The sequence below is a fragment of the Bacillus sp. ok061 genome (assembly GCF_900108285.1).
GTDB lineage: Bacteria > Bacillota > Bacilli > Bacillales > Bacillaceae_G > Bacillus_A > Bacillus_A thuringiensis_S.
The window spans coordinates 95019-152689 of record NZ_FNUW01000012.1 but is presented as its reverse complement, the minus strand read 5'-3'; the positions used below and the strand labels follow the sequence as shown (position 1 = coordinate 152689).

Below are 57671 nucleotides of genomic sequence, written 5' to 3'. Positions count from 1 at the left end.
TTAACTTAAGTACTTTTGCTCAGTATATGCTTCATTATTAATAAAATTTTGATTTTATTAGTTAAATAGTGTTATCGAATTCTATTTAAACAATTATTAATGAATCCTCTCCGACTCTTAAAACACATGAGAAAAAGTACAGAGTTAAAGATAATGTTTAAGATTACCTAACGTAGAGAAGGATTACTTGAGCCTGAGTTAATTGATATATTTGAAACACTCTGTCGAAAAGGGAATCTTACGATTTAAACTGTAATTTTGTTATATTTTAGAAATAACTAGATGAATATATAGAAATTATTTATTATAGGTAAAAAGGAGGAAGTTTCATGTCTTTATTTAATAAATTAAAAGTTGATAGTACAAATTTTAAAACACCTCAAGAAATGTATCAAGATAATAGAAAAAAAACAATAAATGGACCTCTAGATTATCAAAGTAAAATGATAGATGCTTATATGGAAAAAGGGTTACGTGCTAAAGATGTAGCATTAGAGTTACCAACAGGGGCAGGAAAAACTTTAATTGGGTTATTAATAGGGGAATTTAGAAGACGTAAATTTAAAGAGAAAGTTGTTTTTGTATGTCCTAATAATCAATTGGTAAACCAGGTCGTAGATAAAGCAAATAATACATATGGGATAAAGGCATATGGTTTTACAAGAGCAATAAGAGATTATAGTCAAGAATCCAAAACGGCATATAATAGGGCAGAGGTAATAGCTGTTACTAACTATAGTAGTTTGTTTATAAAAGAACCTTTTTTTAGTGATGCAGATATTATCATCTTTGATGATGCACATGGAGCAGAAAATTATATAGCTAGTCATTGGTCGTTAGAAATTAAACGAGAAGAACATAAAGAGTTATTTGAGACTTTAGTTGAATGTATTAGAGGTGATTTAGACTATACTCAATTATCATACTTAAAAAATAATGAAGACACTTCTTCCGCAATCAGTTGGGTGGATATGTTTCCAAATATAAAATTTCATAGTAAGAGAGAAGAAATAATAGATATTATTGAAGCAAGAGCAAATAAAGATAATAAGTTAATTTATGCTTGGAATAATATAAAAGAGCATTTAAATTCATGTAATCTATATTTAAGTAGCGGAAGATTATTAATTAGACCCTATATTCCGCCAACAATGACTCATGAACCTTTTAGACATGCAACACAACGAATTTACATGTCTGCAACCTTAGGAGAAAGCGGTGAATTAGAAAGGACAATTGGAGTAAGCAATATAACTAGACTGGCTATTGTAGATGATTGGAAACAGAAAAGTATAGGAAGAAGATATTTTGTCTTTCCTGATGCTTCATTTAAACCTCAAGAATATAAAGAGCTTTTTATTGAGATGAGCAAAAAGCTACCTCGGTCACTCTTATTAGTCCAAGATAATAAGAGTGTTAAAACTTATTCAGAATTTGTTCGGCAAAATATGAGTTCTGAAATCTTTACAATAGAAAAAATTGAACAAGATTTTTCTTCTTTTGTTAATAGCGATGATGCAATTGCTATTTTAGCAAATAGGTATGATGGCATAGATATGGAAGGGGATAAATGTCATTTATTATTTATCAATCAGTTACCTAATGGAACAGGATTACAAGAAAAGTTTTTAAGTTCAAAGCTCGCTGCTTCAGTATTATTTGAGGAACGAATTAGGACAAAGTTGATTCAAGCAATTGGAAGATGCACACGTTCAAATACAGATTATGCAGTTGTTTGTATTACGGGAGAAGATTTATTAAAAACTTTAACAGCAAGGAAAAAAATTGAAAAATTCCCGCCAGAGATACGTGCAGAGCTTGAATTTGGCTATACTTATTCAGAGGGATTAAAGAATTTCGAAAATATTTTATTAGCAATGGATGCTTTAATCAATAAAACTGATGACTGGGATATGGCTGAGGAACAAATTTTAGCACTTAGGGACAATTATATTGCCGAAGCAGCCTCTGACAAACATGTAAATAATGATTTATTGAATGAATGTGCAAAATTTGAAGTTAAGTATCAATATGCTATATGGAAAGAAGACTATGAAAGTGCTTTAAGCAATGTAGACCAAATTATTAGTAAACTTAACGGGAAAGCTCTAATAGGTTATAAATCTTTTTGGAACTATATTGGTAGCTATGTTGCTTATTTAATATACCAAAATGGTAATGAAAGCTATTATCAAATTATGAAAAATTACATAGATAAGGCAGCAAGTAATGCTTTTAACGTTAGTTGGTTTAAGAGAATAATTCCTAATAAAGAAGAATCTAAAGAAAATGCTGTAAATTTTGGATTAATGGATGTTGTCGAACGTATAGAAGAAGAAATTTATAAAGATGGCGTAAAAAGTTCAGCTAAATTTGAAAAAAGAGTTGAGAAAGTTCTTACTCTACTTACAAGTAATGATGGAAATAAATTTGAACAAGGTCATCAAGAGTTAGGAATGTTGCTTGGTTATATCGCTGGCAATTCAGATGAGCATACTAGCCCAGACCCATGGTGGATAATTAACGGTGATTATTGCTTAGTTTCAGAAGACAAAATTTATAAGGGCGAGAACAAAAAGATTTTAACAAAGCATGTACGACAAGCTTTAACTCATGAAAAGTGGATTAGAGATAATGTTCAAATGTTAAATAGAGAAGCCACAATTGAAACAGTATTTATCACAACAACAAAAGAGTATGAAGAAAACGTAGATGTTTACGGTGAAGAAATCTATTTGGTATTGCAAGAAGATTTTGTAGATTGGGCAAAAACAGCTATTGAGACTTTAAGGAAATTACGCAGAAGTTTCTCAGAACCAGGAGACATGATTTGGAGGTTAGATGCTATGAAAATTTTAGAGAATGATAGAATGACGCCAGCAGATTTTTTGAAATTTATTAGACAATTTAAATTAAAGGACTTAGGAAAATAATAATCTATTATAATATTCGAGATTCTTGAGTAAATGGAAAGAAACAGTTATTTGTGATATTTTGCAACTTATTATTAATAAGGTAGGCATGGTAAAAGAAAAGTTGATTTAATAATAAGTATCGATGAACTAAAATAAGTTATCCTTTCAAAAGCTTTACGTGTCGAATTTGGAATAAATTACCTAAGTGAAGAAAATGCGATTGAATTGTTAAAAGAAGTGCCACAAGAACAAGTGAATTAGTTGTAAGAAGGCATCCAGGTTAGTTGGATGCCTTTTTTCTTAATTGACTAAAAAATAGCCAAAGAGAAGATGAGTCCTTAAACTAAAAAAACACTCCGCTTTTTTGCTAACGAAGTGGTTAGAAGAATAATTTGATTAAATGGAAACCAAAAACATAAGCTCTAAGACCTTCTTTTTATATTTTTCGTGGTCATAAAATCTTTGTAACCCCAGTTATTTCAATGATTCCAAGTGAACTTTCAATTCCTTAATCAGTTAATGGGATTTTTGTTTTATTCCAAATAGGGTCATTAGAACTTTAAGTCCATATATGTCTTATTTAGAAAACTCTTAGTTGATAGTGATATCCTATGATTACCTAAGCTTTGAACAATTTTCAAGGCTTTATCTCTTTTTCTTCCCAAGAATATGGTTGAATCTCTATATAAAAGGTCTATAAGCTTCGCCTTGGAATGAATATCATGGGTTGCTATTTTGTAGAGCCCCTTTTTCTTATAGTGAAATGTATAGTTAGTTATTCCTTGATTATCAAGATAACTTGTAAGATAATTTAGCATGTTTTTTGAACCTACATATATCTCAATGTAGGATTTTTTCGCATTACTGCTGAGATAGTAGTGACCATCACCATCAATATACCCTCTGAGATAATGCCTTATCAAGCTATCTTGTATCTTGCTCATTTCAAGTGTTTTGGATTTAGCTTTAGTTATGTTTAGCGCCTCTAAATCATTACAGAGTTTATTAGAACCAACGCTAACCTCGACATATTCATAATACCCCTTCTTGGTTTGATATCTATATTCTCTAATTTTTATATTACCATCTAAACTAGCAACAAATCGCTCTAGGTGAACTTTATCTCCTTTTTGAAGTGATATTTTGAGCCGTTTTCCAGTTCTACCTCCACCCAATATGCAACCATCGGCGGCTATGAAACCTAACCAGTAGGCTTTTTCTTCACAATCAATATCTTCAAAGAAATCTCTGTTATAAGAGTAAGTAGTATAGGTTAAAGTCTTCTTTTTAATTTTAAGGGATGTAAGTTTGTTTTGAACGCTGCTTTTGTCTCTTCCTAGCTTCTCTCCAAGCACTTTGACGGTAAACCTATCAGCATTTTCTTTGAGGAATAAAACCGCTTCATCGCTCCATTTTCTATAGTTCTTTTTAGACATAACAAATCGTCTCCTATCAAAGGATTATCAATAAGTAGCAGTAACTACGGTAAACATTATTGACAGAATGGTAGATAGTTAAACGTAACCTTTTGTCCTGCCCAAAATCCTGTAGGTTTTCTGGTTGCTAGGTTTCAATTAATTCAAGCAAGGGGATTGATGAAAACGATACTTTCTTTCAATTCCTTAGAAAGTATGTGTAGATAACATTCAGTAGTCTTTATATTATTATGACATAAAATCTTAGTCCAAAATACCAAGATTATCCTCTATAATAGAATTACCATATATAGCTATAGTTAAGGATTCCAAGGCGGCTCTTAATGATGAAGAAAAGTATCAAAAGATTCTAGAGGATGTTTTATAATATAGGATTTAAGAGTTTAACAATATCAAATTGTCCCCTTTTTAGGGTGATTAATAGGAAGTATTTTATAGTGAAATATGGATATGTACTTTTAAGTAGATATTAAATGGGAGGGTGCGTAATGAGTACAAAAAATTTAGCAATAATATTAGGTGTAAGTGATTACGTAGATGGAAATGATTTGCCTGGTTGTAAGAATGATGCGTATATTATATACCAACTTGTAAAACAGACAGAGAAATATCAAGATATCCTATTTCTGGAGAGTAATACAAACAGTGATAATGTAAAAGAGGAAGTTTCCCAATTTATACAAAAGCATAGTGAAATGGAAAGGATTGATGAAATATTCTTTTATTATACAGGTCATGGATTATTTAATAAGGGTGAGTTTCATTTTGTACTTAGTGATTATAATGAACAATGGTTAAATAGAACAACATATAAAAATAGTGAGATAGATGATTTATTAAAATCGCTTGACCCGAAATTAACTGTAAAAGTAATAGATGCTTGTCATTCAGGAGTAAGGTACGTTAAAGAGGTTAATGATTCAGAAGTTTCGAAAATGTTCACTGTAACTAAGGAAAAATTTAACAATTGCTATTTTATGTTTTCTTCCCAGCTCGATGAATCTTCTTGGGCTACTCAGAACATAAGTTATTTCACACAAAGTTTTGTTAACTCAATAATAGAACATAAAGTTGGTAACATAAGATATCGTGACATTATTGATTATATATCAGATGATTTTTTACGGAAGGATATTACGCAAACACCATACTATGTTATACAATCTAATAATACAGAAGTCTTTTGTACTATTGATGAAGAAACAAAGACGATGCTGAATGATGTTTTGAAATCTTTCAATGCTCATCAAGTAGAGGAAGAAAACAAAGAAACGACAAGCGCATTAACATTTTTAGAAATTGTAAAAAAAGATGCGGAAAATTATTGTAATGATATAGAAGAAGTACGTAATTTGTTGGAAAAAATAAACGTAAAAATAAATGATTTGATTGTAACTGATGACTTAAATGAGTTATATAATATCAATATAAACTTTGAACATGAAATATACGATGACCTTCCTAATATCAATGCTGTAGCAAGGTATTTAGAAAATAAATCAAATGAATTTTTCATAGAATTAAGCTATACTAAGAGAACTGTAAAAACACCCGTAAAATCATACCATGATACTTTAGCCAGAATAATAGGACAATATGAGACGAAGCAAACAAAGTTTAAGGAAGAGACCATAGATGTTATTGACTGCTATAATATAAGTGAAGATAATGTTCCATACACAACTATTACAATTGATTTAGTACCTAAATTACCTAATTTATCTATGTATAATTGTACTATAATTTATGCTTTTTCAAAAGTTCATATTAACTTGTTTTATTCATATAATATTTACAAAGAAGTTTCCTGGGGAGAATATGAGTTAAATAATGTAGAATGGATAAAAGCCGAAGATTTGATTATAAAACAGGAAGAGAATATTCTTGAGAGAATAGAGTCCATACAGCGAGGATTTACAACATTTATAGAAAAAGATTTATACGATAGATTTAAAAAGGCAGTAGAAACAGCTCGACCAATCGAGGAAGAATCCGATGAAACAAAAGAGGAAGAGAGAATTGAAGTAGAATAGTAACTGGAAATCTGAAAAAATCACTCTACAATCAACTTAATAATGGGAAAATTAAAGAGTATATTTATCGTATTTTTATTAATATTCTATATATCATATAAATCAAACTGAAATTGTTGCATATTGGAAATGGTATCAGGTTTATAAATGAAAAACAGTGAGCTTATACAAATATAAGCTCACTGTTTTTTATTTGTGAATTCAATAGTATTAATTGTAGACACCTTCTCCTTAAATAATATCTTTTAAAACATAAGTATGTCGGCTTCAATTATCAGTATATATGTATTCTTTACTTCCGTGAGTTGAATTTGGTCTTCAAAGTAAAGGGCTTGTGGTACTTTATGTATTTTTAATTCATGCTCTCTGATAATTCGTTATTCTGAAAATATATAAGGATGGCTGGGTTTTGTATGTCCCCTGTGTTGTAGTTCTGAAAATTTAATTTGAGGAGATGCTTCTTTTAAATGAGCACTAGAATAGCTTATTCAGTGAATTGAAGCTCTCGTTATTTTCTTTCAGTTTGTTAGAAAATATATGTAAAGCAACGTTTAGTGTGTCTTTATACTGGTATGAAGTAAAATTCTAGTCCATAATACCAAGATTATTAGTTATAATAAAATTACCATATACAGCACAGTTAAGGACTCTAAGGAGGCTCTTAACGATGAAAGGAAGCGTCAAAAAAGATAAGAAAACAGGAAAGTATTTTTATACTGTAGATATTGGAATTGACTCTCTAACAGGTAAAAGAAAGCAAAAGAAGAAGAGGGGATTCATTACAAAAAAAGAAGCAGAAAATGCTATGACAAAGCTGCTTTCAGAAGTTCATACTGGAACATACGTAGAACCTAGTAAGCTACTTTATGGTGAGTATCTGGAGAGTTGGTTTAATACAAAGAAGCACAGTGTTGGTATCCAAACAGCAAAAGTGTTGAAAGGGTACTTAAACAGTCGTATCATTCCTTCTCTAGGCAATATCAAATTAGCGAAGTTAACATCATTGCATATGCAAAACTACGTTAATTTACTGAGAGATGAAGGTTTAAAGCGAGGAACGATTGAGAAGATAATCAAAATCATTCGGAACTCTCTTGAACATGCAATAGATTTGGAGTTAATTAGTAAAAATATTGCAGCAAAGACGAAGTTGCCCAAAGGTGATAAGGAAGAGTTAACTGTGTGGAACGAGCAGGAGGTACAGTTGTTCTTAAAAGCTGTACAGGATAGTAGATATTTCGTTGTCTTTCATATGGCTCTTGTGACTGGAATGAGACAGGGGGAATTATTAGGCTTGCGGTGGAAAGACGTTGATTTAGAAAAGGGGCATTTGACTATCAGCCAAACGTTAAGTCATGATGGGAAAACATTTTTACTTGGAGGAAAGACGAAATCAAGTTTAAGAAAAATACTATTACCTGCATCAACAGTAGCAAAGCTAAAGAAGCATAGAGCAGTCGTATTAAAAGAGAAGCTTAGTCAAGGTGAGGAATACCAAGACAATGATTTGGTGATGTGTACTCCTTCTGGAACGCCAATTAATCCTGCTAATGTGAGAAGAAGTCTAAACGCTTTGATTAAGAATGCGGCTGTGCCAAAGATTCGCTTTCATGATTTACGTCATACACATGCAACTCTATTATTGGCTAAGGGTGTGAATGTGAAGGTAATTTCTGAACGGTTAGGACACAGTAATATCAAAATCACACTAGACACTTACTCGCATGTATTACCAACGATGCAAGAAGATGCAGTTAACAAAATAGAAGAGATTTTGTAGGGAATGTGACCAATTCTGTGACCACTGGTGTTATAGAGTACGAAAGCAAATAAATAAAAACCGTATCAAACGTTAATTTGACACGGTTTCTATCAGTATGACCCCGGAGCGGCTCGAACTCACGACTTCAACCCTGTCAACGTGGAGGTCTTTTAAATAATCTAGTCTTTTCTTTGTATTATAAACTCCCAAAACTTTTTTAATTCCTCACGCTTTTGAGGAGTCGCATTTTTTATATCTTCAAACCATTGATAAAGCTCAGGATCTTGTACGTCTGTAATTTGTCTTATTTCAGTTGTACCAAGGAGGTAATCAATAGATACTTCAAAAAAGGTGGCTAATTTTATCAATGTATTATAATCAGGTTCTCGATTTCCTTGTTCATACATTGCATATGTAGTTCGAGCAATCCCTAGTTGTTTTGCCATGTCTTCTTGACGCAGTTTGCGTTCTTTTCGAAGAGTGTGTAGTCTAGTGCCAAACATATGCTACCTCCTTTTAGGTGTTTTCTACATCAATTATACCGTCACAATATGTAACAATTAATAAAGTACACGAAATGTGTAAAAAATATTGATTTTAAACTTATTATTATGTAATATAATTATTAGTTACACATTTTGTGACAATGAAAGAGGGGGAATAATGAGGTTTTGGTTATTGGAAAAACGTAAAAATAAAGAGAAAACACAAGATTATATTGCATATAAGGCAAGAATATCTAGAAGTATGTATGCAATGATTGAAAGTGGTGAAAGAAATCCAAGTGTTCCTGTCGCAAAGAATATAGCTAGGGTACTAAATTTTGATTGGACTCTTTTTTTTGAAGATTAATGTCACGATACGTGTAATTATTAAGGTGAGAATATCATTTCTATATTGTTTTCCTAAAACAAAATAATTTATTAATTATTTTTAAGAAAATATTAGATAAGGGAAGTGTTTAAATATGAATATGAAAACATTTGAAATGCGTGAAAAACGATTAGCAGAATTACTAGGTGCAAAGGTACTATGGGAATTTATAAGTGCTGTAACAGAGGAAATAGAAAAGCAAGAATTAGAGTCTACACCAGGTTTATTAGAAGATCTATTCATACATGTGAAAGAAACTATTCAAATTCAAAATATGAATCAACGCATAACAAAAGCCTCTGTAAGGACAGAGGCTGATGGTATAGATAAAGAGACACTATATATGGAAGCATATGTAGAATTAATAAATCATAAGTTTGTTATTTCTGAATTAGCTGTAGAGCTTTCATCTGTTCTAAAAGAATTAAATTGTTTTGTTCAATCATCTTTGCCACAGCTTCAAAGTGAGCTTGATTCTCAAGAACCTCAATCTGCTTCTCTTTAGGGAGTGATTGAAGTATTTCTTTTATTTCTTTACATTCGTATATGTTATTCTCCGAGTCTTCGATTAATTTATTGCGACGATTGGTGTATTCAAGTGCACCTAAGGTCGCTAATGCGCGAGGATCTAATCCTAGAATTTCCATGTATTCCTCTCCTTTCCTCTACAATAATTCGATAGGGGAAAGGAGATTCCTTTAATGAATTAGTAGAGTCTTTATATAGCTATACAAATTGTTAATGATTAGTAGACATGTTACCTAGCAGGAATGTAATAGAATTAGACTTTAAAGAGCTTCTAAAAAGGATCAAAAGAAAGGGGAATCCAGTAATTCTCACTCTTTTTCCTTAAATAATCTACATATGATACGGTTGTTTCCTTTTATCATGAATTTTACATTGGATTCTTTAAAGAAGAGTAGATAGCTATAGGGTATGTAATATGAATAGATAAATGAAAGGGAAGAGAATTGTAACCGTCGGTATTATAGGTATATTAAGGGGTTATCAGGGAATAGGTTTTAAACTGTTTAAGAGTGGGAGTCTATGTATCACTCGTTACTTAAAAAGTAAAAGATTAGCCATCAAAATAGGAATAAGTATTTAAGTTACTTGTATAGATGAAGTAATGGAGCATATGAAATTAAAATATGATGAAACATGTTGAAATAAATAGAAGATTATCTTTAGATAGGTTAAGCAGAGAAATAAGACATGCTGAGAAAATGGCTTTAGAATTCGAAGAAGTTAAAGTATGAAAGGGGACACTTATGTTAACTTGAATATCTATTACTAACTTACTTTGTGTAAAAAAGCAGCTGTACAAAAGTACAGCTAAACTTCTACACAAATTTATATGGCCTTGATGACGAATTGGGATTGAGGTATATATAGTAATTGAGCTGCTAAAGAAGTTGTCGTGTTAGCAAATGGGTAATTTTCCTTATAAGGAAAATTACTATACATTATTTCATTCATTTCCAAGGTCGTAAACAGTTTTTTAAGAATTTTTTGAGAGATTTCATTTGTACAAGCAGCAATAAAATCAAAATCTCTTTTACTTATTTCTTGAATGGCATGTGAAAGCAGGGTAGTGACTATACCACTTCCCATCCAATCTGGATGACAAGCGCCCATATCTAGATAGACCAATTTTTCTTTATCTAAATGAGAAAACTCAATAGATTCTGTCTCTAATGTATCTAAAAGTTGAAAAATAGGTTCCATTTGTGGGCATAGTTCAATCGCTTTTTCTGTATCTATTAGTGGCTGGGTTAATTTTTTTGTTAAAAGAACTCCAACAATTTGAAAATTTTCTATTGCTACAAATGACATAGCTTGAGATACAGCTTGTTTCATCATTTCTTCGCACATTTTGTGAAAAGGAGCAAAAGGAATTTGTAAACTGCTTACAAGAGGTTCATTATTCACAAAAGAATGTGCAAGTAAATGTGCTGCATCTTTCACGTGGTGTGTATCAAGTAGCTCTATATTCATATGTTTTTCCTCTTTCCTGATATAGTGAATAGTAATTAAAAGGATTAAAAATTTTATTTCATCTAGTTAAGTTTAACTATTAAAGCGCTAACAAATATGGTTATGAAACATATGAATGAATCTGTTTAGTAGCAATCGAAATATGTTCATAAAGAAATTCTACGATCTCATCTATACATTCAACAGTTGTATATGGAGAGATAGAAAAGAATTTTAATGTAGAAATCGGATTTCTATCATAACTGTTTATTACATCTACTACACAAGAACGAGTTGTATCACCAAAAAATACTTGATCGCGATTTTTTCCTAGGTAATTAAATAGTTCTATATTTAATCGGTTTGTATCCTCAATCTCTTCTTTTGTTGCAAGGCCAATTCGTTCTTTTTCCCAATTTTCTTGGCCATCTCCATTCAGATAGAAACGGAAAGTTGTAATTGGTCCATATGTAAAATCATTTGTGATTGCGACTTGAGGCAGGGCCTTACGCAACTTCTCTCTAAATAATAGATTTACACGGATATAATTTGCTAATATTTTTTGATATCCTTCAATTCCAAAGGCTAATAGATTGATATACATTGGAATAGCACTACCAGATCGTGAACATTCTAAGGTATAGCCTGTATGATAACTTCCATATGACCTATTACCAAGATAAGGTGTGTCATCTTGTTCAATGTCCATCAGTTGTAAATCAGTATGATTTTTTACGATTAAAATACTTGAAGCATAAGGTGTTTGTCCTAATTTATGAAAATCAAAACATACACTATCAGCAAGGGACATATATTGCATTTTATCTTGTACGTATTGTAAGGCATTTTTTACATTAGATTCAAATGAGAGTGGATTTTCTTCAAAACTATAATTATTAAAGAAACTATAGAATCCGCCCATTGCAGAATCAGCATGGATATAAATCGGTTTTAATTTATATTTTTTCTGTATTGCTTCAGCGCTCTCTTTAATTTTTCTTATATCATCAATAGTAAATGTGTCTGTTGATCCCATGGTAGCTAGAATATAAAGGGGGATACCGCCATTGTTAATAACTTGTATCATTTTAGCCTCTAAATCTTCTATATCCATAGAACTTGTATAAGGATCAGTTTTCACTTTTATTAAGTGATTTGACCCAATACCAGTTGCTTCAGCTGACTTTAATAAACTATAATGTGCATTTTCAGAAGCAAAGCAATATACATTTTGTGGAGCACCATGTTCTTTTGCCGATGGAAATTGTTTAGAAATTGCTAAGCGCAGGCTAGAAAACACGCATCCTTGTCCACCCCATGTTGTATAGCCGCCGCTATTATGTGGATTATAACCTATCAGTTTTGAAAGCATGGATACCACTTTCACTTCTGCTTCAGCTGCCCCTGGACCATATACATCCCAAACACCATTACCATTTAAAAGTGCCATTGTCATTACCCCTAATAGTGAAGGTATACTTGGTAGTGGTACAGCGTTAGACAAGTAATATTTATTTGGATACGGATGTCCATTCATAAATTGGTTTAGCTCTTCTATAACCTCAGACATAGTGATTCCAGCTAGTGGAATATGACTTTGGTGAATTAAGCCATTGTAGTATCCTTCTGATTTTTCCTCACATTTACCTAAAGTAGCTCGCTCTTCATTTTTTAATTGGTCAAGATTTTTAATTATTTTCTGCATAGATTCTAATAAAAGTTGTTGTTTTTCTTCATTTCCGTCAACGCTCGGAAATAGTTTTAAAATATCTTGCATGCAGTCACTTCTCCTTGTGAAAAACTGGATTTTTATTTTACTTGGTTAAACATAAGGGTATAATAATTTGTAATTGCCCTTTTGAATACTTAGAAATGAGGAGCTATTTAGAAAAAAATGTAATTCCATAGAAGATTATATGAATTATGGAATTTAAAGTAAAGAAAAATTTTTTGATTTATTTTAAAAAAAGTAATTGTGAGATAATGAAGTTTCTAAAAATATTTCTGAATTAATTGTTTATTCGGTTTGCATGTTGCCTTAGCATGTATTCAACTAGTGTAGTAGATATTTTAATATAATGTAGAACGTATTATAAGGTAGTTGAATAAAAGGGTTCAACTACCTTATAAACTGTAGATATTGCTGAGAAAAGGGAAAAAATAAGGTGGAAGTGTTAAAGATATGTTTTAGTGGAGAAGAAGTAATGGTATGGATTTGGTAGCTACATCAGTTTGATTTTTATGGGAGAATAACGAGCTGATCAAAGCTTTTTAATGAATTCAATTTCATTATCTAATAATAATGGACGAGTTAAGTGGGAAGAGTTTTCTTCAACCTGAGTAGAATTTTTTGCACCAGGAATAGCAACTGAAACGGCAGGGTGACTTAAAACATAACGTAAAGCAACTTGCGCTAAACTTCGATTTGATCGTACAAGTGAACGTAATTTCTCTACTTTGTTTAAGCTATCTTTAAACCACTTTTCTTTTGGCCAATCTTTTCTTAAATCATCGTCTGGAAATTGAGTTTCATGATTAAATTTTCCAGTTAAAATCCCCATCTTAAGTGGACCTCTTATCACAGCACCTAAATTATGTTTTTCAATATAAGGAAGGATGTCTTTTTCAGGTTCTTTATTCAAAATACTATAATCGAATTGTACGACATCTAAATCATTATCTTGATTAAAATGTTTTATATAATCTAAATCATTAGTAGAAACACCAACGGCTCTCACTTTTCCAGATTTTTTTAAGGTTTGGAAAGCTTGTAGAAAGGCTTCTGTTTCTTCATGTTTATCCCACCAAATATGACAAAAGTACACATCTATATAATCCGTTTTAAGCCGCAGTAAACTAGCCTCAAACGCATCAATGATCTTTTGAGGATCTCCATAAATAGCTGGTTGATTTGGGTCATAATGATGACCAATTAATCCACCTTTTGTAGAAAGAATGATATCCTGCCTGCGATTATTTATAGCTTTTGCAACGAGTGTTTCACTATGACCTAATCCATAAACATCAGCAGTGTCAATAAAATTGACCCCTAGGTCAATTGCTTTCTCAATTGCATCAAGTGATTCATTATCTTTTACTGCTCCCCATTCATCTCCACCAATCGCCCACGAACCGAATCCTATCTGTGAAACTATTAACCCGGTGTTACCTAATAATCTATATTCCATTATGTACGGACTCCTCCTTTACAGTTTATGTTATTAGAAGTATATATAGTGAGCAGTTGGAATATTCTTGAATTTATTTTCGGAGTATAAATAAGACTATTTCCTTTAATAAAATATGTAAGATTACTGTATAAAAAGAAATTAGAATTATTAGTGAAATGGTTTTTTATGCTTAAATTGAATAAAAGTATGAACTGTTACGGTATAAATATGAGTTTTATTCATAATTTTAATAACTATGCAATAAGTGAAATAAATGTTGAATTTAGTCGGAAAATATAGATTTACAAATTGCAGAATATGTACATATAGTTGTAACTGTAAATATTATCCGTTTTTAAATATTTATAAAAGGAGAAATTCATATGAAAGAAATACAAAAGAAATATGAAATTGTAGAAGAATTAGATGTAACAGTAGGCCAAGAAGCATTATGGATAGCTCATCAAATGGAAATAGAAAAAGGAATGAACAATGAACCGATTATAATAAAGTTAAAAGGAAATCTTCAAATAGAAGTTTTAAAGAAAACGCTTACTACAATAGTGCAATCACATCCGGCGCTACGTACAATATTTAAGAAGAGGGATGAAAAAATAAAGCAATTAATTCAAAAGAATGTAGAATTTGATATACCATTTAAAGATTTAACTGCTTTTAAAAACACAGAACAAAAATCTATTTTAAAGAATTTCTTAGAATCTATAGTGAATGAGAAATTTAGTTTAGAAGAGGGGCCTTTGTTTAAATTCCACATCATTAAATTCAGTGAAGATACATTTATTTTACATTTAATGTTTCATCACATTATTTACGATGGATGGAGTTTAGGAGTTTTCATCCGACAATTATCCAATATGTATGGTGAATTACTTCAAGGGAAGACGAATGTAGAATTTGAATCTCCTTATAAGAACCTCGTAGAGTATGAGGAGGGTTTTATTGATAGTGCAATATATAAAGAAGGATCATCGTATTGGAAAGATTATTTACAAGGTGAATTAACTCCTACAGAGTTTCCTATTGAGTTTAATAAAATGAATGAAAAGAGATATACAGATAAAAATATAAGCAAGAATATTAATTCAGATCTATTTTATCAAATACAATGTTTTGCTAAAAAAAATAATATAAGTATTTATCGAGTAATGTTAAGCACTTATTGTACCTTACTTCATCAAATGACAAATGCTGAAGAGATAATTGTTGGTATTCCAATTAATACTAGACCACATACAGAAGAACGAAATACTTTTGGTTACTTTGTTAATACATTACCTATACGTATAACAATAGAAAAGGGAGATACATTTAAGGGAATACTTAATAAAGTGAATAAATCTATTCATCTAGCTATTACGTATAAACATAATCCTTACTCACATATAGTAAAAGATTTAAATCTAAATAAAAATACAAATGATAATATGGTATATTCCACAGCATTTAATACGATGAAGATACCGGAATTAAAAATTCCTCATATTGAGTCAATAGTTTTAACAGGTTGTAAAAGAGTAAATCCTTTTAATATGACTTGGAGAATAATGCGATATGAAGGGGAAACAGAGAATAAAATTGAGGTTGACTATAACTCAGCATTATATAAACCAGAGAGTATTAGTGATTTAGTTGAAAGATATGTATATTTGTTACAAAAACTAATGAAGAATGTGAACGAACCTATCCATTCATTGGATTTGCTTTTAGAGAAAGATCATCGTCTATACAAAGAAATGAACTCAAATGCTCTTACATATCCTAATTCAAAAACATTAGATCAATTAATAGATTTACAAGCATTAAAATCGCCAAATCAAATAGCGATTTCAATGGGGGATAAATCCATTACCTATTATGAATTGCAGCAAAGGTCAAATCAAATAGCGAATTATTTACGTGAAAATGATTTGAAAAAGGGACAACGTGTAAGTATTACAATGGAGAGAGAGATTGATACCATTGTATGGATTCTAGGCATCTTAAAATCAGGTGGAGTTTATGTACCAATTGATCCAAAGTTTCCTGAAAAAAGAATAGAATACATCTTAAAAGATAGCGAAAGTCAAATGATTATTACGAAGAAAGAATACAGGGGATTAGTTGAAAGTTTTGCGATTCATACAATTTATCTAGAAGATTTTCATTACGCTAATTCCATAGAAAATATTGCGCCTACACATACCATAGAAGATGCAGCTTATATTATCTACACGTCAGGTTCAACAGGTTTGCCAAAAGGAGTTGTTGTACCACATAAAGGAGTTATTAATTTATCATATTCAGTAATCAATACATTTCATTTAAGAAAAGAAGATGTGTTTTTACAATTTGCAACGATCATTTTTGACGCCTCTATTATGGAAATATTTCCGATTTTGCTATGTGGAGGAAGAATGCATTTAATTTCTGAAATCGAAAAACGTTCAGCAGAGGAATTTATAAATGTAATTCAAAAGAATGGTATTACAAATGTGGTTTTACCAACTGCGTTTTTTAAATTAATAGCTGATATGCCAAAAGAAATGTTACTTAAATTAAATTCTGTAAAACGTGTATTTGTAGGAGGGGAAACTTTACCTGCTGAATCAGTTCGTAAATGGCAAAGTAAATTAGGGTTAAAGATTCCAGTTCTTAATGCATATGGTCCTACTGAAACTACTGTATGTGCAACGATGTATGAAGTAAATGGTGAGATACAAAAAGAAATCTCTAATATCCCAATAGGTACACCAATTGCTAATAGTGAAGTTTTCGTGGTTAGTCCGTTTAATACGTTATGTCCGTCAGGTGTAGTAGGTGAGTTATTTATTGGCGGTGATGGAGTTGCCAACGGATATTTAAATCAAAAGGAAAAAACAAAAGAGGCGTTTATTTCTTTCGATAAATCCTATAATCATGATAAAAAGATGTATTGTACTGGAGATTTAGTACGTCTTTTACCGAATGGAAATTTAGAATTTATCGGAAGGAAAGATAATCAAGTAAAAATACGTGGGTATCGAATTGAGCTGGATGAAATTGAAGGAACATTATTTAAACATCCAGAAGTGAGAGATGCTGTAGTATTCACGTATCAAAACGACAAAATCGTTAGCTTTTATTTATCAAAAGACAATACAGAACTAAAACAAGAGGCATTAAAAACATTCTTAAGTGAAAGTTTACCAGATTTTATGATGCCAAATTATGTATTTCACCTTGAAAGTTTTCCTGTATCACCAAGCGGGAAACTAGATAGAAAAAAATTAGAATTACAAATCCCATCTTTACTTGCAAACATGCAGAAGCAATATGTATCGCCGATAAGTGAAACAGAAAAAAGATTGGCAAAAACATGGGCAGAGATTTTAAATTTAGGGAAATATAGAATCGGCAGAGATGATGACTTTTTTAAACTTGGGGGACATTCATTAATTGCTGTGCAAGTGTTAAATCAAATTCAAAAAGAGTTTCATCTAAAAATTGAAATTAGAGATATTTTTGAGCATACAACGATTGCTAGTCTGTCTGCTTACATCGATAAATTAATGGCAGTAAATCATGATAGGGAAGAACAGGAGACGCAAGTATTAAAAGTTGCAGATAAGGAAAGTTATCAATTATCAAGTGCTCAAAAAAGAATCTGGTTTTTAAATAAGTATAACGCCATTAATAGAGTATATGATACACCACTACACATATATATTGAGCCGAGTTTAAAAAAGGATATTTTACAAGATACCATAAGATTTTTAGTTGAACGACACGAGATGCTACGAACAGTGTTTATTGAAAGAAATGGGGAGCCTAGACAAGTCATTTTAAACTCAATAGCGATTGACTTGATTCACGATGAGATTGAACACATGTCTAAAAAAGAACAACAAGAATATATACGTACAACAATAAATCAAACGGATCATACACCATTTGATTTAGAAAAGGGCCCTCTTTTTAGAATTAGAATTTTTAATCTGAATAAGAAAAAGTCTTATTTATATATCAATTTACATCACATTATTACAGATGAGTGGAGTGTAAGGAATTTATTAGATGAATTAATGAGGGTATATAGTGCCTTTGCTAAACGTAGAAATCCTGAGTTGCCAACTATTTCTAATCGATATGTAGATTATGCTGAGTGGGAACAGGAGCAGTTAAATTTAGGTCGGTGGGATACGGAAAAATCTTATTGGATGGCTGAACTTTCAGCACCTCTTCCTATACTAAATCTTCCTTTAGATTTTAGTAGGAATCGTCAAGGTACAAATAAGGGTACAGTATTTGAAATGAAGTTAGATAATAAAATGAAAGAGTCTTTGAAACAAGTATGTGAACAAGAGAATGTTTCTATGTATATGCTATTTTTAGCAGCGTATATTCAATTGTTACATTATCTAACGGATCAAAAAGATATTATTGTAGGTACACCGGTTGTTGGAAGGAATCATCAAGAATTTGAACAAATACAAGGATTTTTTGTAAATACCCTAGCAATTAGAACACAATTAAATGATGTGAAAAATTTAACACAGCTATTACAAGTAGTGAGAGAAAAATGTTTGAATTCTTTCCAAAACCAATCATACCCATTTGATAAAGTAATTGAACAAATAAATCCTGATAGAAGCTTTGGAAATAACCCGATCTTTTCTACTATGTTTAGTTATCAGAAAGATATTCTGCAGCAACATGATGCGTATAAGCTTCAGTTGTTCCCTAATAAACAAGATATTAGTAAATTTGACATTTCTTTAGCTGTTGAAGAAGGATTGGATTATGTAGGGATTTCATTTGAGTATGATATTAATCTTTTCAAGGAAGAGTCAATTAATAGGTTTACTCAAAATCTACTTACTATACTGGACGCCTTTATTCATCAACGAACAGTAGCATATGAAAATCTTTCATTCCTATCACAGGAAGAAGAATCTATATATAAAAAGGTAAATCATACAGAAAGACCATATCCTTATTTTCAAAATATACAGGAGCAATTCCATATGCAAGTAGATAGACAACCCGATCGGATTGCTATAGCGACTGAAACGGAATCTTTAACATATAGACAATTAAATATGAGCTCTAATCAAGTAGCTCAACATTTACTCGAAAAAGGTATAAAAAGAGGTGATAAGGTAGCCATATTTTTAGATAGAAGTATGAATAGTATCGTTTCTATGCTTGGAATATTAAAAGCCGGTGCTGCCTATATACCAATCGATGTAAAATACCCTGAGGATAGAATAAATTATATAGTTCGTGACAGTGAGGCATGTAGAATTATAACGAGTAACAAATTCAAAAGTCATTTGAATGTAAGTAATTATAAGGTTTCAATAATAGAGGATATATATCGTACGACTATAAATGATGATGTGAAAATTTTAAATAAACCAGATGACTTGGCATATGTAATTTATACTTCAGGCTCAACAGGAAAACCAAAAGGTACATTATTAACGCATAAAGGAGTATTAAATTTAGTTGAATGGAGAAATGAAGTATTTCAGATCTCTCCAAATGATAAAGTAACACAGTTTTATTCCCATAGTTTTGATTCTTCAGTATCAGAAATTTTTTCTACCTTGTTAAATGGGGCGGAACTATATTTATTAAGTGATGAACAGCGCTATTCAACTGTCGCATATGCTCAAGCCATTCAAGAAACTCAAGCAACTATTTCTGACTTACCAACAGTATTTTTCAATGAATTATCAACTTCATTAACTAAACTGGATAGCGAAAAGATACGTTCTTTAAGATTTATAATAATGGGAGGGGAAGCTGCATCAACAAATGCTATTAGAAGTTGGCAAAATACTTTTAAAAACCAAGTACAGCTGGTAAATGAGTATGGCCCTACTGAAGCAACCGTTTCAGCAATGTATTATTTCATACCAGTTTTAGAAGGCGACAATAATCTTTTAGGAAGCATACCAATTGGTATTCCTATTTCTAATACAAAGGTTCATATATTGAATTCATATATGCAACATTGTCCGGTAGGGGCTATGGGTGAATTATATATTGAAAGTTTAGGATTGGCCCAAGGGTATTGGAAGCAGGAAGAAAAAACAAAACAGGCATTTATTTCAAACCCATTTTCAGAAGACAATAGTAAAAGATTATATCGAACAGGTGATTTAGCAAGGTGGTTACCAAATGGAAATATAGAATTTATGGGGAGAAAAGATAAGCAGGTTAAAATTAGAGGGCACAGAATTGAATTAGGTGAAATAGAAGATGCAATGTTACAACTTGAGGGGATAAGTCAGGCTGTAGTAACACAAACGGAAGATGGAATGTTACTGCAAGCTTATTATAAAACAGTGGACGGTATAGGGATAGATAAAAATAAGTTAGCTTTACATTTATCAAATGTATTGCCAGAATATATGGTCCCTAAATATTACTCTCATGTGTTAGAAATACCAATAACGGCGAACGGTAAAATTGATTTTGAAAAGCTGCCAAAAATAGAGTTTGGTTATGAGCAAAAAGATGAGTGTAAACTTAAACCTCAAACTAAAGTGCAAAAAGACATTGCAAAGGTATGGTCTGAAGTTCTAAACATAAAATCTATAGGTTTAAAAGATGATTTCTTTAATTTGGGTGGACATTCTTTAAAAGTTATGCCGGCATTAGTCAAATTAAAACCGTTATACCCTAACTTGAAAATTCAAGATTTCTTTAAGTATAGAACAATAGAAAAATTAGCCTCTCATATTGAAGAGATGGAAGGCATGTCGTCCAAGAAAGAGAAAAATATGAATGTAGCATGTATGGAAAATGAAACGAAAACGACTCCTGTTTATGAAAGAACTAAATTAGAAGAATGTGAGTTAGATCTGGTGAATTATCCAAACACAGTTTTCCTTACAGGGGCAACAGGATATTTAGGAGCACATATTTTAGAACGATTATTACAGTTGCCATCTACGACTATTTACTGTTTAGTAAGAAAAAATGAGGATCAAGTAATTGGTGCAAAGTTAAAAGAAAGAATGGAGTTTTATTTCGGTAAAGAAATCCTTCAAAAGTTGAAGGAGAGAGTAGAATTAATTGAAGGAGATTTATCTTTGATGAATCTAGGTCTAGATTCAAAGCAAATGGACCATTTAAAGAATAGGGTAGAGTCAATCATACATTGTGGTGGAGAAGTTAGACATTATGGAGAACGTGAGCATTTTCAAAAGGTAAATGTTCAGTCTACAAAATACTTATTGGAATTAGCTAAGAACACAAATGCACGTTTTCATTATATATCGACTTTAAGTGTAGTAGGTCAGGCTGAAAGCGATCCAAAAGAATTTGAATTCTTTGAGTCTAATTTTGATAGAGGGCAAAATTTAGATAATCTGTACCTAGAAAGTAAGTTTCAAGGCGAGAAGATGGTCAGAGAAGCAATGGAAAAAGGAGTTCGTGCCACAATATACCGTGTGGGGAATTTAGTGGGTAACTCTAAAACAGGTAAATTTCAATACAATATTAATGAAAACGCATTTTATAGATTATTAAAAGGGATATGTCTATCTAGCATAGCTCCTGACGTCAATACGTATGTAGATTTAACGCCTGTAGACTATGGAAGTTTAGCTATTACTGAATTATCTTATAAGGCCAATACAGTAAATAAAACCATGCATATTTGTAATCCAAATCAGCTTAAATGGGACCAATTTATTAATAGTTTACAAGCTTTTGGATACGATATCCTGTTAATGAAACAAGAGAAGTATATAGAGAAGTTTTTTAATACGAATCTAACTACTGATGAACAGAAAGCTTTAGAGCTCATAATGCCTTTATTAGAATCTGTAGAAGAGCTATCAGTAGCTATACCATCTTGTTTATACACGCAAGGATATTTGAAGAACATACATTGTTTAGAGCCAAATCAAGAGTATATTAATTTGTTATTAAATTATGCTATGAGTATAGAGTATTTACCATTAATTAAAGAACCAATACTGTTGTAGTATACTCTATCTATTTTGAGCAAAAGAAGGGTTTCACTTCGAAACTTTTTATTTAAAAATTTTAATTATTTGAGTACAAAAAATAAAAGATTGTATAGCGGAGAAGTAATAATGAAAAAGAACCTGTTTTCTATGGAAAACAGGTTCTTTTTTTGGGGTAAAGATAACTTAGGGATACGGAAAAAATCCTTCCCAGTATGATTGGGATCGCACTATCAAGAATATAAATATGCAATTATACATATTTATATTGAATATTTTTAATAACATTAAAATCTAATATATAATTAAAAAGTTTTTAATGAATTGATAAGGAGATGCGAGTATGAAGAAAGTCATAGGACTTATTGTATCATTATTTTTATTATTCTCTACCTATGCACCAACATTTACAGCAGCAGCCGAAGTTTTAAATAAAGTAGGCTGGGTGAAGGAGAAAGAGAATTGGTATTATTATGAAAAAGATGGCAGTAAAAGAACAGAAACAATCACATTAGATGGAATAGAATATGAATTCTTCAAAGATGGTAGGTTGTTTGAAGGGAAAAAACAAGTCGGAAATGAATGGATTCATTATAAAGAACCTGGAAAATTACAAACCGGATGGAGTTTTTCAGGAACAGCTTGGAGTTATATACGTGATGGGAAATATGCAACAGGTGTTATTACCTATCAAGGGAAACAATTTGAAATTAATAAATATGGGGAAATGGAAAAAGGATGGATTACATTACGTTCTAAAATTAAAAGAATGTATCCTAAACCAGAAACAAAATTTTTATTGGAATCAAAGCCTGTAAAAGACGGAGATATATTAGAGGTTATTGGTAAACAAGGTATTTGGTATCAAGTAAAATACCAAGGAGAAATAGGGTATGTAAGAATATTTGAATCCGTAGTCATAGGAGAAAATCCCACACGTTCTTGGGATGTTGTAAAAGAAGGAACAAGCCTCACGCGATTTATACTAACGGAGTATAAAAAAGATCCAGAAAAATACTTTCCTCCAAATGTAATTAAAAACCAGGAGAAAGAAATTCACGAGTTAATTGAGAACGTAAATAATGTGTATTATGATTTCCAACAATTAAAATCTATGTTGTTATTTGATAATGCAAAAGGATGGGTGCAAGAAGAGGGGAAATGGACGTATTATTTAAAAAATGGAAGTCGTGTAACAGGCCTTCAGACTATTGATAATAAACAATACTATTTTGGACCTGATGGCTTTATGCAAACCGGTTGGGTTGATATAGGTGGCGCGAAATATTATGCGAATAAATCCGGTGCGTTACAAAAAGGTATTCAGTATATTGATGGTAAAATGCATTATTTTGATAAAAGTGGTATCTTATCCCGAGGTATGCAACAAGTAGATGGAAAACCGTACTACTTTAGTTATGAAAGTGAACCAAAAAGTGGTTGGATGAAATTAGAATATGATTGGTATCTGTTACATCCAAATGGTGCCTTACAAACAGGAGATTTTACCTATAAAGACAAGGTTTTCTCTTTTAATAATGATGGAGAAATGATAAAAGGTTGGATCACGTTAGAATCTCTTGTAAAAAAAGTATATCCAGAACCAGACTTAAAGAAAGTTTTACGAGCAAAGCGAGTAAATACTGGAGAATTAATAGAAGTAACAGGAAAAGTTGGTTCTTGGTATGAAGTAAAATATAAAGGTGAAAAAGGGTATGTACGTATCCATGATGCCATTATTTTTGACCAAGAAGCAAAGACACCGTTATCTTTATTAAATGGTAAATTGAAAATTTTTGAAGGTGTTTTTAAATACATCAAAAGTGACGAGCCTTTACTCAATAACACATTAAAAACTCTACAAGATTTAGAAAATAGTACCACTGATTCAATTGAATTGATGAATAATGTTGCAAAAGACGCTGAAGATGCGAAACATGACCTAGAAGAACAGAAAAAACAAATACTAGAATTTGATCAAAAAATGAAAGTCCTGGGAAAAAAAATTAAGAATGACTGGGACCACTTAACAAAAGAAGAGATGCGACAGCTGATAGAAATGTTTCAGGCTGATGCAAAAAGAGCTGGAATTTATGGTGATGATCTTGGACAATATGCAGAAGACCGAGCAAAGCATTTTTCAGAATTAATCCTTAGAGGGTCTAAGGAAATGCTTCGATTCCAGCAAGAAGTGGTAAAATCTCTTGATCAAATGGTAGAGTTTAATAATCAAATTTATGCAGTCATCATGGAAGATACACAAAACGTATTAAAGTTCCAGGATCAATTTAATGTGTATTTAAAACAAACTACAGATGCGTTTCATGAATTAGCAGAGAGTCATAAGCGTATTCAGCAAGTATTACACGACAATGGTACATTTGAGGATTTAGGAAACATTGCAACAAGTACGATTCGATTAAAACACTCTATAGATGCGGCGAAACCTGGGATGGAGGAACTTGTACAAGTAACAAGAAAAAATGTTCCAGTTATAGCAAAAGATTTACAAGCATTTCAAGAAAGAGTACCAGGTATCTATAATGATGTTAATACAGGATTAGACTTTGGAAATGCGTTTATGGGAACAGCTTCAAAAATTGCCCAACATAAGTATAATATCCCTGCAGCGGCAGCTAACATTGGGAATATTAATTTGAATAACGCATTGCGTGATTTAGGTGGAGATCCATCTCGTATTTATAATCGTGCGAATGATGGGGATTTATCATTCGTATTGGGTATTACACCAATAATTGGTACAGGAAAAGAAATTGGACAACTTATCAATGGTGAAGACTTAGTAACAGGTCAAAAATACGGTCCAGACGATTATGCATGGGGCACATTGGCCGTCGTATCTGGTGGTACAACACGGGTTATCGGTAAAGTTGTAGGGAAGATTGGTGACCTTGAAAAGAAAGGTAAAGCATTAGAGGCGGCTGCAAAGTACACAAATGCTTTTGGTAAAATAAATGCTCGAAATATACCCAATATGTCTAAAAAAGAAATACTAGAAAAACTTCCTGAAGGATGGAAATACACAGAGAATAATGGGTTTGTTCATGTTCGAGATGGTAATGGTACAATAAGGATGAGAATAGATCCACCAGATAAAGTAACAAAATATGATCATGTACATTTATATGATGAGAATAAAAATCCATTAGATGTAAATGGGAGTATAGTAGATGCTAAAAGTCCAGATGCTCATATTCCATATAAAAAGTAAGAATTGAGGTCGAAAATGAACGTACAGAGAATACAAGCAGAATTTGAAAAGTTACACTATTGTGATGCATGGGTTACTAAATTAGTATGCGACTATTTTGGTGATGAGGTACACCTAACTTATAAGGATGAAAATGAGGACGTAGATTTTCAATTTAGCGGTTGCTATAGAATAGATTTCAAACATAGCTTGGGATATGTAAAAGAAAAGCCAATAAAAACATTTACATATGAACAGTTACCATATTTTCTTCATGATATTGAAATCGGTGAAGTAGAAAAAGAGGGCTTGAAATTATATACCTGTAATATAGTTATGCCTCCTATGGAATTAGAAATATGGTGTAAGGATATAAAAATTGAAAGATAAGTATTTGCAGAAGAAAAAATGCTAAGTAAATTCTATATTGTTGTAAAATAATTAAACGGACCTTAGTTGAACTACTCACCACTTAACGTCCTTACGGACTGTTTGAAGTGGGAGATTCCTGCGAACACCGATGTATCCACCAGTTATCTTAGCAGGCTCAGCCCGTAGTCCCTACGGTGAAAACAGAAGTATCTTGTACGTTGACTCATCACGCTACCTACTTTAGCTTGGTTTTCGCAACTTCGGCAAACGTGGGATGGTAGAACGTTGAAGATTTTACGATTGCAACGTTTTTCTGCAACCAACCTTATATCTTCAGTTTTCAAAGAGCGATCTGTACAAGTATATAATAGCAAACATGTTGGCTTACGCCAACCGACATTCATCTCCCACCTATTTGCTGGTGCTATCTCACCTTCACACAAATTGAGGAGGGAGTCTTCTGTCGTAAAACGATAAACATAAAACTGTGGAAATATTTAATTCCTGCGGTTTATATTATATCAATTTGATTTTCTTTCATATTGATTCTTTATATCTCAACTCGTTTCTGTACCTCTGCAATATTATGAATTTCTTTTTAAACGCTATGCTTGTTATTATCAAGCAGTTGATGTGGGGACAGGTGAAACGGTTGAATTTTAAGTTTAAAGATAAAAATAAATAAGGGGAATATGTTATGAAAGTAACTTGTTTATATAATACCGGCAATGCCCTATCTAAGATAACAGAGGAAACATTTAATTTAACCATTGAAAAAGAGTATATTGTTTATGGAATATGTAAATTACAAAGTGGTGAGTTAACATATTTAATCTTAGGAGAACGTGAAAATATGCCATCATGGTATCCAGCAGAATTATTTAAAATATCCGATGCGTTACAACCTTTAGAATGGTATTGTGCAGAACACAGACAGGTTAAAGATACAACTATAGATTATATATGGGGATATAAGGAGTTAGCCTTGGATGATACACATGCTCTGGGGTTAATAGAAAGAGAAAATAAAGATATGGAACTATTTTTAAAGCGTAAAGCTGAGATTGACGAATTTGAGGAATTGTATAAATAAATTAAATTTATTTATGAAAAACGTAGGAATTAAATATTCCTACGTTTTTTGTTTATAACATTTAAATACCTGATTTTTACAAAGGTTAAAGGATCAAATGGAAAATTTTTAATTTATCCTACATAAGCAGAATCGTTTCTGTAATTCTACTTAATAGAATACTCCCCTGTATAGCATCATTATTGAGTCCTGATTCCATGAGATTGAAGTTAAGATATATTGAAAAGATCTTATTGAGATTTATTGTCAATTTCTCATGAGTTTTCAGTTTATTCGGAAATTTAGCGGTTTTAATTTTACAGTTTAGTGAAATAGTGGGTTTGAAGATAATATAAAGTGTCTGCAGGACATTAGTTATGGGTATAAGATGAAAATATTGTATGTGCATAGCGAAACATAACGGAAGGATAAACAGTACTGTAGCATATGGAACTTATTTGGTCTGTCTTAGGAGTCGTACAATGCATAATTGTAAGTCAGCAATCCTAGAAATAAGTTTGGCTTCGGTAGGAACCGTTCCACTAACGATGTTCATACTCAATATTTTCTTAAAACGTTTGAAGGAATTTAGTTTATGTATATAACTTTATGAAGAATATTAAATCTGTAGCATATGTAATTCCTCTGAAATGGATTCACGTATAGATCCTCATCTAAATTAAAAAATTTCACATATAATTTCATTTATGTTTAAAGTTCAAAAGCTCACCATAGATGATTTATAGAGAATGCAATTATAAATGCAAGAAAATCTAATTTAAAATTGAAAATTCGTTCTATTTTGGTTAGATATGGAATAAATGAATTTTATTTCTCAATATTCACTGTATGTCACTTTTTTGTTTTTTTCTATATGATATTGGAAAAAGTATGCTTAATTTTATAACATAGATCCCCTACAAAATTATTACTCTACAAATTAATTTCTTAAAGAAAACTTCTTGTGAATATGTTACTAACTACATAAAGTGTAATATTAACAGAATTATTACCAAAGTATTAGGTTTTTAGAATAAAAATGATTGCTCAAAATATCATTGAAATCCAGGAATAGAAATCGTAATTAAAATTTTTTGTTTTCTGTCAGGTATGTAAATCACTTTAGCTACTTTATGGGTAATTTCATGTGTTTTTTCTTTTGCTTAAGTTTATGAAATAGGAGTATTAGCTCTAAGTATTGTAGCTAAGAGTATGTAAAGCATAGAAAATCCGAATTAAACAAAATAGGAGGAAAGTGAAAATGAAGCATCAAGATGATAGTAAAACTGGTTTGGAAATAGCGATTATTGGAATGGCAGGTAAATTTCCAGGTGCAAATGAAATAAACCAATTCTGGGATAACCTAAAAAATGGTGTTGATTCAATTTCTACATTTACTGAAGATGAGTTAATTAAAGAAGGTGTTAATTTAGATGTTTTACAACATCCTAATTTTGTGAAAGCAAAAGGGTATTTGGAGGAAGTAGAATATTTTGATGAATCCTTTTTTGCTTATACACCTAGAGAAGCGAAAATAATGGATCCCCAAATCCGTATGTTACAGGAAACAACATGGGAAGCATTAGAGATGGCAGGTTATAATCCATTTGATTATGAAGGATTAATAGGGTTATACGTAGGAGCATCTACTAATTTTAATTGGATGAAGCACACGCCATTATTAAACAGTGATAGTGTGGTTGAGTTTTCAGAGGCAGGTACTCTTTCCTATAAAGATGCAATTTCAACGCTTACATCCTATAAGCTGGGACTTAAGGGACCGAGTTTTACATTATATACAGCATGCTCTACATCTCTTTTGAGCATTCATCTTGCATGTAGATCATTGTTAACTGGAGAATGCTCTATTGCAGCTGCAGGTGGAGTATCTATAACGTATCCTAAAAAGAATGGTTATAAATACCATGAAGGAATGACAAGTTCACCGGATGGCAAAGTACGTACTTTTGATGCAGAAGCCCAGGGTGCAGTTTTTAGTGATGGTGTAGGTATGGTAATACTAAAGAGATTAGAAGATGCGATTGCTGATGGGGATACAATCTATGGTGTAATTAAGGGATCAGCAGCAAATAATGATGGTGGTCGAAAAGTAGGCTATACTGCTCCGAGTGTTGAGGGACAGGCTGAAGTAATTCAAGCAGCTCATAGTTTTGCTGAAGTTGATCCTTCTACAATTAGTTATATAGAAACGCATGGGACGGCAACGCCATTAGGGGATTCTATCGAAGTAGAGGCTCTAAAGAGAGCGTTTCAAGATGTGGACAAGAAATCTTTTTGTGCAATTGGTTCTGTTAAGAGTAATGTAGGTCATTTAGATACAGCTGCAGGGGTGACCGGACTTATAAAGACAGTTTTATCTATGAAACATAAACAACTCCCGCCAACTTTAAATGTGAAGCGCCCTAACTCGAAAATTGATTTTATAGATAGCCCATTTTATATCAATACTGATTTGGTAAATTGGCAAAGTGATGATAATGATCTTCTTCGAGCTGGTGTAAGTGCTTTCGGATATGGTGGAACTAACGTTCATATTGTATTAGAAGAAGCCCCTAAAGTTAAAAGTTCTGCTTCTACTAGAGAGAAAAAACTAATGGTTCTTTCTGCTAGATCAAAAGAAGCTTTAAATAATGCTACAGTAAATATGGTTCAATATCTGGAATCTAATAAAGATGTTGAATTAGCAGATGTAGCATACACATTGCAAACTGGCCGTCGACCATTTCCGTATAGAAGAGCGGTCTTATGTAAGGATATAGATAGCGCCATAGACAATTTAAAAACAGTTAAAGATTTTCACGTAAAAACGCAAGAAAATCCAGATTTGGTATTTGTGTTACCTAGCGAATACTCATCAATTATTGAGAATGTAAAAGAACTATACCAAAAGGAACCATTATTCTTAAAAGTATTTGAGCGTAATATGACTAATGCCCAAATGTATACTGGAAAAGCATTGAAAGAAGCATTCTTTAAAGGAACAGATGATAGCTTGGTTGAAGATTTAACCTTCTTCGTCTGCTTGCAATCGATTATTGATGTATTAATTGAATGTGATGTACGTCCTTCTAACATTATTGGTACAGGCTTAGCTGGAATGGTTTCAGATATTTATAATAAATCTCTTAAGTCAGAAGATGTCCTGAATCCATTAGTTGAAAACTATACAGAGTTACAGGCAGAATGGGCGCATGGAGAAAAAGTAGAACTTCTAACACAAGTTAAGGATGTAGATCTTAATTCTGTGATTGTACATATTGGAGAGTTATTAAATTCTGAAATTAATAATAATCAGATTATTTTGCAAGGCGACTTGTTAGAGGTATTGGGACAAGCGTGGGAGTTAGGCGTAGAAATTAATTGGAGTAAACTGTATGAAGAGGAATATAGATTACGTATTGCCTTACCAACATATCCTTTTGAGAAAAAGAGATATTGGATAGATCCAGCTGAACAGCAAAATATAACTAATAATGAAGAAACATCGATAAAGAAACGTTCTAATATAGCTGAGTGGTTCTATACTCCAGGGTGGATGGAAAAAGAAATTGTAGATGTAACTAAAGGATCTACTAAAAGTTGGTTGTTATTTTTAGACAATGAGCATATAGGCTTAGCTCTTAAAGAAAAACTTGGAAGAGATGGACATCGTGTTATAACAGTCGGTGTGGGTCCTTCATATAAAAAGATTAGTTTAAATGAATTTACAATATGCCCTACTGAACAAGAAGATTATTATCAGTTATTTAATGAGCTACAAAAACAAGAGTGTTTACCAGAGGAGATTCTTCACCTATGGAATGTCGATAATAAGGATTTAGGTATCGAGACCTTAGATACTGGATTCTATTCATTAATATCACTTGCAAAGACAATTAGTAATTTTAATTTACTTTATCCTATCAATATAAATGTTATGACGAATAATATGCAAAAGGTAGTAGGAGACGAGTCTATTATTGCAGAAAAATCTACTCTTTTGGCTCCTATAAAAGTATTTCCGCAAGAGTATCCAAATATTAGATGCCGTAGTGTAGATTTTACGTTGTCTGATAATGAAGAAGCATTAATATCAAACTTATATTCTGAGATTCAAACGGACATTATTGACACTGTAATAGCAATTCGAAATAATACTCGTTACATTCGAATTTATGAGCCTATACCTGATGAAAAAGTAAGTGAAATGCTAGTAATAAATGAAAATGAATTAGCTTCAAAAATTCCGAATATTCGATCGGAAGGGGTTTATTTAATTACTGGTGGAATGGGAGGAGTGGGCCTTAAATTAGCAGAATATTTGGCGCGTACAGTAAAGGCTAAACTAATATTAGTTAGTAGAACAGCTCTTCCTGATCGTAAAGAATGGGATCAAATTCTTCAATCACAGATTGAAAATGAACAATTATGTCAACGTATTAACCATATTCAGAAGTTGGAGTCATTGGGAGCAAAAGTAATGACAGCTGTTGCAGATGTAGCTGATGAAGAGCAGATGAGAAACGTGATTCATCAGGCCGAGGCTAATTTTGGTCACATAAATGGGGTAATTCATGCTGCAGGTGTCTTACGTGTTAAATCAGCTCAGTGTCCAATGGAAAAGATAAGTAGGATTGAATGTGAAGAGCAATTTCTTCCTAAAGTACATGGTGTGCTAGTTCTTGATAAGTTATTGAGTAATTATGATCTTGATTTTTGTTATCTTGTTTCATCACTTTCACCTATTTTGGGTGGATTAGGTTTTGTAGCCTATTCAGCAGCAAACCTTTACTTAGATAGTTTTTCAGACAAAGTGAGTAATACATCTAATAATCGATGGACCAGTATTAACTGGGGAGATTGGCAGTATACGGGAGCTCAACAGGTTAATAAAATATTCAATGCTCAAAGTATAGAAGCACTTGAAATGACATCTGAGGAAGGACAAAAAACATTCCAATGTGTGCTTGGTTTAAGTGGTTTAAATCAGGTAATTATTTCTTCAGGAGATTTAAATAAACGTTTTGATCAATGGATTAATCTGAATTCTCGTAAACGAATTTCTGAATTGGAAACTCAAACGAAAACGGGAGATAAGTTCAGAAATCAAGATGAAGTAGAGGAAATAATTATAGGAATTTGGAAAGAGTTTTACAGTGTTGATACTGTAAATGTAAATGAAAATTTCTTTGATCTTGGTGCAACTTCACTTCATATAATTCAAATTCATGAGAGATTAATTAATAGATTAGAAAAACAGATTTCAATTGGAGTTATGTTTGAGTATCCAAGTATTCGTTCTTTAGCGAGATACTTAAGTGGAGATAAGCAAAAGAATCAAATTAAACATACAAAACGTTTTAATCGAAAAACGAAAGAAGATAACGATATTGCAATTATAGGAATAGATGGACGTTTTCCTGGAGCACAGAATGTAAATGAATTCTGGAAAAATATAAAGTCTGGAACAGAGTCTATTCAATTTTTTACAGATGAAGAGTTAATTGAATCTGGTGTGAATCCTATGGAAGTAAAAAGCCCTAATTATGTTAAAGCGAAAGGGTATTTAGAGGGAACTGATAATTTTGATGCTCCATTCTTTGATTATACACCTCAAGATGCATCATTAATGGATCCGCAACTACGAGTATTTCATGAATGTGCGTGGTCTGCCCTTGAACATGCTGGATATAATATTGAGACATACCCGGGCCTAATTGGTGTATATAGTGGCGCATCTCCTAACTTATATTGGCAAGTGTTATCTACTCTTTCAGAGGCAAATGAACCAGCTGGACAATTTTTAATTTCATTACTTAACGACAAAGACTCGCTAAGCACTCAAATTTCTTACAAATTTAACCTAAAAGGACCAAGTATGAATATCTTTACGGGATGTTCAACATCATTGGTGGCTATTCATAATGCATGCCAAGCATTATTACAGGGGCATTGTGATATTGCTATAGCTGGAGGAATTACATTAACTCAACCTGAAAAAGCAGGTTATACCTACCAAGAAGGAATGCTATTTTCTTCAGATGGTCATTGTCGTCCTTTTGATGAAAATGCAAATGGAATGCTTTTTGGAGACGGTGTTGGGATTGTTGTTCTGAAGCCTTTACAGGAAGCTATAAATGATGGGGATACTATACATGCAGTAATAAAAGGAACGGCGATTAATAATGATGGGAATCGGAAAATTGGTTACACTGCACCTAGTGTAGAGGGCCAAGTAGAAGTTATTAAAATGGCGCAACATGAAGCAAATGTAGAACCTGAGTCCATTTCCTATATTGAAACACACGGAACTGCTACTAAACTAGGAGATACCATTGAGATCAAGGCGCTTAGTGAAGTGTTTAACTCTAATGAAAAACAATCTGTACCAATTGGATCTGTTAAAGCAAATGTGGGCCATCTAAATGCAGCGTCCGGTGTTGCTGGACTAATTAAAACGGTCTTTGCGATGAAAGATCAGGTTCTTCCGCCAAGTGTGAATTTTACAAAACCAAACACGCAAATTGGATTTGAAAACACGCCGTTTTATGTAAATCAACAATTAAATGAGTGGAAAGAGGATAATAAACCATTACGTGCAGGTGTTAGTTCATTTGGTATTGGTGGTACAAATGCACATATTATTTTGGAGGAGGCACCAAAACTTGAAGCAACCTCAAATAGTAGACCATACCAGATGTTAATGATTTCGGCAAAATCGAAAGATGCTTTGGATCGTATGACTTTGAATTTAGGAAATCACCTTGAACAGAATCCTCATGTGAATTTGGCAGACGCTAGTTATACATTGCAAATTGGACGTAAGGAATTCAAGCATAGGAGAGCTTTAGTTTGCTCCAGTACCCAAGAGGGAATTGAACAATTAAACCAGCCAGAAGGAAGAAGAGTACAATATGCAAATGTAAAAGAGGAACATCCTAAAATTAACTTCCTGTTTTCTGGGAACGGATCGCAATATGTAAACATGGGGTTAGAATTATACGAACAAGAGGCAATTTTCCGTGAAGCTATGGATGAATGCTTTGCAATCCTTCAATCTGTTACGAATGTAAACATGAAAGAAGTGTTATACCCAACTACTTTCAGTATTGATGAGGCAACGGAAAAATTGAAAAGAATGGAATTTAGTCAACCAATTCTTTTCGCGTTTGAATACTCAGTTGCGAAACTATTAATGGGTTGGGGAATTAAACCTGAAGCAATGATTGGATATTCATTTGGCGAATATGTGGCTGCTTGTTTAGCAGAAGTATTTACTTTGGAAGATGCATTTAAATTAGTTGTAAAAAGAGGTCAGCTAATGAGTAGTCTTCCTGCAGGGGTAATGCTTAGTGTTCCGCTTCCAGAAGAGGAATTAATTCATTTAATTAATTCTTTTGAAAAAGAATATCAACATACCATTTCTTTAGCGGTAGTTAATGGTCCAGCTTGTATAGTTTCTGGGACAGAAGAAGCAATTGTAGATTTTGAAAATGAATTAAAGAAAAAGCGTTTAATGTGTATGCGAGTAACAATAGAAGGAGCAGCACATTCACACGAACTGGATTCAATTCTGGACGAGTATGCTTCCTATGTTAGTACATTGACACTTAGAGAACCTAAAATACCTTATTTGTCAAACTTGACTGGTACTTGGATACGACCTGAAGAAGCAACAAACCCAGTTTATTGGGTAAAACATATGCGTGGAACTGTTCGATTCTCTGATGGAATTCAAGAGTTGAATAGCGACAATACAAGTCTATTCATAGAGATTGGTCCTGGAAATGACCTTAGTAGGCTTACTAGTCGCCTTTTAGACTATGAAAATGGTAATGAAAGAATATTTAATACGGTTCGATCTGTTCAACAAGATGTATCAGATATGTATTTCTTATTTAGTCACATCGCTCGAATGTGGGTAACAGGTATTTCTATAGATTGGGAACAATTTTATAAAGATGAGAAGAGAAGACGTATCCCATTACCAATGTATTCTTTCAATAAAATATCTTATAAATTACAAGGTAATCCGTATGATTTAGGTCAAAAGCTTAATAGTAAGCAATCTAAAATTAGTAAGAATAACAACATTTCTGAATGGTTCTATACACCGCAATGGAAAAGTTCTACATTGTTTGAACCAAATCATGATGTGAATGAGACATGGATTGTTTTTGTAGATCAAGAAGGATTAGGTAATGAACTAGTTAAGGACTTATTAAATAAAGGGGAGAGAGTAGTTACAGTAGAACCTGGCTTTGCTTTTAATAAGGAGAATAACGATCGCTTCATTATAAATCCTGAAGAACGTACAGATTACGTTAAGTTATTGGATGAAGTACAAGAAATATGTGGTTTACCTACAAGAATAGTTCATATGTGGGGAATTACGGATGAGGAAAGACAAGCCTCAATTGAATATGTAAATTGTAAACAAAATTTAGGATTCTATTCAATTTTTTACTTAACTCAGGCACTAGGAGACAAGAATATCTCTGATTCAATCTCAATTCGAATTATTACAAATGGTGTTCAACAAGTGATTGGTGATGAAGAATTAATTCCAGAAAAATCAACTGTACTTGGAACGTCATTAGTTGTTCCACAAGAGTATTCTTATCTTTCTTGTTCAAGTGTTGATGTTGTTTTACCTCTAAACAAAGAATGGAAGAGCAGGTTAATAAATCAATTAGTAGAAGAATGTCTTTCAAATACGAATGATAAGATGATTGCTTATCGCGGAAATAAAAGATTTGTTCAAACTTACGAGCCTTTACAACTAGAACAGCCAGCTAAAGAGAAACTGCCTTTACGAAAAAATGGAGTTTACCTTATTACAGGAGGACTCGGAGGTATTGGTACAATTCTTGCGAAACACTTGGCTCAAACTGTACAAGCCAACTTAGTTCTTCTTACACGTACAGGTCTGCCAAATCGTGATGAGTGGGATATGCATTTGAAGGAAAATACGATGTATTCGGACAGAATTCGTAAAGTTTTAGAGATAGAAGAAACGGGATCTAAAGTTTATGTACTTGCTGCTGATGTTACAGATCAATCACAACTATACGAAGCAATTCATAAGGCAGAACAAAAATTTGGAAAGATTAATGGGGTAATTCATGGTGCAGGTATTCTTGGTGGAAAGACTTTTAATTTAATTCAGGAACTTGAAAAAGAGGACTGTGAGGAACAATTTTCTGCAAAAATTTATGGTCTTCTCAATTTAGAAGAGTGCTTACGAAATAAAGATTTAGATTTTTGTGTTCTAATGTCTTCAATTTCAGCGGTCTTAGGTGGATTAGGTTATGTATCATATGCTGCTTCAAATATATACATGGATGTTTTTGCACAATATATAAATCGTTATTCCAACCTGCCTTGGATAAGTGTCAATTGGAGTGATTGGAAATACTGGGAAGATGAAGAAAAAGATATGCAGATAGGTGCAAGTGTACATGAATTATCTATGACACCTGAAGAAGGAGTTCAGGCTTTTAATATAGCACTGTCATGGAAACAAGGGGAAGTACTGATTCATTCTCCAGGAGAACTGCAAGCGCGTATTGATCAATGGGTGTTATTAAATTCTTTCAATGATGAGAAGGAAGAAGAATTAGATTCTACGTTATACCATTCTAGACCACAACTCTTGACTGAATATGTAGCACCTCGTAATGAGGTAGAAGAAAAGCTTTCAAAAATTTGGAGAAATATATTTAAAGTTTCAGAAGTTGGTGTTCATGATGATCTTCTGGAACTAGGTGGAGATTCACTTAAGGCTATTACTATTGTTTCAAAAATTCATAAAGAGTTTAATGTTGAAGTTCCTATTAAAGAACTCTTTACTCTATCAAATATTGAGAAACTAGCAAATTATATTTCAAGGGCAGATAAGAGTGAATTTGATGTTATTGTTCCAGCTGAACCTAAATCTCATTATCAGCTTTCTTCAGCTCAGAAGAGATTTTATGTATTACACCGATTGTATCCAGAAAGTACAGCTTATAATGATACTTCCGTTATTCTTTTAAATGGAAAATTAAACATTGAACGTTTAGAAAAGGCGTTCACTCAATTAATTAAGCGTCATGAGATATTTAGAACTACTATTGAAATGAAAAATGATAAACCGGTACAAATTATTCATGATCATGCTGATTTCCATATTACTCAAATTGAGGGTTTTGAATCTGAAGTGGAACAAATAATTAATGAATTTATTCGCCCATTTAATTTTAATAATGCTCCATATTTCCGTGTAGGGTTAATTAGATTGGAAGAACAAAAACATATTTTAATTATTGATTTACATCATATAGTAACCGATGGAGTTTCCTATGATATTTTCGTTAGAGATCTATTTGCGCTTTACTCAGGAGAGAAATTACCAAACTTAAAAATACAGTATAAGGATTACTCAGAATGGCAGCAGAGTGAAAAAGAAAAAGAAATTGCTCTCAAACATGAACAGTATTGGCTAGATCAATTTAAAGATGGTGTACCTGTCTTGAATATGCCTACTGATTATACAAGACCTGAAATATTAGATCTAAAAGGTAGTAAAATATCCTTTACTATTAATTCAAATGTTACCAAGAAAATTAAGCGTTTATTAGCAAAAGAAGAAACTACATTATATACGCTAATGCTCTCTGTATATAATATTTTGCTAGGTAAATATACTGGCCAAGAGGATGTTGTTATTGGTTCACCAATTACTGGTCGCCCGCATGCGGATTTACAAGATATTATAGGAGTATTTGTAAACATGTTAGGAATAAGGAACTATCCAAGAGCTGAACAAAGGTTTACTCAATTCATATTTGAAGTAAAAGAGCAGGTCTTACAAGCATTTGAACATCAAAAATGTCAATATGAGGACCTGGTTAATCAATTAGGACTTCAGGGCACGTATAATAGGAACCCACTTTTCGATGTTTCATTTGTTATGCAAAATATGGATGCAGATCATATGTTTATCGATGGTTTAGAACTAAGGACATATGATCACGACTTTAAGCGCGCACAAATGGATTTATTGCTAAGAGTGGTTGAATTGGAAGATACAATTGAATTGACTATGGAATATGCAACCTCTTTATATACTAGGGACACGGTTCAAAAGTTATGTGAGCGTTATGTTGAGATTTTTGAACAAATTGTAGATCATCCTGAAATTTTATTAAAAGATATTTCATTTAAACAAGAAATTCAAGAACTGCAACCAGTTAAGGTATCAGTAGATTTTGGGGATTTTAACTTTTAATTGATTATTGTCAGGAGTGAGTAACTATGGTTGAACGAATAGCGAATAAAGATAAAGTAATTGCCGCAAATGAACGAATAAAGGAAAGAGAATTTTGGTTAGAAAACTTATCAGGGGAACTGGCTGACTGCCATTTCCCTTATGATTACCGGACATCAAACAAACAGGTGAATTTATCAAATGTTAGCATAAAACTAAAAGAGGAATTGTCCGAGAAGATTTTAAAGTTAGCAAATGGATCAGATCTTCAATTGCACATGATTCTTACTGCTGGACTTACTTTGCTGTTAAATAAATATACTAGATTGCAAGATATATGCATTGGTACACCTGTTTTAAAACAAGACAGTGATACAAACCTTATTAATACTTTGTTAGTTTTAAGACATGGTCTTGAGGAACATATGACATTTAGACAAATTCTCCAGCATGCTAGTACAGTAATGGTTAATGCTTTAGAACATCAAAATTTCCCATTGGAAAGTTTACAACCGGTTTTGAGTAACTACCTTCCAGAGGGGCGTAATTATCCATTCCGTACTGCAATTTTGCTAGAGGAAATTCAAGATTTAAATTATTTAAGTGAGAGCAATGCTGAGATTATATTCTCTTTCCGTCAAGTAAATGGGTGTATAGAAGGTGATATGTATTTTAATGAGCATCTATACAAAACATCTACTGTTACGCGATTTGTTCATCATTTTATAGACTTGTTAGAGCAAGCTTTACTACAACCGAATACACCGCATATAGAGTTAGATTGGGTTAGTGATAATGACGTAAGAGAGTTAATTACATTTAATCAAACTGAGTTAGATTACCCGCATCATTTAACGGTAATACAGTTATTTGAAGAACAAGTCATGCATAATCTAAATAAGCTTGCTGTTTCTGATGACAAAAGAGAAATAACATACGCTCAATTAAAAGAAAAGGTAGATCTGGTTGCCAGTTCTCTACATAAAAAAGGAATTGGAAAAGGACACATTGTTGGCCTTATGATGGATCGATCAATTGATGCAGTAATTGCATTGCTAGGTATTTTAAAAAGTGGGGCTGCTTATTTACCTATTAACATATATTTGCCGTATAAAAGGATAGAGGCAATGCTAAAAGAATGTAAATCTCCACTTTGTATAGTAAAACCAGAAGTTATTAGTGAAGATTTTACAAGGGAAATCCAGGATTGTAGTATGGTAAGTTTTAATGAGCTACTTGAAACAGAATTGGTTAGTTTCCCTTCAGTAAGTACACCTTACGATTTGGCATATGTTATTTTCACCTCTGGAACTACAGGTAATCCTAAAGGAATTATGGTTGAAAATCGTAGTGTTGTAAATTTAATATTTGGGTTAAAAAATGAAATATATGATAAATATAGTTCTTCTATGCGAATCGGGTTAGTTTCACCTTTTGAGTTTGACGCTTCAGTACAAAACATGTTTGGTGCGCTTCTATTAGGAAATAGTTTATTTATAGTACCTGAGGAAGCAAGAACTGATGGGCAGGAGTTAATTAATTTTTATCAAGAAAAGCAAATAAATATTGCTGATGGAACGCCGATGCATCTTCGATTATTAACTAATTTTATAGATGAAGAGGTAGAATATTCATTTAAACATTTTATTATTGCTGGAGAGGAATTACCACCGAAATTAGCACGGAAGTTCCTTGGTTTATTTAATGAAAACTGCCGACCAAATTTAACAAATGCTTATGGACCTACAGAGACAACTGTAGATTCTACATGTTATCATGTTCCGCACGCTGAGTTAGAATTTATGAATCAATTACCAATAGGAAGACCTCTAGCTAATCAAAAAGTTTATATTATGGGTGATAATCAACAATTACAACCCGTTGGAATTCCTGGGGAATTGTGTATTTCAGGAGAAGGATTAGCAAGAGGTTATTTAAATCAACCTAAGTTAACTATGGAGAAATTTGTTCCTATACAAATCAACAAAGAGGGTTCTTCTATTATAGATGACAAGGTATATCGTACTGGAGATTTGGCACGCTGGTTACCAGATGGAAATCTTGAATATTTAGGCCGTATGGATGATCAAGTCAAAATTCGTGGATTACGAATTGAATTGGGAGAAATAGAAAAGCAACTATTACGATATCCTGAAATTGGTGAAGCTATTGTAATTACACGTAAAAAAGAGGGAGAAGATGCTCCGGTTTTATGTGCATATGTTGTTATGAATTCTTCAGCTAAAGTAGAAGAGGTACGCCAATTCCTTAGAGAGTATTTACCTTTTTATATGATTCCTGCATACATCATCCCGATTGAGCAGTTTCCAATCTCATCAAACGGTAAAATAGATCGGAAAGCTCTTCCAGATCCAATTTGGGAGCAATCCACAGCTTTATTTATTGAACCACGTAATGAAATTGAACAAATGCTCTCTGAGATATGGAAAGTAGTACTTGGAATAGAGAAAATAGGTGTGAATGATAACTTTTTCGAATTAGGAGGTAATTCATTACAAATTACTTCTGTTGTTTCACACATATATAAACGTTTAGGTGTAGATGTACCTATACGTGAAATGTTTCAAAGGCCTACAATTATGCTATTAGCGGAGTATATAGAGAAATATGAAGGGAAGAAAAATTATTCTCAAATTGAGATCGTACCTGATAGAGAATTTTATCAAACTTCTTCTTCACAAAAAAGATTATATATATTAAACCGCTTTGCTGGAATAGGAACTGCCTACAATATACCAGGTGCAATGTTAATAGAAGGTGAGTTTGATTTTATAAAGGCAGAACAATGTGTCAAAGAATTAGTAGAACGTCATGAATCATTAAGAACTTCATTCCAATTTATTAAAGGTGAACCAGTTCAATTTATTCATGATAGTTTAGATATTAGAATTGAACATTTATATAAATCTGATAGATCAACAATTGAAGAGCTAATACAGGAATTTGTTCGTCCTTTTCAGTTAGATAGGGCTCCACTTATGCGCGTCGGTTTAATGAAATTAGAATTCAATCAATATCTGTTACTATTTGATCTTCATCACATAATAGCAGATGGAGTATCTTTAGCGAAGTTAGAAAAAGAGTTTATAGATTTATATTCAGGCAAAGCCTTAGAGCCTATTAAAATACAATACAAAGATTATGCCAATTGGCAAACCAACCGTTTACATGATGAAGGGCTGAAAGAAATTGAAGAGTATTGGGTAGAGAAGTTTAAAGGTGAGTTACCAATTCTTATGTTCCCAACCGATAAGCCACGTGGGCTAAATCAAACTTTTGAAGGTGATAGATTAGTATTCCATTTAACACCTGAACTTTCTAATAAATTAAAATCCTTTGCGGATGAAAGAGAAGCTACTTTATATATGGTACTTCTTTCGTCACTAAATATAGTATTGCATGTGTATACGCAACAGGAAGATATTATAGTAGGTTCTCCAATTGCAGGAAGAATTCATCATGATCTTGAGCCTATCATAGGTATGTTTGTAAATACTCTACCTATGAGAAATCATCCTAAAGCGGAAAAGACGATAATTCAATTCTTAAATGAAGTAAAAGAAAATGCGCTAGAAGCATTTCAATATCAAGAATACCCATTTGATGAGTTAGTAAATAAGTTAGACATGGCTTATCATACTAATCGAAATCCTGTATTTGATGTCATGTTAGTAATGCAGAATATCGGAAGAACATCAGAAAAAATAAAAGATATTACATTTAAATCATACGAAATTAAGCATCAAGCTTCAAAGGTAGATATGAGTATAGAAGTATTTCCGGAAGAAGAGGGTCTGCGATTAGAATTGGAATACGCGACAGGACTATATTATCCGCAAACTATAGAGCGGTTTATGATGCATTTTATAAATACGCTAGAGTGGATGGTAGCTAATCCTGAAGCGAAAATTGAAGACGTTAATGTTTTAAGTAAAAGTGAATCCACAAGGATGTTAAATGAACTTAATAATACAAAATTAGATTTTACTCAGGGTAAATTAGTTCATCAATTTTTTGAGGATCAGGTTGAAAATAAACCAGAAGAAATCGCAGTTATTTCAAATGATATACCGTACAGTTATTCGTATATCAATAATCGAGCAAATCAGCTTGCTCGTATTCTTAGACAAAAAGGTGTAGATCAGGAAACTAAAATTGGTATCGTTGTGGAAAGATCCGTAGAAATGATTATAGCTATATTTGCTGCGCTAAAATCTGGAGCTGCATATGTACCAATTGATCCTGAATATCCAAAGCGTCGAATGGAACATATTTTAGAGGATTGTAATCCTCAATTTGTACTTACAGAATCTAAATACGTAGGTGAAATTCCATTTGTAGGAGAGATTATTGATTTAAAGCAAGAAAATTTGTACGTTGGTGATACAAGCAACCTGGAAGTTACTGGAAAGCCAAATAACTTAGCTTATATTTTATACACCTCCGGTTCTACAGGTAGACCAAAAGGAGTCATGATTGAACATTGTAGTATTGTGAATTTCTTATTTTCAATGTCTCATTTATATCCTATGGATGAATCAGATACGTATTTACTAAAGACACCTTATATATTTGATGTATCTGTTCTAGAGTTGTTTGGGTGGACCATAGTAGGTAGTAAATTAGTAATAATGGACAATGGGGAACATCGAAACCCAAGAGCAATTTTAAGAACTATAGATAAATATGATGTGAAATTATTAAATTTTGTACCGTCTATGTTTAGAGCTTTCGTAAATACACTTAATAATGAAAATTGCCAGGTTTTAAATAAAGTGAAGTATATATTACTTGCGGGTGAAGCTTTGACACATGAGGTGGTTAATAAGTTTAAAAAGCATCGACTATCGACTCAAATAGAAAATATGTATGGTCCTACTGAGGCGACAGTTATCGCAAGTACGTTTTCACTTCAAGAAAGTGAAAACTATAATACTATTCCTATTGGAAAGCCTATTCCGAATGTAAGGCTTTATATACTTAATCAAAAACAGAGACTTCAGCCTATTGGCGCGGTAGGAGAGCTGTATATTGCGGGAGAAGGGCTTGCAAGAGGATATGTAAATCAAATGAGATTAACTGAAGAAAAGTTTTTACCAGACCCATTTGTAAAAGGGGAGAAAATGTACAGGACAGGAGATCTTTCACGCTGGTTACCTGATGGGAATATAGAATTCCTCGGTAGAAATGATGAACAATTAAAAATTAGAGGATATCGAATTGAGCCAGGGGAAATTTTAGATGCTTTATCTTCACATCATGCAATTAAAGAAGCAGTGATAGTAGACATTCAAGATGAAGATGGGCAGAAAAAACTTGTAGCTTATTTCGTAGCAAAATCACCTGTATCCATTTCTGATTTGAAATTGCATCTTGCGAAATTAGTTCCGAGTTATATGATACCTACTTTCTTTGTTGAAGTTGAAAACATACCATTAACACCAAGTGGAAAGGTTGATCGACATTCCTTACCTTCACCTAGATCTTTACCTAAGAATGAGGAGGAGAGTATGATGTCTCCTAGTAATGAGTTAGAATCTCGTTTGGTTGAAATATGGAAAAGTATATTGAAGATTGAAGCTGTCGGTGTAGAGGATGATTTCTTTGACTTAGGAGGAAATTCTCTACTAGCTATTGAGCTTGATCTTGCTTTAGAAAACGAGAATCTTAATACGGACGACTTAGTTGCATATACAAAACGCAATATTAAACAACTAGCTGCTTATATAGCAGAAAAGAAAAATAATTAGTATTACTTCATATTGTAAACACGACTTTTAAGAGTTTAAATTTACACTTGCTATACTGTGGGATTAAAGGAGCTTTCCCTCTTAGCTTTCTGGAATGTTAGTGTTTATTCTGGTGACTATGAGTTAGGGAATTCTCCTCCCTATTATAGAATGATTAAAATAAAAAAGTGATTCGAGAAATAAGATTCTTTATATGAAATGCGTTAATAATAATTGATAGCTTTTTAAAGAAGATATACATATCTCTGTCAACTTAGTATAGAGAAATAACCAAATTACAATAGTTTTTCCTGTTGGTAAAAATATAGAGGTGAGTAAATGGGAAATTATACTTCTTCAATCTTATATGATGTTGAGCCTTGTAAAAGTTCTGAACAGAATTGTATTGATGATGTAATTGCTACGTTAGCTAATTGGTTTAAGCGTAAACATTATTTAATGTACGCTAGATTATGGGATTTTGGTTTTTCTCCTGTCGATAATGGAAATCTAGGGGATGGTTTATATACAGAGTCTGGTTATTTTGTAAGTGATTTAGAAAAATATCATGGTATAAAAAGTACTATATTTGATACAGATTCATCCGATGAAGGATTTGAAATTATATTAGAACAATTATACTCGGGATTTCCTGTGGTGGTAACCATGAATGCATACTGGCTTCCTTGGGATGAGAATTATCTAAAAAATCATATTGTTCATTCATTTGTTATTGTAGGATATGAGCCCGAAGAAGACTGTTTCATTATTACCGATCCATATTTTATGGTTAAAAATGCACAACTTTCAACAGAACTTTTTCATAAGGGTTATCAAAAAGTAAGTACTTTAAAAGTTACTGAAGATGAAATCACAGACATACAATCAATTACAACCGATTTGTCAAATTGGATAAAACATATAAAAGATGAAAAACATATTTTTTCACAAATGCACCTTTTTGCTACGAAACTAATAAGTAGGTTTGATTTAAATAAAGAGACAGATGGATATTTAGACTTTAATGATGTTCCGTTATTCTCACATTTAGGTCAAGTTGTAGATGGCCGAGTGAAGTTTTCAAAAATGCTTTCGTTTCTTGGTGAGCGTTATCACTCGGACTTCCAAACTATCGCTGAATCTATGAAGACAGCAGCTGCCAATTGGGGAGTAATTCGTGGATCATTGATAAAAATGCACTTAACAAAATCAGTAACTAAAGAAGGAATAGTAAACATTTCAGATAAAATTCACCATGCTGCAGAATACGAGCAAAATTTAGCTGAACAAATAATGACATTTCTTTTTTCTGTTATAAAAGGTAATACAAAGAATGTAATCATAGATTCTTCGCCATCGATAGAAGAGACTACTAATTATGTAAAACCACTCGATAATATGGAGAGAAAGCTAGTTGATATATGGAAAGAAGTTATAGGTAATCCTTGTATTGGTGTGGAGGATAATTTTTTCGCACTTGGTGGTCATTCCCTTCATGCTACTGTAATCAACGCCAAAATATGGAAAGAATTTAATGTGCAATTATCATTAGCAAATCTTTTTGAGTATCCAACAATAAGAACTTTAAGTCATTTTATTAAAAATTCAAAAGAAAATAGGTTGCAAGAGATAGAAATAGTACCGGAATCTGAGGTATACCCGGTTTCATCGACTCAAAAAAGAATGATGTTACTACAAGAGATGGATGGGGTACAGATGACATACAATGTACCAAGTTGTTTTATTCTTAAAGGAACGGTGGATCGGAAAAGAATAGAATTAGTCTTTGAAAAGCTTATTAAACGCCATGAAATACTCAGAACACAGTTTGAGTGGCAGGGGGATCAATTAGTACAGAGAGTATTAGAACAGGTAACATTTGAGCTAGAAATGATAAAGAGAGATTATAAAGAATGGTTGCAACCATTTAATCTTTCTAAGGTCCCGTTAATGCGGGCTGGACTAAAGGAGCTAAAAGATAATAGTTATTTACTTGTAATTGACCTTCATCACATCATAACAGATGGCGTGTCTTTAAGTATCTTTATGCATGATTTTAAGGCCTTATATGCTGGGGAAACATTGCCGGAAAATCGTTTGCAATATAAAGATTATGCTGTGTGGGAACAAAAATTATTATCTTCTAAAGAATTTGATATCCATGAGAAATACTGGGAAGAATTATTCTCAGGGGATATACCAGTTCTTGAATTACCATATGATCGAGGTCGGCCACCTGTAAAGAGTTTTGAGGGTGAACAATATAATTTCCAAGTAAACAAGGAAATTACTCGGAAAATAAAAAAAATAGCACTAGAAACTGATACGACACCTTTTATGTTACTTATGGCTACCTTCACTATTTTTCTGTACAAGCATGGGGAACAAAAGGATGTCATTATAGGATCACCAGTTGCAGGTAGGCCACATGCTGATCTGTTACCTCTTATGGGGTTGTTTGTAAATACAATTGCATTACGTTATCAAATAAATCCAGATCAATCTTTTATTAATCACTTGAAAAAAGTGAAAAACGATACGTTAGAAGCTTTCGAACATCAGGTGTATCCATTTGATCAGTTAGTGGAAAAATTAGATCTTTCTAGAGATTTAAGCCGAAGTGCTTTATTTGATGTCATGTTTGTATTACAAAATTCGGATGAAAAACATACAGTTGTGGATGGATTAGAAATTAGCACGGAAACAAACACAGATACACTAACAAGTAAGTTTGATTTAACTCTTATTGCTGAAGAAAATAAAGATATATATGAATTCACTTTTGAATATGCTACATCTTTATTTGATAAATCAACAATAGTAGAATTTGGACGGCGATTTAACCTTCTATTAGAAGAAATAACAACTCATCCTAATGTTAGTCTAAAAGATATTCAAATGTTAACAAGTGAGGAAAAAGAACTTGTTTTATCTGCGACTCAGGAGAAAGAAAAAATAAAAATAGAGACTGATTTTAATTGGGATATAGGTTAATTGATTTCCCAGGTCTCAGAAGGAGTAATTACATGGATAATCATGAAAAAATACGTCAATACATTAAAAAAAATCTTATTATTTTTAATGCAGAGGAAACTATTGTTGCTAATGATGACAACATATTTGAAAAAGGTTATGTAAATTCGCTCTTTGCTATGCAAATGTTAAATTTCATAGAAACGGAGTTTGATATAGTAGTAGATAATGATGAACTTGATATTATTAACTTTTCTACTATTAATAATATGGTTGATCTAATTAACAAAAAGAAGAATGGGAATTTCACAGTATGAGTAATGCAGAAGAGATTCTGGGAGTAGTTGATGAGTTTGCGGAAAAGAAGCTTCGGCCTCGAGCAAGTGAGTTTGAAAGTAATGAAGAGCTTCCCTATGATGTGATACAAGAAATCTCAAGTTATGGTGTATTGGGTGCAACGATACCAAAAGAATATGGTGGGCTTTCTCTTGATTCTTTAGATTATGGTCGTCTTACTGAAATCATTGGTAAAGCTTGTAATTCGGTTCGTGAATTACTTACAGTTCATGTATCTTTAGTAGGGGAGTCAATTAAAAGGTGGGGGACTGAAGAGCAAAAGAGAAAATGGTTACCTGAGATGGCAAAGGGGAACCAATTATTTTCATTTGCCCTAACTGAGCCAGAGGTTGGTTCTGATGCAAAAGCTGTTGGAACTTCCTATAAACAAGTTAATGATCATTTTATTCTTAATGGGCACAAAAAATGGATTTCTTTTGCTGACATTGCGGATTGTTTTTTAGTTTTTGCGTCTAGTGAGGGAAAAGTTAGCGCTTTTATTGTTGAACGGTCAATGACGGGTGTTTCTACAAATAAAATGAGTAAACTGTTAGCAAGTAATTCCTCGCATATAGCTGAGATTCATTTGCAAGATGTAAAGGTACCAGCTGAAAATTTGTTAGGACCAATTGGGGGTGGATGGAGTTATGTAGTTAACACAGCTCTTGATCATGGTAGATATAGTATTGCCTGGGCGGGAGTAGCCATTGCTCAAGAAGCACTAGAAGCAATGGTAGCTTATTCAAGAAGAAGAAAACAAGGAAATAAATATATATGTGAATATGAAGCAATTCAAACAATTTTAGCAGAAGCAAGTGTAAATATAAAAGCAGCTCGTTCGTTATGCCAAGAGGCTGGGAAAAAGCGTCAGGATAGACATACTGATGCTGTAATTGAAACAACCATTGCAAAATATTTTGCCTCAAAGATGGCTATGAAGGTAGCCACAAACGCTGTCCAAGTGTTTGGTGGAAACGGGTTTTCAAGAGAATATCCTGTTGAGCGTTTATTTAGGGAAGCAAAGGTTTTAGAAATTATTGAAGGTACCTCGCAGGTACTTCAGCCAATTATTGCGCAGCATGCACTTCACACTTGTTCTCAAAAGGGAGGACTTTTAAGAATATGATTTATGAATTGGTAAAAGAAAAGGATGAATTCAAACAAATATCTCCACTTCTCGTTGATTATAAGAACCATCCAATACTGAATGGTATAGCTCATGGTTACAATAAGGGACATATTTATGTGGATAATCCTAATAACCCTAGATGTGCACTTGTATGGGCAGAACAAGAAATTTTTTATTTATTAGGTGATCCTACAAGTAATTTTGTTTCAAGTCTACCAACTTTTATTAAAGAAGTAATTGCACCTGAGGCTCAGCAGATAGGGGATGACTTTTTTCAGGTTGAATTATTACCCGAATCAAAATGGAAACAGGTTGTCGAGGAACAATTGCAAATGTTTATTCCTAAACCTTACACTCGAGTAACATTTACTTTTGATCCGGAGTCTTATAATAAGTTATCTAAACCTAATATGCCTGATGAGGTAACGGTGGAACGAATTACAATCGACATGCTATCAGATAAAAAGTTCGCAATGGTACGGGATGATATTGTTGATTTTTGGGAGTCAACTCAGGATTTCATCCGAAATGGATTTGGTTATGTAGTAATGGTACATGAACAAGTTGTAACTAGTTGCTTATCGGTTTTTGCAACAGATACTGATGTGGAAATTGGAATTAATACTTATGATTTATTCCAGCGAGGTAAAGGGTATGCTTGGTTGGCTGCAAGAGCATTCTTGGATGACTGTTTAAAACAAGGAAGAACACCACATTGGAAGACAGAGGATTTTCGTATTCCATCTATTAAACTAGCGGGGAAAGTTGGATTCACAAATCTTCAAACCTATACAGCTTATGTGTTTCCTTATAACGAATTAGATAATTTCGTTTTTACCGCATACCATCAACTAAGATACTATTCAGATTTTAATAAAGCTAGTGAGTTTGTACAAAAAGCTCGTACTATAGGAGATTTAAATGCATGGCATCATTTTTTACTTTCATGTGGTTATTCATTAATTGATAGAATCGATCTTTCGTTAAAGCATATGAATCTTGCACTGGATTTAGGATGGAATGATGTATCAGATATTCGCTATATAGTTGATTTAGTGAATTTAAGAAAAACTGAAGAGGGACGAGCTTTATTAGATAGAGTTGAAGATAGCTTAAGATGAAAAAAAGGGAGATAAAAAGATGAATATTGTATTTATGTTTCCTGGCGTAGGATCCCATTATTCTGGAATGGGTAAGTACCTTTATGAAAACTTCCCTGTAGCACGTGAGATATTTGAAGAAGCAAGTGACACTCTAAAAATAGACATGGCTTCCCTTTGTATGGAGAAGATATACAAAGATGACCTTGAAAAGTTACAAAATTCACAGACTGCTTTAGTAACAACTAGCATGGCAGCTTTTCGAGTTTTTGAACAGGAAATAGGCAATAAACCAGAGGCAATGATTGGATATTCTTTGGGAGAATATACAGCTCTATGTGCTTCTGGAGCAATTGCATTTTCAGATACCTTAAAATTAGTACAAGAACGTAGTACGATTTTGAGTAGCTATGCATTGACTATAGATGGAACTATGGCATGGGTTAACAATCTTGCTCCAGAAATTGTTGAAGGTATTTGTTCAGAATTGTTAACCAAGGGACAGGAAGTATATATATCGGCTTATGACACTCCAAATAAAACATCAATTTCTGGTACAAACTCTGCGGTTCAGTTAGCTTGTGAAATGGTAGTAGAGCATGGGGGAATTGCAATCCCCCTTAAATTAAGTGGGCCATTTCATTCTCCTATGATGCAACCTGCTGCTGAAAAATATAAGAGTGTACTAGAAAATATAGATATGAAACAGCCATTAGTACCTGTCATAGCGAATCATGATAGTTCAATGTATAAAGGTGTAGAAAATATAAGAGAAAACCTTTACTTACAATTAATAAAGCCTGTGAAATGGTTGGACATGATTCACTATCAAATGAATCAAGGGTCTATGAAAGCTATTGAAATGGGACCAAAGGAAGTCTTGAAGTATCTTCTGCAAGCTATTAACCCTGCTATATCGACATTTAATTATGAAAGGGAGAAAGATATCCTAAATACAAAAAATTCTTTTACATTACAAGAATCTGATTATGAAGAAGTTATATCAGGGTGTTTAACTGTAGTTGTAAGTACAAAAAATTATAATACAGATTTAAGTGATTATCAGAAAAAGGTAGTACTCCCATTTCAAAAGGTCCAAAGTCAATTGGAAGAAAAAATTAATTCGGGGTATTCAGTGGAGAAAAGTGATGTAGAAGAAGCAATCCAAATGATGAAAACAGCACTTACTGAAAAACAGATTAAAGAGAGAGAACAAAAACGTTACCAGCAAAGAGTTCTTCAATGTAAAAGTTTTTAGATATAAATTATAAATATATTAAGGGAGCGATGGTGGATAAATGTTCAAGAAAATTGGTATTGTAGGTGCTGGAACAATGGGGATCGGCATGGCAGTAGATTTAATGCTGCATGGTCTAGAAACGGTATTAATTGATGTTACAGAAGAGCAGTTAGAAATAGCGGAAGAGAAAATATTAGAGACAGTTCGCTTTGCTCCTCTAATTAATAAAGCATTTCCTAGAATGCATAAGGAAGAAGTACTTTCGTTAATAAGTAGCTCTACTAATCTTGATGAAGTGGCTGAATGTGATTATATAGTAGAAAATGTTCCAGAAAACTGGCAAATTAAAGAGCCGATCTATAGAAGATTAGATGAGATATGTAAAAAGGATACAATTTTTGGAGTCAATACGTCTTGTATCTCAATAACAAAAGTAGGAGGAGTAACAAAGCGTCCAGATAAAATAATAGGAATGCATTTTATGAATCCGGTATATATGAAACCATCTATAGAAGTTATTAGAGGGTATTTAACTTCAGATGAAACGGTCGAAAAAGCTCAATCTTTCCTCAAACAATTAGATAAAGATGCAATTGTGGTTAATGATCAGACTGGGTTTGTTTCTAACCGTATCTCCCACTTATTCATGAATGAATCGGCTTGGGTTGTAATGGATGGTGTAGCAACGCCTAAACAGGTAGACGATATATTTAAAAAATGCTTTGGACATACAATGGGTCCATTAGAAACAGCAGATTTAATTGGGTTAGATACAGTAGTACATTCTTTGAATGTACTTTATGAGGAATATCAAGATCCAAAGTTTAGATGTTGTCCATTACTTAAAAAGATGGTGGATGCAGGTGAATGTGGTAGAAAGAGTGGTAAAGGTTTTTACGCTTATTAAAATTAAAAATTACAAATAGGGGTGTATAAAATGCAAGATAAAAATTTAGAACAAATTATTCATATGTATATTCAAGATCATGTAGGTATTGAATTTAATGATGATACTGAGATTTTTGAAGAAGGATTAGTTAATTCTTTATTTGCAATCCAATTGATGACTTTTCTTGAAAAAGAATTTGCCATAAAGGTAACTATGGATGACTTAGATATGGATAACTATAAGTCTGTAAATTCTATTGGTAATTTTATAAGAAATAAGCAAATGGTTCGGTAATGGACATGAAACAATACTTAGAGCCATCTCAATATAAAATGTATCAGAATTTTTTGGATTTTGTTTATGAAAATATAGAACCTTACGCTAATAGTTGGGAGATTGAACAGGGCATTCCATCAGACATAATAAAGACTTGTGCTAAAAATGGTTATTTAGGTGGAACACTTCCAGCAGAGTATGGTGGATTAGAATGGGATTATGTAACGTATGGGTTATTTACTGAAGCAATAGCAAGAGGTAGTGTCTCTCTTTCGGGATTATTTAATGTCCATACGATGGTAACAGAAACGATTTTAAAATGGGGAACAGAAAATCAAAAAAATCAGTGGTTACCATTACTTGCATCTGGTAATCAAATAGCTGCATTAGCCCTTACTGAACCTGGAGCAGGATCAGATTTAAATATGATTAAAACGAACTTCGATCAACACGGGGATAAATTAATACTTAATGGAGTGAAGAAGTGGATCACTTTTGGTGCAGCTGCTGATGTGTTTTTGGTATTTGGAAAACTAAATGGTGAACAACCAGTTGCCTGTTTAGTACCAAAAGATAGTGCGGGTGTAAATGTTACTCATATAAGAGACATGCTTGGATTTAAAGCTGCATATTTGGCAGAAATTGAATTCAATAATGTAGAAATACCTTTAGAAAATATCATTGGTAGACCAGGATTTGCTTTTACTTACCTTGCACCGTATGCTTTAGAATTTGGGCGTATTTCAATTGCCTTTGCTGCTCTTGGTGTATTACGTACTTGTTTAGAAATCTGTGGGAATCATGTATTACATAGAAGTGCATTTGGTAACTCTCTAATTGATCATGGCATGATTTCACATATGATTACGGATATGGGAGTAGATTTAGAAGCTTCTATACTCCTTAGTTTAGAAGCTTGTAAGGCCAAAAATGAACATCGAGCTGATGCTACTGAAAAGATTATGATTGCAAAATATTTTGCATCGCGCTCAGGTACAAGGCATTCAACGAATGCTGTACAGATTATGGGAGCACTTGGTTGTAATGATAATTATTCAATATCAAGGTGCTTTAGAGATTCCAAAACAATGGAGATCGTTGAGGGGAGTAATCAGATTCATCAGCTATTACTTGGTAAGGGATTTGCTAAAAAAGCGAAACGTGCCATTGAAAAAATACCTGTAACTAAAGGAGTGATACAACCCGGATGAGTACATGTATACAAAAGCTGTTTGAAGAACAAGTAGTCCGTACGCCAGATGAGGTTGCTGTTATCTTTAAAAAAGAAACATTAACCTATAAGGAATTAAATGAAAAAAGTAACCAATTAGCTCGTCTTTTACGTGAAGGTGGAGTTGGTCCAGATACAGTTGTAGGTATTATGGTAGAGCGATCTATCGAAATGGTTGTCGGAATTTTCGGGATATTGAAAGCGGGCGGAGCATATCTTCCGCTTTCCCCGAATCATCCATCATCACGATTACAATTCATTATAGAAGATAGCGGTGCTAAATTAATACTGACGCAAAAGCAAATCCTACATCGTTTTCAAGATAGTTTGAAGGCTGATATGTTGGCTTTAGATTCGATTTCCTATGAAGGAAAGAGTGAAAATCTAGAGTGTATTAACAAACCCTCTGATCTTGTGTACGTAATATACACTTCCGGTTCAACTGGGAAACCTAAGGGTGTTATGATTGAGCATTCGGCCTTAATAAATCGAATTGAGTGGATGCAAGAGGCTTATCCAATTAGTTCAAAGGATACTATATTACAAAAGACCCCTTATACATTTGATGTATCCGTATGGGAGATGTTCTGGTGGGCCATAGTTGGAGCCAAAGTATGTATTCTTGCGCCGGGGATGGAGAAGTTTCCACAGGCTATTATTGAGACAACTGAAAGTAATGACGTGACAATTATGCATTTTGTACCATCTATGTTAAGTGCATTTTTACACTATCTTGATGTGACAGGTGAAACTAACCGAATAAAATCGTTGAAACAAGTATTTGTTAGTGGTGAGGCACTACTGTCTCAACATGTAAACCGTTTTAATAAGTTGCTAAATTTCTCTAATGGTACACTTCTTACTAATCTGTACGGACCTACTGAAGCAACCATTGATGTGACTGCTTATGATTGTCCGACACATGAGATTACAGAAGGGAGCGTTCCAATAGGGCGACCAATTAAGAATATTGAGATGTTTGTTGTTGATAAATATGGTAATAAACTTCCGGAAGGCCATATAGGAGAATTATGTATCTCAGGTATAGGATTAGCACGTGGATATGTAAATAGGCCGCAATTAACTGCAGAAAAGTTTGTACAATATTCCCTTGATACCCGTATATATAAAACTGGTGACTTAGCTTTAATAAGATCGGATGGGAATATTGAGTTTCATGGAAGAATTGATTTTCAAGTTAAAGTTAATGGGCTTCGTATTGAGTTAGGGGAAATAGAATCGTGTTTAATGTCTTGTGAAGGAGTTTTACAATGTGCGGTAATTGTAAGACAAGAATCTGAGATGGTAGTTAAGTTAATAGCTTTCTATGAGTCAGAAAATGATATTGAGTTAGAGAAGTTAAAAAAATATCTTCGCTTATTTTTACCAGATTATATGATACCTAACCGTTTTGTACGTGTAAATGAAATGCCATTAACGGATAGCGGAAAGATAGATAGAAAAGCACTTGCCTTATTAGGTTCCGATAAATATTCACACCATACCACACTTGTAGGAGGTTCTGTTAATGAGGAAAGCAGTAAAGATTCATAAAGAAGATATTGAAGATGTAATCGCTCTTACACCAGTGCAGGAAGGTATTCTTTATCATTATTTGAAAGAACCCGAAGGAAAGTTATATCATGAAGAGCTTCGACTTTGCTTAACTGGAAAAATTAATATTCCAAAGTTTGAAGAGGCGTGGAATTATGTGACGCGGGAAAATGAAATGCTGCGTACAATTTTTCGATGGGAAAAAGTTAAACAACCTGTACAACTTATACTAAAAGAGCATACTCCGAACATTATTTATAGTGATGGCAAAGTATCTAATGATACAGAAAGCTTTGATTTACAAACAGTTCCCTTTTCTATCGAACTGTGCCATTTGAACGAAGGCGAATATGAAATGGTTTTACGTCATCATCATATTTTGTTTGATGGTTGGAGTAATGGTATTATTTTACAAGAGTTTATTAAGGTATATCGAGAGTTAATAAAGGGAGATGTACCATCATCTATAAATAAAAAGAAATTTAAAGAATATATACTATGGCAACAAAAACAAGATAAATCAAAACAAAAGCTTTTTTGGGAACAATATTTAAATGAATTAACTGAACAATTAAATTTATCCAATAAAAATTCTAATCAACTAAAAAAAGCAAAAACATATGTAAAAGAGATAGATAAAGAGCAAAGTGATAGATTTCGAAGTTTTGCAAGTAATCAAGGTGTAACATTGGCTACATTATTCTATACAGCCTGGGGTCTATTATTACAAAGGTACAAAAATTCAGAGGACGTAATATTCGGTACAACAGTATCCGGGCGTTCAATTCCAATGCACGGTCTGAATGAAATGGTAGGTTTATTTATAAATACACCACCACTTCGTGTAAGTGCTGATGGGAGAATGACTGTTTCAGATCTTTTACAAAGAATTCAAAGTGATGTCCAAAGAAGAACTGAATATGAAACGACTCCAATTGTTGATTTAAACGTGTCATTTGACACTATTATGGTAGTTGAGAATTATCCTCTTGATATAGAAAAGCTGAAAGAAATTGATGAAAGTGTAAGAATTTCAGGTTATGAAGTAAATGAAATGACCAACTATGATTTAACCGTCTCAATAGAGTGTTTCGATTCTATTAAACTTGCAATGATGTGGCCTGAAGATCTATTTGATGAATCCATTATTACCAGTATAACTAACCATTTTATACAACTATTAGATTCAATGCTTTTAGATGAAGGACAACCAATACAAACTCTTAAGATGTTAGATGAGGCAGAAGAAAAGTTTTTGCTTCAAGGTGGTCAAAATCAAAGTGCTACATTCCCACACACAACACTTCATCAATTAATTGAGATGCAAGCTGAAAAGCATCCTGAGAGAGTGGCACTTACATTTGAGAATAGTGAGATGACTTATGGAGAATTGAATGAGCGTGCGGATAAAGTGGCATTTGCTCTTCTAAAAGAAGGTGTAACTTTAGATTCGCCAGTAGCTGTAATGTTGGATTACTCATTTAATATGATTATCTCTCTACTTGGTATTTTAAAAGCAGGTGGGGCTTATGTTCCAATTGATCCTGATTATCCGCAGGAACGCATTGATTTTATTCTTCAAGATAGTGGTTCAAATGTAATAATAACCTCAAATTTATTTGAGGATAAAGTTAAATTTGATAGCACAATACTTTTTATTGAAGAACTTAATAAGACACCGATGCAAGATTTCGAGAGAGTAGATGTTGCCCCAAATAATTTAGCATATGTCATTTATACTTCTGGAACAACAGGACGTCCTAAAGGGGTTATGATTGAACATAGTAATGTAATACAACTTGTCATGCATCAACCAAATAGTTTTAAATTCTCTAGTAATGATGTGTGGTTACTATTTCATTCTTTCTGTTTTGATATGTCAGTTTGGGAGATATTTGGATCACTTACTTATGGTGGACGTCTTGTCCTGGCAACAAAAGAAACAATCCGTGATACGTATAAACTTGCTCAGTTGATTGCAGATGAGGGAGTAACGGTATTGAATCAAACTCCATCTGCATTCTATGTTTTTCAACAAGTAGTTGAAGAGATGCCTAAACTTGCTTTTAAAATTAGGTTAATTACATTTGGGGGGGAAATGCTGAAGCCAGGTTTACTGCAAAGTTGGTTTAAGCGTTCACCTAATACGGTCATAGTAAATATGTATGGAATAACTGAGACAACAGTACATGTTACTTATAAGGAAATTGGAGAAAAAGAAATGCACAGTAATCTTAGTGCTATAGGCGTGCCTCTTCCTACGTATTCGTGCTATGTATTTGACAAACATATGAATCCTACACCTAAGGGAATGCAAGGGGAACTTTATGTTGGAGGGTATGGAGTTGCGCGGGGATATCTAAATCGTCCTGAACTAAACAGTGAACGTTTTATACAGAATCCTTATAATCCAAGTGAAAGATTATATAGATCAGGAGATTTAGTCCGTATTCTTGAAAATGGCGAAATGGAGTATATAGGTCGTAGTGATCATCAAGTGAAGATACGTGGTTATCGAATTGAAACAGGAGAAATAGAACATCATTTACAACAGCATGCGGATGTGAAGGAAGCGGTAGTTTTATCTATTGCTTTTGGAGAGGAACAAGAACTGTGTGCTTATATACTAACTGATCAAGATATATCTCAAAATGAATTACGTTATTATCTTACTGACAAAATACCTTCGTATATGATACCTATGTATTTTGTACTTTTAAGTGAAATGCCATTAACTACGAATGGAAAAGTTAATCGTCGTGCTTTACCTAAGCCTACTAAGTTAGTACAACCAAATGATTTACTAGATGAGCTTGAAACAACGGTAGCTGATGTTTGGAAGGAAGTTTTGGGGGTAGAAAAAGTAGGGTTGTATGATAATTTCTTTGATGTTGGAGGGAACTCCTTAAAAATGGTTCGATTGTTCTCTCGTTTACGAAGCAAGTTTGAAAAAGAACTTACAATGCCTATGTTATTCCGATACCCAACGGTTCATGATCAAGCTTCCTATTTTAGAAGTGATAATGCTATGGAACACCAACCTGAAGAAGTTAAGAAAGAAAATCTTTTATCTATGAATAAAAATGATGTAGCAGTGGTTGGTATGGCGGTTCGTATGCCAGGCGCTTCTAATCTTAAGCAATTCTGGTCAAATTTA

At 32.8% G+C, this 57671-nt stretch carries 27 protein-coding genes (1 of these 27 only partly in view); 22 read left to right on the top strand and 5 right to left on the bottom strand.

Features of this window, described 5'->3' with window-relative positions; all coding sequences use genetic code 11:
* Nucleotides 1-329: 329 nt before the first annotated feature.
* Complete coding sequence (locus tag C4S65_RS17435; RefSeq protein WP_098800113.1) at nt 330-2933, top strand: DEAD/DEAH box helicase family protein; 2604 nt, start codon at nt 330-332, stop codon at nt 2931-2933.
* Nucleotides 2934-3466: 533 nt separating this feature from the next.
* Here the strand turns inward: C4S65_RS17435 and C4S65_RS17430 are convergent.
* Nucleotides 3467-4351 (bottom strand): LAGLIDADG family homing endonuclease, encoded by an 885-nt coding sequence (locus C4S65_RS17430; protein ID WP_103945346.1) that lies wholly within the window; start codon nt 4349-4351, stop codon nt 3467-3469.
* 488 nt (nt 4352-4839) lie between these two features.
* Between C4S65_RS17430 and C4S65_RS17425 the strand changes: the two genes are divergently transcribed.
* A complete protein-coding gene (locus C4S65_RS17425; protein WP_181032136.1) occupies nt 4840-6384 on the top strand; it encodes a caspase family protein in 1545 nt (514 codons plus the stop codon).
* 667 nt (nt 6385-7051) lie between these two features.
* A complete protein-coding gene (locus C4S65_RS17420) occupies nt 7052-8164 on the top strand; it encodes a site-specific integrase (protein WP_098800116.1) in 1113 nt (370 codons plus the stop codon).
* 161 nt (nt 8165-8325) lie between these two features.
* On the opposite strand, the gene C4S65_RS17415 is transcribed toward C4S65_RS17420, so the two are convergent.
* A complete protein-coding gene (locus tag C4S65_RS17415; protein ID WP_000468117.1) occupies nt 8326-8649 on the bottom strand; it encodes a helix-turn-helix transcriptional regulator in 324 nt (107 codons plus the stop codon).
* Between the two features lie 160 nt (nt 8650-8809).
* On the opposite strand from C4S65_RS17415, the gene C4S65_RS17410 reads away from it, so the two are divergent.
* Together C4S65_RS17410 and C4S65_RS17405 are read left to right on the top strand one after the other, a co-directional pair.
* Nucleotides 8810-8998, top strand: a complete 189-nt coding sequence (locus C4S65_RS17410) for a helix-turn-helix transcriptional regulator (RefSeq protein ID WP_078205477.1) — start codon at nt 8810-8812, stop codon at nt 8996-8998.
* A gap of 115 nt (nt 8999-9113) precedes the next feature.
* The gene (locus tag C4S65_RS17405) at nt 9114-9524 is read left to right on the top strand and encodes a hypothetical protein (RefSeq protein WP_098507593.1); all 411 of its coding nucleotides are present in this window, start codon (nt 9114-9116) and stop codon (nt 9522-9524) included.
* Between the two features lie 848 nt (nt 9525-10372).
* Here the strand turns inward: C4S65_RS17405 and C4S65_RS17395 are convergent.
* The 3 genes from C4S65_RS17395 to C4S65_RS17385 form a co-directional block, all read right to left on the bottom strand.
* Nucleotides 10373-11017 (bottom strand): hypothetical protein, encoded by a 645-nt coding sequence (locus C4S65_RS17395; RefSeq protein WP_103945344.1) that lies wholly within the window; start codon nt 11015-11017, stop codon nt 10373-10375.
* Between the two features lie 100 nt (nt 11018-11117).
* Nucleotides 11118-12773 (bottom strand): pyridoxal-dependent decarboxylase, encoded by a 1656-nt coding sequence (locus C4S65_RS17390; RefSeq protein ID WP_001152302.1) that lies wholly within the window; start codon nt 12771-12773, stop codon nt 11118-11120.
* A gap of 484 nt (nt 12774-13257) precedes the next feature.
* Nucleotides 13258-14184, bottom strand: coding sequence for an aldo/keto reductase (locus C4S65_RS17385; RefSeq protein WP_103945343.1), 927 nt, complete (start codon nt 14182-14184; stop codon nt 13258-13260).
* A gap of 365 nt (nt 14185-14549) precedes the next feature.
* On the opposite strand from C4S65_RS17385, the gene C4S65_RS17380 reads away from it, so the two are divergent.
* From C4S65_RS17380 to C4S65_RS17290, 17 genes are all read left to right on the top strand, one after another.
* Nucleotides 14550-22148, top strand: coding sequence for a non-ribosomal peptide synthetase (locus tag C4S65_RS17380; RefSeq protein WP_103945342.1), 7599 nt, complete (start codon nt 14550-14552; stop codon nt 22146-22148).
* A gap of 325 nt (nt 22149-22473) precedes the next feature.
* Complete coding sequence (locus C4S65_RS17370) at nt 22474-25362, top strand: pre-toxin TG domain-containing protein (RefSeq protein ID WP_142391549.1); 2889 nt, start codon at nt 22474-22476, stop codon at nt 25360-25362.
* Nucleotides 25363-25377: 15 nt separating this feature from the next.
* Nucleotides 25378-25731 (top strand): hypothetical protein, encoded by a 354-nt coding sequence (locus C4S65_RS17360; protein WP_061663545.1) that lies wholly within the window; start codon nt 25378-25380, stop codon nt 25729-25731.
* 267 nt (nt 25732-25998) lie between these two features.
* Nucleotides 25999-26190, top strand: coding sequence for a hypothetical protein (locus C4S65_RS34420; RefSeq protein ID WP_181032135.1), 192 nt, complete (start codon nt 25999-26001; stop codon nt 26188-26190).
* Nucleotides 26191-26410: 220 nt separating this feature from the next.
* Nucleotides 26411-26806, top strand: coding sequence for a hypothetical protein (locus tag C4S65_RS17350; protein ID WP_061663546.1), 396 nt, complete (start codon nt 26411-26413; stop codon nt 26804-26806).
* Between the two features lie 1240 nt (nt 26807-28046).
* Nucleotides 28047-38057, top strand: a complete 10011-nt coding sequence (locus C4S65_RS17345; protein ID WP_103945340.1) for a type I polyketide synthase — start codon at nt 28047-28049, stop codon at nt 38055-38057.
* A 26-nt stretch (nt 38058-38083) separates the two neighbouring features.
* Nucleotides 38084-43807, top strand: a complete 5724-nt coding sequence (locus C4S65_RS17340) for a non-ribosomal peptide synthetase (protein WP_103945339.1) — start codon at nt 38084-38086, stop codon at nt 43805-43807.
* A 318-nt stretch (nt 43808-44125) separates the two neighbouring features.
* Nucleotides 44126-46780 (top strand): condensation domain-containing protein, encoded by a 2655-nt coding sequence (locus C4S65_RS17335; protein WP_103945338.1) that lies wholly within the window; start codon nt 44126-44128, stop codon nt 46778-46780.
* Between the two features lie 32 nt (nt 46781-46812).
* Nucleotides 46813-47076, top strand: a complete 264-nt coding sequence (locus C4S65_RS17330) for a phosphopantetheine-binding protein (RefSeq protein ID WP_000368639.1) — start codon at nt 46813-46815, stop codon at nt 47074-47076.
* Nucleotides 47073-48221 (top strand): acyl-CoA dehydrogenase family protein, encoded by a 1149-nt coding sequence (locus C4S65_RS17325; RefSeq protein WP_103945337.1) that lies wholly within the window; start codon nt 47073-47075, stop codon nt 48219-48221. The genes C4S65_RS17330 and C4S65_RS17325 overlap by 4 nt, the downstream gene beginning before the upstream one ends.
* Nucleotides 48218-49345 (top strand): GNAT family N-acetyltransferase, encoded by a 1128-nt coding sequence (locus C4S65_RS17320; RefSeq protein WP_103945336.1) that lies wholly within the window; start codon nt 48218-48220, stop codon nt 49343-49345. Before C4S65_RS17325 ends, C4S65_RS17320 begins: the two co-directional genes overlap by 4 nt.
* 19 nt (nt 49346-49364) lie before the next feature.
* On the top strand, nt 49365-50582 hold the full coding sequence (locus C4S65_RS17315; protein ID WP_103945335.1) for an ACP S-malonyltransferase: 1218 nt from the start codon (nt 49365-49367) through the stop codon (nt 50580-50582).
* 40 nt (nt 50583-50622) lie between these two features.
* Nucleotides 50623-51471, top strand: coding sequence for a 3-hydroxyacyl-CoA dehydrogenase family protein (locus tag C4S65_RS17310; protein WP_103945334.1), 849 nt, complete (start codon nt 50623-50625; stop codon nt 51469-51471).
* 30 nt (nt 51472-51501) lie between these two features.
* The gene (locus C4S65_RS17305) at nt 51502-51747 is read left to right on the top strand and encodes a phosphopantetheine-binding protein (RefSeq protein WP_001152970.1); all 246 of its coding nucleotides are present in this window, start codon (nt 51502-51504) and stop codon (nt 51745-51747) included.
* Nucleotides 51747-52940, top strand: coding sequence for an acyl-CoA dehydrogenase family protein (locus C4S65_RS17300; protein ID WP_016090574.1), 1194 nt, complete (start codon nt 51747-51749; stop codon nt 52938-52940). Before C4S65_RS17305 ends, C4S65_RS17300 begins: the two co-directional genes overlap by 1 nt.
* Nucleotides 52937-54514, top strand: coding sequence for a zwittermicin A synthase ZmaJ (gene zmaJ, locus C4S65_RS17295; RefSeq protein WP_098838457.1), 1578 nt, complete (start codon nt 52937-52939; stop codon nt 54512-54514). Before C4S65_RS17300 ends, zmaJ begins: the two co-directional genes overlap by 4 nt.
* Nucleotides 54489-57671 carry the start of a hybrid non-ribosomal peptide synthetase/type I polyketide synthase gene (locus C4S65_RS17290; RefSeq protein ID WP_103945333.1) on the top strand. 4506 nt of this gene lie beyond the right edge of the window, so 3183 of the gene's 7689 nt are visible here — the first part of the coding sequence; the start codon lies at nt 54489-54491; the stop codon falls past the right edge of the window. Before zmaJ ends, C4S65_RS17290 begins: the two co-directional genes overlap by 26 nt.

Excerpts from the sequence above, each read along its gene's own strand:
- C4S65_RS17435 (WP_098800113.1), top strand. The coding sequence starts at position 330 with ATGTCTTTATTTAATAAATTAAAAGTTGATAGTACAAATTTTAAAACA.
- C4S65_RS17430 (WP_103945346.1), bottom strand. The coding sequence starts at position 4,351 with ATGTCTAAAAAGAACTATAGAAAATGGAGCGATGAAGCGGTTTTATTC.
- C4S65_RS17425 (WP_181032136.1), top strand. The coding sequence starts at position 4,840 with ATGAGTACAAAAAATTTAGCAATAATATTAGGTGTAAGTGATTACGTA.
- C4S65_RS17420 (WP_098800116.1), top strand. The coding sequence starts at position 7,052 with ATGAAAGGAAGCGTCAAAAAAGATAAGAAAACAGGAAAGTATTTTTAT.
- C4S65_RS17415 (WP_000468117.1), bottom strand. The coding sequence starts at position 8,649 with ATGTTTGGCACTAGACTACACACTCTTCGAAAAGAACGCAAACTGCGT.
- C4S65_RS17410 (WP_078205477.1), top strand. The coding sequence starts at position 8,810 with ATGAGGTTTTGGTTATTGGAAAAACGTAAAAATAAAGAGAAAACACAA.
- C4S65_RS17405 (WP_098507593.1), top strand. The coding sequence starts at position 9,114 with ATGAATATGAAAACATTTGAAATGCGTGAAAAACGATTAGCAGAATTA.
- C4S65_RS17395 (WP_103945344.1), bottom strand. The coding sequence starts at position 11,017 with ATGAATATAGAGCTACTTGATACACACCACGTGAAAGATGCAGCACAT.
- C4S65_RS17390 (WP_001152302.1), bottom strand. The coding sequence starts at position 12,773 with ATGCAAGATATTTTAAAACTATTTCCGAGCGTTGACGGAAATGAAGAA.
- C4S65_RS17385 (WP_103945343.1), bottom strand. The coding sequence starts at position 14,184 with ATGGAATATAGATTATTAGGTAACACCGGGTTAATAGTTTCACAGATA.
- C4S65_RS17380 (WP_103945342.1), top strand. The coding sequence starts at position 14,550 with ATGAAAGAAATACAAAAGAAATATGAAATTGTAGAAGAATTAGATGTA.
- C4S65_RS17370 (WP_142391549.1), top strand. The coding sequence starts at position 22,474 with ATGAAGAAAGTCATAGGACTTATTGTATCATTATTTTTATTATTCTCT.
- C4S65_RS17360 (WP_061663545.1), top strand. The coding sequence starts at position 25,378 with ATGAACGTACAGAGAATACAAGCAGAATTTGAAAAGTTACACTATTGT.
- C4S65_RS17350 (WP_061663546.1), top strand. The coding sequence starts at position 26,411 with ATGAAAGTAACTTGTTTATATAATACCGGCAATGCCCTATCTAAGATA.
- C4S65_RS17345 (WP_103945340.1), top strand. The coding sequence starts at position 28,047 with ATGAAGCATCAAGATGATAGTAAAACTGGTTTGGAAATAGCGATTATT.
- C4S65_RS17340 (WP_103945339.1), top strand. The coding sequence starts at position 38,084 with ATGGTTGAACGAATAGCGAATAAAGATAAAGTAATTGCCGCAAATGAA.
- C4S65_RS17335 (WP_103945338.1), top strand. The coding sequence starts at position 44,126 with ATGGGAAATTATACTTCTTCAATCTTATATGATGTTGAGCCTTGTAAA.
- C4S65_RS17330 (WP_000368639.1), top strand. The coding sequence starts at position 46,813 with ATGGATAATCATGAAAAAATACGTCAATACATTAAAAAAAATCTTATT.
- C4S65_RS17325 (WP_103945337.1), top strand. The coding sequence starts at position 47,073 with ATGAGTAATGCAGAAGAGATTCTGGGAGTAGTTGATGAGTTTGCGGAA.
- C4S65_RS17320 (WP_103945336.1), top strand. The coding sequence starts at position 48,218 with ATGATTTATGAATTGGTAAAAGAAAAGGATGAATTCAAACAAATATCT.
- C4S65_RS17315 (WP_103945335.1), top strand. The coding sequence starts at position 49,365 with ATGAATATTGTATTTATGTTTCCTGGCGTAGGATCCCATTATTCTGGA.
- C4S65_RS17310 (WP_103945334.1), top strand. The coding sequence starts at position 50,623 with ATGTTCAAGAAAATTGGTATTGTAGGTGCTGGAACAATGGGGATCGGC.
- C4S65_RS17305 (WP_001152970.1), top strand. The coding sequence starts at position 51,502 with ATGCAAGATAAAAATTTAGAACAAATTATTCATATGTATATTCAAGAT.
- C4S65_RS17300 (WP_016090574.1), top strand. The coding sequence starts at position 51,747 with ATGGACATGAAACAATACTTAGAGCCATCTCAATATAAAATGTATCAG.
- zmaJ (WP_098838457.1), top strand. The coding sequence starts at position 52,937 with ATGAGTACATGTATACAAAAGCTGTTTGAAGAACAAGTAGTCCGTACG.